General features: G+C 72.3%; 49 protein-coding genes (1 of these 49 only partly in view). 28 read left to right on the forward strand and 21 right to left on the reverse strand.

Annotated elements, in window-relative coordinates:
* Positions 1–166 precede the first annotated feature (166 nt).
* Positions 167–1,420, forward strand: coding sequence for an extracellular solute-binding protein (locus FBY41_RS21330; RefSeq protein WP_141846951.1), 1,254 nt, complete (start codon positions 167–169; stop codon positions 1,418–1,420).
* A 12-nt stretch (positions 1,421–1,432) separates the two neighbouring features.
* On the opposite strand, the gene FBY41_RS21335 is transcribed toward FBY41_RS21330, so the two are convergent.
* Entirely contained in the window at positions 1,433–2,326 is an 894-nt protein-coding gene (locus tag FBY41_RS21335) for a phosphatase PAP2 family protein (RefSeq protein ID WP_141846953.1), read from the reverse strand.
* 70 nt (positions 2,327–2,396) lie between these two features.
* On the opposite strand from FBY41_RS21335, the gene FBY41_RS21340 reads away from it, so the two are divergent.
* Positions 2,397–2,984 carry a DNA-3-methyladenine glycosylase I gene (locus tag FBY41_RS21340; protein ID WP_141846955.1) on the forward strand — a complete coding sequence of 196 codons (588 nt, stop codon included), beginning with the start codon at positions 2,397–2,399 and terminating at the stop codon, positions 2,982–2,984.
* Positions 2,985–2,992: 8 nt separating this feature from the next.
* Here the strand turns inward: FBY41_RS21340 and FBY41_RS21345 are convergent, their stop codons facing one another.
* From FBY41_RS21345 to FBY41_RS21355, 3 genes are all read right to left on the reverse strand, one after another.
* Positions 2,993–4,549, reverse strand: coding sequence for a phytoene desaturase family protein (locus FBY41_RS21345; protein WP_141846957.1), 1,557 nt, complete (start codon positions 4,547–4,549; stop codon positions 2,993–2,995).
* Positions 4,550–4,707: 158 nt separating this feature from the next.
* Complete coding sequence (locus FBY41_RS21350; RefSeq protein ID WP_141846959.1) at positions 4,708–5,763, reverse strand: SGNH/GDSL hydrolase family protein; 1,056 nt, start codon at positions 5,761–5,763, stop codon at positions 4,708–4,710.
* Positions 5,764–5,901: 138 nt separating this feature from the next.
* Positions 5,902–7,065 carry an AI-2E family transporter gene (locus FBY41_RS21355; protein ID WP_141846961.1) on the reverse strand — a complete coding sequence of 388 codons (1,164 nt, stop codon included), beginning with the start codon at positions 7,063–7,065 and terminating at the stop codon, positions 5,902–5,904.
* A 211-nt stretch (positions 7,066–7,276) separates the two neighbouring features.
* Between FBY41_RS21355 and FBY41_RS21360 the strand changes: the two genes are divergently transcribed.
* Genes FBY41_RS21360 through FBY41_RS21375 form a run of 4 tightly spaced genes read left to right on the forward strand, consistent with a single transcriptional unit; the run spans position 7,277 to position 12,304 of the window.
* Complete coding sequence (locus tag FBY41_RS21360; protein ID WP_141846965.1) at positions 7,277–9,082, forward strand: SulP family inorganic anion transporter; 1,806 nt, start codon at positions 7,277–7,279, stop codon at positions 9,080–9,082.
* A gap of 42 nt (positions 9,083–9,124) precedes the next feature.
* Positions 9,125–9,787, forward strand: a complete 663-nt coding sequence (locus FBY41_RS21365; RefSeq protein ID WP_141846967.1) for a PH domain-containing protein — start codon at positions 9,125–9,127, stop codon at positions 9,785–9,787.
* A gap of 58 nt (positions 9,788–9,845) precedes the next feature.
* Entirely contained in the window at positions 9,846–11,612 is a 1,767-nt protein-coding gene (locus tag FBY41_RS21370; protein ID WP_141846969.1) for an AMP-binding protein, read from the forward strand.
* Positions 11,609–12,304 (forward strand): histidine phosphatase family protein, encoded by a 696-nt coding sequence (locus FBY41_RS21375; protein WP_141846972.1) that lies wholly within the window; start codon positions 11,609–11,611, stop codon positions 12,302–12,304. Before FBY41_RS21370 ends, FBY41_RS21375 begins: the two co-directional genes overlap by 4 nt.
* An 82-nt stretch (positions 12,305–12,386) precedes the next feature.
* Here the strand turns inward: FBY41_RS21375 and FBY41_RS21380 are convergent, their stop codons facing one another.
* From FBY41_RS21380 to FBY41_RS21400, 5 genes are all read right to left on the reverse strand, one after another.
* Positions 12,387–13,013, reverse strand: a complete 627-nt coding sequence (locus FBY41_RS21380) for a bacterial proteasome activator family protein (protein ID WP_141846974.1) — start codon at positions 13,011–13,013, stop codon at positions 12,387–12,389.
* A 117-nt stretch (positions 13,014–13,130) separates the two neighbouring features.
* Positions 13,131–13,742: a hypothetical protein gene (locus FBY41_RS21385; RefSeq protein ID WP_141846976.1), complete on the reverse strand. Its 612-nt coding sequence runs from the start codon at positions 13,740–13,742 to the stop codon at positions 13,131–13,133.
* Between the two features lie 213 nt (positions 13,743–13,955).
* Positions 13,956–14,933, reverse strand: coding sequence for an NAD(P)H-quinone oxidoreductase (locus FBY41_RS21390; RefSeq protein ID WP_141846978.1), 978 nt, complete (start codon positions 14,931–14,933; stop codon positions 13,956–13,958).
* Between the two features lie 9 nt (positions 14,934–14,942).
* The gene (locus tag FBY41_RS21395; protein WP_141846980.1) at positions 14,943–15,725 is read right to left on the reverse strand and encodes a Type 1 glutamine amidotransferase-like domain-containing protein; all 783 of its coding nucleotides are present in this window, start codon (positions 15,723–15,725) and stop codon (positions 14,943–14,945) included.
* A 70-nt stretch (positions 15,726–15,795) separates the two neighbouring features.
* Complete coding sequence (locus FBY41_RS21400) at positions 15,796–16,566, reverse strand: IclR family transcriptional regulator (protein WP_141846982.1); 771 nt, start codon at positions 16,564–16,566, stop codon at positions 15,796–15,798.
* Positions 16,567–16,668: 102 nt separating this feature from the next.
* Here FBY41_RS21400 and hutH point away from each other — a divergent pair, with 102 nt between their 5' ends.
* Both hutH and hutU read left to right on the forward strand, forming a co-directional pair.
* Positions 16,669–18,240 carry a histidine ammonia-lyase gene (gene hutH, locus FBY41_RS21405; protein ID WP_141846984.1) on the forward strand — a complete coding sequence of 524 codons (1,572 nt, stop codon included), beginning with the start codon at positions 16,669–16,671 and terminating at the stop codon, positions 18,238–18,240.
* A 44-nt stretch (positions 18,241–18,284) separates the two neighbouring features.
* The gene (hutU, locus tag FBY41_RS21410) at positions 18,285–19,940 is read left to right on the forward strand and encodes a urocanate hydratase (RefSeq protein WP_141846986.1); all 1,656 of its coding nucleotides are present in this window, start codon (positions 18,285–18,287) and stop codon (positions 19,938–19,940) included.
* A gap of 42 nt (positions 19,941–19,982) precedes the next feature.
* Here hutU and FBY41_RS21415 read toward each other — a convergent pair whose 3' ends face one another.
* Both FBY41_RS21415 and FBY41_RS21420 read right to left on the reverse strand, forming a co-directional pair.
* Complete coding sequence (locus FBY41_RS21415; protein WP_141846988.1) at positions 19,983–20,360, reverse strand: DUF2256 and DUF3253 domain-containing protein; 378 nt, start codon at positions 20,358–20,360, stop codon at positions 19,983–19,985.
* Between the two features lie 97 nt (positions 20,361–20,457).
* Positions 20,458–20,991, reverse strand: a complete 534-nt coding sequence (locus FBY41_RS21420; protein ID WP_141846990.1) for an aminoacyl-tRNA deacylase — start codon at positions 20,989–20,991, stop codon at positions 20,458–20,460.
* A 125-nt stretch (positions 20,992–21,116) separates the two neighbouring features.
* On the opposite strand from FBY41_RS21420, the gene FBY41_RS21425 reads away from it, so the two are divergent.
* From FBY41_RS21425 to hutI, 3 genes are read left to right on the forward strand one after another with little or no spacing between them, the layout of a single operon-like run.
* A complete protein-coding gene (locus FBY41_RS21425) occupies positions 21,117–22,349 on the forward strand; it encodes an allantoate amidohydrolase (RefSeq protein WP_141847152.1) in 1,233 nt (410 codons plus the stop codon).
* A complete protein-coding gene (locus FBY41_RS21430) occupies positions 22,346–23,680 on the forward strand; it encodes a formimidoylglutamate deiminase (RefSeq protein ID WP_141846992.1) in 1,335 nt (444 codons plus the stop codon). The genes FBY41_RS21425 and FBY41_RS21430 overlap by 4 nt, the downstream gene beginning before the upstream one ends.
* Positions 23,677–24,885 (forward strand): imidazolonepropionase, encoded by a 1,209-nt coding sequence (gene hutI / locus FBY41_RS21435; protein ID WP_141846994.1) that lies wholly within the window; start codon positions 23,677–23,679, stop codon positions 24,883–24,885. Before FBY41_RS21430 ends, hutI begins: the two co-directional genes overlap by 4 nt.
* A 10-nt stretch (positions 24,886–24,895) precedes the next feature.
* On the opposite strand, the gene FBY41_RS21440 is transcribed toward hutI, so the two are convergent.
* The 4 genes from FBY41_RS21440 to FBY41_RS23685 form a co-directional block, all read right to left on the reverse strand.
* Entirely contained in the window at positions 24,896–25,522 is a 627-nt protein-coding gene (locus FBY41_RS21440) for a hypothetical protein (RefSeq protein WP_141846996.1), read from the reverse strand.
* Complete coding sequence (locus tag FBY41_RS21445; protein WP_185749198.1) at positions 25,519–28,608, reverse strand: hypothetical protein; 3,090 nt, start codon at positions 28,606–28,608, stop codon at positions 25,519–25,521. The genes FBY41_RS21440 and FBY41_RS21445 overlap by 4 nt, the downstream gene beginning before the upstream one ends.
* Before the next feature lie 171 nt (positions 28,609–28,779).
* Positions 28,780–31,140, reverse strand: coding sequence for a peroxidase family protein (locus FBY41_RS21455; protein WP_141847002.1), 2,361 nt, complete (start codon positions 31,138–31,140; stop codon positions 28,780–28,782).
* A complete protein-coding gene (locus tag FBY41_RS23685; RefSeq protein ID WP_221629383.1) occupies positions 31,137–33,776 on the reverse strand; it encodes a patatin-like protein in 2,640 nt (879 codons plus the stop codon). Before FBY41_RS23685 ends, FBY41_RS21455 begins: the two co-directional genes overlap by 4 nt.
* A 90-nt stretch (positions 33,777–33,866) precedes the next feature.
* On the opposite strand from FBY41_RS23685, the gene FBY41_RS21465 reads away from it, so the two are divergent.
* Together FBY41_RS21465 and FBY41_RS21470 are read left to right on the forward strand one after the other, a co-directional pair.
* On the forward strand, positions 33,867–34,391 hold the full coding sequence (locus FBY41_RS21465) for an ester cyclase (RefSeq protein WP_185749199.1): 525 nt from the start codon (positions 33,867–33,869) through the stop codon (positions 34,389–34,391).
* A gap of 4 nt (positions 34,392–34,395) precedes the next feature.
* Positions 34,396–35,160, forward strand: coding sequence for a hypothetical protein (locus FBY41_RS21470; RefSeq protein WP_141847006.1), 765 nt, complete (start codon positions 34,396–34,398; stop codon positions 35,158–35,160).
* A gap of 40 nt (positions 35,161–35,200) precedes the next feature.
* Here FBY41_RS21470 and FBY41_RS21475 read toward each other — a convergent pair whose 3' ends face one another.
* From FBY41_RS21475 to FBY41_RS21485, 3 genes are all read right to left on the reverse strand, one after another.
* Positions 35,201–35,407, reverse strand: a complete 207-nt coding sequence (locus tag FBY41_RS21475) for a DUF1918 domain-containing protein (RefSeq protein ID WP_141847008.1) — start codon at positions 35,405–35,407, stop codon at positions 35,201–35,203.
* Between the two features lie 86 nt (positions 35,408–35,493).
* The gene (locus FBY41_RS21480; RefSeq protein ID WP_141847010.1) at positions 35,494–36,945 is read right to left on the reverse strand and encodes an MBL fold metallo-hydrolase RNA specificity domain-containing protein; all 1,452 of its coding nucleotides are present in this window, start codon (positions 36,943–36,945) and stop codon (positions 35,494–35,496) included.
* Between the two features lie 24 nt (positions 36,946–36,969).
* On the reverse strand, positions 36,970–37,488 hold the full coding sequence (locus FBY41_RS21485; RefSeq protein WP_141847012.1) for a DUF1918 domain-containing protein: 519 nt from the start codon (positions 37,486–37,488) through the stop codon (positions 36,970–36,972).
* Positions 37,489–37,693: 205 nt separating this feature from the next.
* On the opposite strand from FBY41_RS21485, the gene FBY41_RS21490 reads away from it, so the two are divergent.
* The 6 genes from FBY41_RS21490 (at position 37,694) to FBY41_RS21515 (ending at position 43,338) form a co-directional block, all read left to right on the forward strand.
* Positions 37,694–39,349: a GAF domain-containing sensor histidine kinase gene (locus FBY41_RS21490; RefSeq protein WP_185749200.1), complete on the forward strand. Its 1,656-nt coding sequence runs from the start codon at positions 37,694–37,696 to the stop codon at positions 39,347–39,349.
* Positions 39,346–39,999 (forward strand): response regulator, encoded by a 654-nt coding sequence (locus tag FBY41_RS21495; RefSeq protein ID WP_141847017.1) that lies wholly within the window; start codon positions 39,346–39,348, stop codon positions 39,997–39,999. Before FBY41_RS21490 ends, FBY41_RS21495 begins: the two co-directional genes overlap by 4 nt.
* Positions 40,000–40,074: 75 nt before the next feature.
* On the forward strand, positions 40,075–40,902 hold the full coding sequence (locus FBY41_RS21500) for a class I SAM-dependent methyltransferase (protein WP_141847019.1): 828 nt from the start codon (positions 40,075–40,077) through the stop codon (positions 40,900–40,902).
* 83 nt (positions 40,903–40,985) lie between these two features.
* Positions 40,986–41,765, forward strand: coding sequence for an ABC transporter ATP-binding protein (locus FBY41_RS21505; protein WP_141847021.1), 780 nt, complete (start codon positions 40,986–40,988; stop codon positions 41,763–41,765).
* Positions 41,762–42,523 carry an ABC transporter permease gene (locus tag FBY41_RS21510; RefSeq protein ID WP_141847023.1) on the forward strand — a complete coding sequence of 254 codons (762 nt, stop codon included), beginning with the start codon at positions 41,762–41,764 and terminating at the stop codon, positions 42,521–42,523. Before FBY41_RS21505 ends, FBY41_RS21510 begins: the two co-directional genes overlap by 4 nt.
* A 41-nt stretch (positions 42,524–42,564) precedes the next feature.
* Positions 42,565–43,338 (forward strand): MerR family transcriptional regulator, encoded by a 774-nt coding sequence (locus FBY41_RS21515; protein ID WP_141847025.1) that lies wholly within the window; start codon positions 42,565–42,567, stop codon positions 43,336–43,338.
* 65 nt (positions 43,339–43,403) lie between these two features.
* On the opposite strand, the gene ppdK is transcribed toward FBY41_RS21515, so the two are convergent.
* Positions 43,404–46,115 (reverse strand): pyruvate, phosphate dikinase, encoded by a 2,712-nt coding sequence (ppdK, locus tag FBY41_RS21520; protein WP_141847027.1) that lies wholly within the window; start codon positions 46,113–46,115, stop codon positions 43,404–43,406.
* Between the two features lie 171 nt (positions 46,116–46,286).
* On the opposite strand from ppdK, the gene FBY41_RS21525 reads away from it, so the two are divergent.
* On the forward strand, positions 46,287–49,022 hold the full coding sequence (locus FBY41_RS21525; protein ID WP_141847029.1) for a cation-translocating P-type ATPase: 2,736 nt from the start codon (positions 46,287–46,289) through the stop codon (positions 49,020–49,022).
* Here the strand turns inward: FBY41_RS21525 and FBY41_RS21530 are convergent.
* Complete coding sequence (locus tag FBY41_RS21530; RefSeq protein ID WP_141847031.1) at positions 48,952–49,407, reverse strand: DUF4235 domain-containing protein; 456 nt, start codon at positions 49,405–49,407, stop codon at positions 48,952–48,954. The two genes, FBY41_RS21525 and FBY41_RS21530, sit on opposite strands and share 71 nt — an antisense overlap.
* A gap of 277 nt (positions 49,408–49,684) precedes the next feature.
* On the opposite strand from FBY41_RS21530, the gene FBY41_RS21535 reads away from it, so the two are divergent.
* The 6 genes from FBY41_RS21535 to FBY41_RS21560 all read left to right on the forward strand — a co-directional run bounded on the left by FBY41_RS21535 (position 49,685) and on the right by FBY41_RS21560 (position 56,009).
* Positions 49,685–50,299: an ECF transporter S component gene (locus tag FBY41_RS21535; RefSeq protein ID WP_141822964.1), complete on the forward strand. Its 615-nt coding sequence runs from the start codon at positions 49,685–49,687 to the stop codon at positions 50,297–50,299.
* 7 nt (positions 50,300–50,306) lie between these two features.
* Positions 50,307–52,646 carry an ATP-binding cassette domain-containing protein gene (locus tag FBY41_RS21540; protein ID WP_141847033.1) on the forward strand — a complete coding sequence of 780 codons (2,340 nt, stop codon included), beginning with the start codon at positions 50,307–50,309 and terminating at the stop codon, positions 52,644–52,646.
* 68 nt (positions 52,647–52,714) lie between these two features.
* A complete protein-coding gene (locus FBY41_RS21545; protein ID WP_141847035.1) occupies positions 52,715–53,239 on the forward strand; it encodes a hypothetical protein in 525 nt (174 codons plus the stop codon).
* A gap of 1 nt (position 53,240) precedes the next feature.
* The gene (locus FBY41_RS21550) at positions 53,241–53,834 is read left to right on the forward strand and encodes a histidine phosphatase family protein (RefSeq protein ID WP_141847037.1); all 594 of its coding nucleotides are present in this window, start codon (positions 53,241–53,243) and stop codon (positions 53,832–53,834) included.
* A 322-nt stretch (positions 53,835–54,156) separates the two neighbouring features.
* A complete protein-coding gene (locus tag FBY41_RS21555; protein ID WP_141847039.1) occupies positions 54,157–54,699 on the forward strand; it encodes a hypothetical protein in 543 nt (180 codons plus the stop codon).
* A 95-nt stretch (positions 54,700–54,794) separates the two neighbouring features.
* Positions 54,795–56,009 carry a pyridoxal phosphate-dependent aminotransferase gene (locus FBY41_RS21560; RefSeq protein ID WP_141847156.1) on the forward strand — a complete coding sequence of 405 codons (1,215 nt, stop codon included), beginning with the start codon at positions 54,795–54,797 and terminating at the stop codon, positions 56,007–56,009.
* A gap of 9 nt (positions 56,010–56,018) precedes the next feature.
* On the opposite strand, the gene FBY41_RS21565 is transcribed toward FBY41_RS21560, so the two are convergent.
* Positions 56,019–56,327, reverse strand: a complete 309-nt coding sequence (locus tag FBY41_RS21565) for a hypothetical protein (protein WP_141847041.1) — start codon at positions 56,325–56,327, stop codon at positions 56,019–56,021.
* A 15-nt stretch (positions 56,328–56,342) separates the two neighbouring features.
* Here FBY41_RS21565 and FBY41_RS21570 point away from each other — a divergent pair, with 15 nt between their 5' ends.
* Both FBY41_RS21570 and FBY41_RS21575 read left to right on the forward strand, forming a co-directional pair.
* Positions 56,343–56,837, forward strand: a complete 495-nt coding sequence (locus FBY41_RS21570) for a DUF732 domain-containing protein (RefSeq protein WP_185749201.1) — start codon at positions 56,343–56,345, stop codon at positions 56,835–56,837.
* Between the two features lie 283 nt (positions 56,838–57,120).
* On the forward strand, positions 57,121–57,443 hold the start of the coding sequence (locus FBY41_RS21575) for an ABC transporter ATP-binding protein (RefSeq protein WP_185749202.1). It continues 586 nt past the right edge of the window; the window shows 323 of its 909 coding nt (coding positions 1–323); its start codon is at positions 57,121–57,123; its stop codon lies beyond the right edge, outside the window.

Genomic DNA, 57,443 nt, shown 5'->3' on the forward strand with positions numbered 1-57,443 from the left:
GCGGCTGGCGGCCGGACATCGAGGAGATTGTCGCGGCGTGGTGAAGATCGCACCGATTCTGCGGCGAAGCCCCCTCAGACATGCCACATTTGGGGCGTGGCCGAAGGTTGAACGCCCTTCGCCTCGAGCGAGTGACCCCTCGGAACACCAGTCGCAGGAGAGATCGATGTCACCCAAGACCAAGCGCAGCACGCTTTCTCTCGCAGGCTGCCTCACCGCAGCGCTGGCTCTCGCCGCGTGCGGCGGCAGCTCCGATACGGGGTCGAGCGGTGCATCGGCACAGCCGGGGGCGAGTGGTCCCGTCACGGTCACCTACATGATCGCCTCCACCGACCCGAACGACGTCAAGGTGCACCAGGACGCCGTCGCCCCCTGGGAGGCGCAGACCGGCAACAAGGTCAAGATCGTCTCCGCCACCGACATCGACCAGGAGCTCACCAAGGGCTTCGCCGACGGCACGGCGCCTGACCTCTTCGACACCGACGCCGAGATCTTCCCGACCTACGCCAAGGCGGGCAACCTGCTCGCCTACGGCGACCAGCTCGACATGAAGGGCGACTTCTACCCCAACCTCGTGCAGACCTTCACCTACAGCGACAAGTTCTACTGCGCGCCAAAGGACTTCACCACTCTCGCCCTCGTCCTCAACACCGACCTGTGGCAGCAGGCCGGTCTCGGCACCGGGGACGTGCCCAAGGACTGGTCCGCCCTCGAGTCGGTGGCCCAGAAGCTGACGACGGGCAGCGTCAAGGGCCTCGTCATCGGCGACACGAGCGACCGGGTCGGCGCCTTCATGAAGCAGGCCGGCGGATGGATCGTCAGCCCTGACCAGACGCGGATGACCGCCGACACGGCGACCAACCTCACCGGTCTCACCGAGGTGCAGAAGCTGCTCGCCAACGGCTCGGCGTCCTACCCGAAGGGTGTCGGCGCGGAGACCGCGACCCAGGCCCTGGGTGAGGGCAAGGCCGTCATGACGATCGAGTCCACCTCGATCCGCGCCGCCATGAGGAACGGCTACCCCACCCTCAAGTGGCAGGCCGTCGAGCTGCCGGCGGGGCCTGCGGCCAAGGGGACGCTGGCCTTCACCGAGTGCTACGGGATCGCCGCCAAGAGCAAGAACCAGGCCGCCGCGATCGACCTCGTCACGTACCTCTCGACCAGCGACCCCGCCATGGCCCTCGCGACCGGCCTCGGGGTCATGCCCTCGATCAAGTCCGCTGCCGCGGCGTACAAGGGAGCCTTCCCCAACGACGCCGCCTTCATCGCCGGGGCGGAGTACGCCCAGCTGCCCGTGTCGGTCGCGGGCATGGTGCCGGTGCTCGAGGACTTCGACGCCCAGGTGGCCACGCTGCCGAAGGGCGATCCCAAGGCGATGCTGGAGAAGCTGCAGCAGGAGGGCACGGCTGTCTTCCAGTGAGCGCGGCCACGATCACGGAGTGACCGTGGCGCGGTCGGACGACGCGCTGCTCCCGCCCCGCTCGTCGCCCGCGCCGGCCTCCGCCGGATCGCCGCGGTCGCGCAGGGTCAGCCAGAGCCGATGGGAGGTGATGACGGCGAGGGCCCAGGCGAGACCGATGAGCCAGCCCGCGACGACATCGGTCAGCCAGTGGTGGCCGAGGTAGACCCGTGAGAGCCCCATGAGCACGACGAAGGCTGTGCCGACGGTGACGGCGAGGACCCGCTGCCACGTGGCGGTCGTCTCGATGAGCAGCAGGTAGACGACGATCGTGATGAGGACCGTGGCGTTGAGCGTGTGGCCGCTCGGGAACGAGGGCGACACCTCGAGCGGGGGCACCGCGAGGGCGGCCGGCGGCCGGGCCCGGTCGACCATGTCCTTGCCGACGACGGTCATGGTGACCGAGCCGGCCGCGGCGATGAGGGTCAGCACGACGGGCGTCCACGAGCGCCGCCAGAGCGCGATGGCGATGACGCAGACGCCGGCGATGATCGGCATCCCCACCGCCCCGCCGAGGTCGGTGAAGGTCGTCACGGCGCTGTCGAGACCCGGTGTCCGCTGCGTCACCATCGCGTCGAGCACGGGCTGGTCGAGCCCGGCCAGGCCGTCGCGCTCGGTCACGCTCTCGTAGACCTGCTCGGTGCCCTCGACGAGCAGCGCCATCAGCCCGAGCGCGACCACCGCGAAGATGACGAACGCGAGGTGGGCCGCCGACCAGTCGGCCACCCGGCCGACTGCCGGACGCACCATGCGAGCGAGTGCGGTGAAGACCGACACGAGCCACCGGCCGAAGCGGGTGTGCCATGCCGTGAGGTCGCGCGCACCGATCGTGTCGTCGGGCGTCTGCGGGTGCATCGGCTCTGCCATGTCCTCATCCTTACCCGCGAGACCCGAGCCGCTCCACCGGGCCTGTCGGGGCGTGTCCTAGGGTCGCGACATGACGGTCGTTGGTGCTGACGGGCTCGCCCGACCCCAGTGGGCCGCGGTCGACCCGCTGCTCATGGACTACTACGACACGGAGTGGGGCGTGCCGGTCCGCGACGAGCGCGGCCTCTACGAGCGCATCTGCCTCGAGGGCTTCCAGTCAGGGCTCTCGTGGGCGACGATCCTGCGCAAGCGCCCCAACTTCCGGGCCGCCTTCGCCGACTTCGACCCCGACATCGTCGCGGGCTACACCGAGGTCGACGTCGAGCGGCTGCTCGGTGACGCCGGCATCGTGCGGCACCGCGGCAAGATCCAGGCGACCATCACCAACGCGAGGGCCACCGTCGCCCTGCGCGAGGAGGGTGGGCTCGTCGACTTCGTGTGGGGCTTCCAGCCGTCCGACACGCCCCGACCGCGCGACTACTCCGAGGTGCCCACGGTCTCGGAGGAGTCGAAGGCGTTGTCGAAGGCCTTGCGCAAGAAGGGCTTTGCCTTCGTCGGCCCCACGACGATGTATGCGCTCATGGAGGCCGTCGGCATCGTCGACACGCATCTCATGACGAGCCATCGCCGGGGCAGCTCAGGCGTCTGGCCCTCCTGACGGAGATGTCAGGAGAGCAGAGCCCGCGCTGCGTTGTGCCCCGGGATGCCGCTCACGCCACCTCCGCGGCGCGCGCCGGCTCCCGCCAGCAGCACGTTGCCGTATGCCGTCTCGACACCCCACGTGCCCACCTCGGCGTCCTGCTCCGCCCAGGGCCACTGCAGAGAGCGGTGGAAGATGTTGCCGCCAGGCAGCCCCACGCTCTGCTCGAGATCGACGGGGCTCTTGACCTCGATGCACGGCTCGCCTGCGGCGTCTCGAGCCACGACATCTGAGATCGGCTCTGCGAGAACGGAGTCGAGTGATCGCAGGGTCGCCTCGAGGGCGACTCGAGTAGCGGTCTCGTTGTCGGCCCGGAAGAGCCGCGCCGGCAGGTGCAGGCCGAAGAGGGTCAACGTCTGCGCGTCGCTGACCGCGAGCTCGGGCCCGAGGATGGAGCGGTCGCTCAAGGTGTGGCAGTAGATCTCGCACGGCGGAAGGTCGGGGATGCGTCCGTCGGCCGCCGCGGCATACGCCCGCTCGAGCTGGGCGTAGCCCTCGTTGATGTGGAACGTGCCCGCGAAGGCTGCCGCCGGCTCGGCCGTGGCGTCGCGGAGGCGGGGGAGCCTGGTCAGGAGCATGTTGACCTTGAGCTGGGCGCCCTCGACGTCGGCCTCGGTCGCGATGGGCTGGGCGCCCGCTGCGGCGAGCAGCCGGTTGAGCACGGCGGGGGCGCAGCCGGCGACGATGGTGGAGCCGGTGGCATGCCCGCGGCCCGCGGTGCCGCCCGCCCACGCGACCTCGCCCGTCGAGGGGTCGACGGAGGTCACCTCAGCGCCCGTGAGGATCGTCGCACCGGCTGAGACCGCTGCTGCGGCAAGGGAGTCGGTGAGGGCGCCCATGCCGCCGATCGGCACGTCCCAGTCGCCGGTCCCCCCGCCGATGAGGTGGTAGAGGAAGCAGATGTTCTGCCGCAGGTCGCGCTCGCCCAGCGACGCGAAGGTGCCGATGAGGGCGTCGGTCGCGATGATGCCGCGCAGCGTGTCGTCGGTCGTGACCGACTCGATGAGCTCACCCAGGGGGCGGGACGTCAGGGCGTCGAAGAGCTCGTCGTCGTCGACGAGGGCGCGGACGTCGGCATGCGAGCGCAGCGGCGTGAGGACGGTGGGGAAGACTCTTTCGGCGAGGCGCGTCATCCGGCCGTAGAAGTCGGTCCAACCCGTGTGGGCGGCGTCGGAGCCGGTGAGGGCCCGGAAGGCCGAGCGGGTGCCGGCCTCGTCGACGTTGTCGACGAGCAGCCCGCGGTCGGGGTCGCTCGGCACCGGTGTGTAGGAGGAGTAACGCCGCCGGATGAGCCGCAGGTCGAGGTCGAGGTCGGTGAGGATCTGTCGAGGGAGCAGCGAGACGAGGTAGGAGTAGCGAGACAGGCGGGCGTCGACGCCGCTGAAGGCTCGGGCCGAGACGGCAGCGCCCCCGACGTGGTCGCTCCGCTCGAGCACCAGCACCGAGCGGCCGGCCCGGGCGAGGTAGGCGGCCGCGGTCAGGCCGTTGTGTCCGGCCCCGATGATGACGTCGTCGTAGTGCACCCCCTCACCCTAGGAGACCCTCGACTCGCCCCAATCGAAAGAGCAGTTCGTCGCCCTCCCGCGCGACCGCGCGGGCGTACTCGGCGGCGACGAACTGCTCTTTCGATTGGCGACGAACTGCTCTTTCGATTGCTGTCGGGGGCCGGCCCCGGCGGTGCTCAGCTGCGCGCGGCGAGCTGGCGGGCGTCGTAGAGACGGTCGGCGGCGTCGATGCTCGCTCGGCTCGACAGGTCGACCCCGGCGCGTGCGGCAGCCGCCTTGGCGGCTGCCGTCGTGAGGTCGGGGGCGACGATGCGCTCGGGCGTGATCGTGCGATCGGCGGCGGCATACCGCTGGGCGTCGCGGGCGAGCGTGGCCGCGGACTTCTCCGCCTTGGCCGTCGTGGCGGCCACGCTGAGCGTCGTCGTCAGCCCGAAGGCGGGCTTCGTCACGACGGCGTAGCCGTCACGGTGACCCGCGATGTTGGGGTGGTAGCTCTCGCTGACGGGGCTGGACAGGCCGTTGATCCACTCGACGTTGTCGCACACCGCGTGCCCGACGAACTTCGTGGTGGGGTTGGCGAACTGGAAACCCGCCGCCGCGGCCGCGGTCTGCGTCTTGCTGTTGAGCAGGTCGGCGGTGGCGTTGAGCCGCGACTCCTCGGTGGGGGAGAACCACGTGAGGGCGTTGCAGTCCTCGCCGTTGAAGATGCGCGGGTAGCCGACGGCGATGACGCGCGCGGTGGGCGCCTTGCTCTTGATCGAGGAGTAGAGCGTCGTGAGGCGTCCCGGGAGGGTGTTGGTGATGAAGCTGTTGGCCTTGTCGATCGCGCCGTAGCAGTTGCTCAGCCAGCTCGGCTGGGCGCACGTCGTCAGCACGTTGGCGAAGCCGGCGTCGTTGCCGCCGACCGAGATCGTCACGTATGCCGTCGTGCTCGTGAGCGCCGACAGCTGGGTGTTGGTCACGTCGGCGACCGTCGCCCCCGAGCAGGCGCGGAAGGTGAGGGCGAGGCTGAGTGCCGACGCGTCGAGCGAGGGGTAGGCGTAGACCGAGCGCTGGCACGACGTGCCGTCGCTGATGTAGGTGCGGGTGCCGACCCCGGACGAGTACGAGTCGCCGAGCGCGACGTAGCTCGTGCCGGCCGCGGTGGCGGGCGAGCCGAGGGCGAGGGCCACGGCGGCTCCGGTGAGGGCGGTGACTCCGGCGGCGGCGAGACGAGAGGACAAGCGCTTCACGACACACTCCTTTGTGGATCGGGGGACTTGCTGCGGCAGGCCGGCGACACTCCTCGAGCTCTCCGTCGACGCCTCGGCGGGACCGCGTCGTCCCCACGGCGTCCTGTGTGTCTCACGTCCTCTACCGGACAGTAGGGCTCAGGCGGTGGCCCCGCCAGCGGAAACGACGGGATCGCCCGCCGACGGTTCGGAAGGCTTGTCGTCGACGATCGTGTGGGCCGCGTGCACGGTGTGGTCGCGCTGGTCGCCCAGCAGCGCGCCCACCCAGAGCGACTGCGGATCGACGTCGACGAGCACCGCCTTGACGAGCAACGTGAGCGGCACGGCCATGACCGCACCGATCGGGCCGAGGATGCCGGCCCACACGATGAGCGAGAGGAAGGTGAGGGTCGCCGACAGCCCCACGGCGTCGCCCACGAGCTTGGGCTGGATCACCGACTGGATGACGAGGTTGACGACGCTGTAGAGCACGATGACGGTCAGGGCGAGGCTCGGTCCACCCTCGAGCAGAGCCAGCACGGCCGGCGGCACGAGGCCGATGAGGAAGCCGATGTTGGGGATGTAGTTCGTGATGAAGGCGAGCAGGCCCCACAGCACCGGGGCCGGCACACCGAGCGCCCACAGCAGGAGCGTGTCGATGACGGCGACGGCGAGGCCGAAGATCGTCGAGACGAGCAGGTAGCGCCGCGTGCCGTGGGTGAAGCCCGACATCGCCGCGACGAAGCCGGGGCGCTCGTCGCGCAGCCGGTCGAGCGCGGTCGTGAACGAGCTCGCGTCCATGCAGGTGAAGAGCACGAGGGTGAGGATGAAGGCGAGGCTCGTCACGGACGAGAGCAGCCCGGCCAGCAGCCCGCCGAGGAAGCCGACCACCTTGCCGAGGTTGAGCGAGGAGAGCATCGTCCCGGCCTGCTCCGGGGTGACCCCGAGCGAGGTCAACCACTGCTTGACGTCGTTCGTCAGCGCGGTGGCCTGGTCGGCATACTGCGGGACGATCGCGGCGAACTGTGCGACCGAGACGACGAGCAGTGCGACGAAGGCGACGACCCCAAGGGTGACGGTGAGGATCGCGGCGAGGGCTCCCACCCAGGTGGGCAGTCCGCGGCCGACCAGGTAGGTGCGGATCGGCGCCACCGTGACCGTGAGGACGAGCGCGAGGAACGTCGGGGCGATGACGGACGAGAGGCGGTTGAGCCCCACGATGAGCACGAACGCCGCCGCGATCCCGACGATGATGATGAAGCCGCGCGGCAGCAGGGGGTGTGGTTCCCGTCGTGCAGGCAGCGCAGCAGGGTTCGCGCCCATTGATCTCCGTCCGTGGTGACCCGGCCGACGTCGGTCGCCGACCACCCGACCAGCGTCCCAGAGCGCCGCCCCGCCACTCTCACCCTCAGCGGGTGAAGGAGCGGCGCACGGCCGCGCCCTAGGTTTGAGGAGGCGGGCGGCGCGCCCGTCGACGGCCGGCCCGGACGGCCACGCCGGCTGCACGAGGAAGCGACCGTGGGGGCTCGATGACATGAGCGACGAACCGGTTGGCGACGAGGCCGCCGGCGCCACGGCTCCCCTCACTCGACGCGCGCGCCGCGAGCAGGAGCGGGGGAAGCGGCGGAAGATCCGCGTCCGCCCGGAGGCCTCCAGGCGACCCGACCGCAAGGGGCTGAGGCGCGACGCGACAGCCGGGCTGGTGCTCGGCATCGAGAGCGTTCCCGACGGTCTGGCGAGCGGCCTGCTGGCCGGCGTCAACCCGTTGGCCGGGCTCTACGCCTACCTCTTCGGGATGGTCGGGGCGGCTTTCGTCACGAGCAGCACCTTCATGGCGGTGCAGGCGACCGGTGCGATGGCGCTCGTCGTCGCCGACGCGGGGCTCGGCTCGAGCCCCGACCCGGAGCGCACCCTCTACACCCTCGCCGTGCTGACCGGCATCATCATGATCGCCGCCGGGCTGCTCCGCGGGGGCACCCTGCTGCGCTTCGTGCCGACCGCGGTCATGACGGGCTTCGTCACCGCAGTGGGCGTCAACATCGTGCTCGGCCAGCTGGGCGCGTTCACCGGGGCCGAGCTCGAAGGGTCGGGTCGGGTCGCCAAGACGATGGACCTGCTCCTGCACCCGGGGCAGATCGACCTCCCGTCGCTGCTCGTCGGGGTCGTCACCATGGCGGGGATCGTGCTGCTCCAGCGCACCCGGTTGGGCGCGATGGGCCTCGTCGTGGCCGTCGTCATCGGGTCCGCGCTGGCGGCGTGGGTGAACTGGGCCTTCGGGGCCGAGGTGCAGATCGTCTCCGACATCGCCGACGTGCCGCACTCCTTGCCGACGCCCGTGCTGCCCTCTTTGTCCGACGTTCCGGACCTGATCGTCCCCGCGTTGTCGCTGGCATTCATCGGGCTCGTGCAGGGCGCTGCGGTGTCGGCCGCGATCCCGAACCCCGACGGGCGCGTCTCCGACCCCACGCGTGACTTCGTCGGGCAGGGCGTGGGCAACATCGTGGCAGGGCTTTTCCGCGGCATGCCGGTCGGCGGGTCGATGTCGGCGTCGGCCCTCGTCGCGGCGAGCGGCGCGCGGAGCCGGTTCGCGCTCCTCTTCGCGGGCGGGGTCATGGCCATCGTGCTCCTCGCCTTCGCCGACGTCGTCGGGCTCGTGGCGATGCCCGCGCTCGCGGCGCTGCTCATCATCGTGGGGGCTGGGGCCATCAAGCCCGCACGGGTGCGGTCCGTCATCAAGACGGGCCGGTTGCAGACCGTCGTGCTCGGCGTGACGTTCGTGCTCACCCTCGTCGTGCCCGTGCAGTACGCGGTGCTCCTCGGGGTCGCGCTCGCGATCGTGCTCCACGTCGTCGAGCAGTCCAACCGCATCCGCGTGACCCGGCTGCTCATCGAGGACGACGGGCGTATGCGTGAGGTCGACCCCCCGCCCACCGTGCCCGCGCACGCGGTGGTCGTCCTCCAGCCGTACGGCAGCCTCTTCTTCGCGAGTGCCCCCACCCTGCGTGACCGTCTCCCGGTGGCCGACGCGAACAGCGAGGGGTCGGTGGTCATCCTCCGGATGCGTGGCATCGACGAGATCGGCCTCTCCCTCATCGGGGTGCTCAAGGAGTATGCCGCGTCGCTCGCCGCCCACGACTGCTCCCTCATCCTGACGCTCGGCAACGACCGGGTGCTGGGCCAGCTCCGGCACGAGGGTCTCGTCGACGCCCTGGGCGAGGGCAACGTCTACATGGGCACGGAGTGGCGGGGCGAGACGGTGCGCCGGGCCTATCGAGAGGCGCTCGAACGCGTTGACACGCCCGGCAATCGGCCCCCGACGGAGCCGCTGGACCTAGGCTGACGGCATACGGGCTGTCGGTGCCCACTGCTGAAGGAGGACGTCGTGGGGTTCCCCGAGAACGTGCTGGCCAAGGGAGAGAAGGTCGAGCGCGACCTGCACCCACACTGGCTCACGGTCGTCGTGCCGACCATCTTCGGGCTGCTGCTCGCCGCAGCCTGCGTCTTCATCGTCATCCAGACACCCGACGACGACACCGGCAACCTCATCCAGTGGATCGCCGTCGCCGTGCTCGTGCTCGTCGCGATCCCGGCGGTCGTCGTGCCCTACTTCCGCTGGCGCACGACGCACTACGTCATCACGAGCCACCGGGTCATGGTGCGCCGCGGCATCCTCACGAAGCAGGGCAAGGACATCACGCTGTCGAAGATCACCGACGTGAGCTTCCAGCAGACGCTGCTCGACCGGATGATCCGCGCGGGGTCGCTGCACATCGAGTCGGCCGGTGACAGTCCCGACGAGAACCTCACCAACATCCCCAACAGCAACGTCGTGCAGCAGCTCATCAACCGGCTCATCGACGAGGACGACCTGCGGCGTCGCCACGGTCGCGGATACGTGTCCGAGGCTCCCGAGCCGTCTGCCGGTGAGCGCGACCTCGGCGGGGCCGACACGACAGCCGCGCCGCAGGGCGAGCGGGCCCCGCGGCCCGAGCTGGCCGAGGAGCGTCGCCGGGCGCCACGTGACCTGAGCGGCCCCGGCGACTGAGGGGGGCTCTCCGGCGCAGTCCCTGCCGGCACCGCCCGGCTCGTGGCACAGTCGGACCATGACGACGACGACCTCGACGACGAGCGCCACCGACGCCTACCGCGCCTCCCGTGACCAGCTGCTCGGCCTGCGGGGTGAGCACGAGCGGGCCGTCCGCGAGTTCGCCTTCCCCCACCTCGGCGACCGGTGGAACTGGGGCGTCGACTGGTTCGACGCCGTGGCCCGGGGCAACGACCGCAACGCCCTGACGATCGTCGAGGAGGACGAGGCGGCGGCCTCGGTCACCTTCGACGAGATGGCGCGCCGGTCCGACCAGGTCGCGGCCATGCTCGCCTCGCTCGGGGTGGGGCGCGGCGACGCCGTCGTGCTCATGCTCGGCAACCAGGTCGAGCTGTGGGAGTCGATGCTGGCCGTCATCAAGCTCGGCGCCGTCGTCATGCCGACGACGACGGCGGTCGGCCCCGGTGACCTCGTCGACCGGATGGAGCGCGGATCCGCCCGCGCCGTGATCACCAACGCGCGCGAGGTCCACAAGTTCGACGACGTGCCCGGTGACTACGTGCGGATCGCCGTCGGCGGGTCGTCGGCCGACGGGGCACCCAACGACACCTCGGGCTGGGCCGACTACGCCGCATACCGCAGCCTCGAGGTGGGGCCCGCCGAGCACCCGGGCACGGGCCCGGACGACCGGATGCTCCTCTACTTCACGTCGGGCACGACGAGCCGGCCCAAGCTCGTCGAGCACACGCAGGCGTCCTACCCGGCGGGGCACCTGTCGACGATGTACTGGCTCGGGCTCCAGCCGGGCGACGTGCACCTCAACATCAGCAGCCCGGGGTGGGCCAAGCACGCCTGGTCCTCGTTCTTCGCGCCGTGGGCGGCGGAGGCCACGATCTTCGTCTACAACTACGTGCGCTTCGACCCTGCGGCGCTGCTCCGGGTGCTGCGCACCCACGACGTCACCTCGCTCTGCGCGCCGCCGACGGTGTGGCGCATGCTCATCACGTCCGACCTCTCCGGCGGGGCGGGCTCGCTGCGCGAGGTCATCGGCGCGGGTGAGCCGCTCAACCCGGAGGTCATCGCGCAGGTCGAGCGGGCCTGGGGCCTGACGATCCGCGACGGCTACGGCCAGACGGAGATGACCGCCGCCGTCGGCAACACCCCGGGCTCGCCCGTCAAGCCGGGCTCGATGGGCCGGCCTCTGCCTGGATGCCCCGTCGTGATCGTCGACCCGATCACGAATGCGCTGGTGTCCGAAGCGGACTCGTCGGGGGCGCGAGAGGGCGAGATCTGCCTCGACCTGTCGAAGCATCCCGTGCCGCTCATGACCGGCTACCAGGGCGACGAGGAGCGCAACGCCGCCGCGATGGCCGGCGGTTTCTACCACACGGGCGACGTCGCCTCGATGGACGCCGACGGCTATATCACCTACGTCGGCCGCACCGACGACGTCTTCAAGGCGAGCGACTACAAGATCAGCCCCTTCGAGCTCGAGTCGGTGCTCATCGAGCACCCGGCGGTCGCCGAGGCCGCGGTCGTGCCGGCCCCCGACGCGCTGCGCCTCGCCGTGCCCAAGGCCTACATCGCTCTGGCGCCCGGCTTCGAGCCGGGCGAGGAGGTCGCGCGCTCGATCCTCGCGCACGCCCGCGACAAGCTCGCCCCGTGGCAGCGGGTGCGGCGCATCGAGTTCTTCGAGCTGCCCAAGACGATCTCGGGCAAGATCCGCCGGGTCGAGCTGCGGGGGCGCGAGCGCGACCTCGTCGCCTCGGGTGAGCGGCCGCGGCTCGAGTGGCGCGACGACCAGTTCCCCGAGCTGCGCGGGTGAGCTCCCCGGAGGGCCTCGCACACCGGCCCGAGCGCATCGTCCTCGTGCGCCACGGCGAGTCCGAGGGCAACGTCGACGAGACGGTCTACGAGCGGGTGCCGGACCACCGGCTGCGACTGACCGAGCGAGGGCTGGAGCAGGCCCGGGCGACTGGCGAGGTGCTGCGCGCCATGTTGGGCGGGGGCTCGGTGGAGGTTTACGTCTCGCCCTACGTGCGCACCCGGCAGACGCTCGCGGCCCTCGGGCTGCCCGTCGCGGAGCGCGACGTGCGGGTGGAGCCGCGCCTGCGTGAGCAGGACTGGGCCAACTTCCAGGACCCCGCCGACATCGCCGAGCAGAAGGCGCAGCGCGACCGCTACGGCCACTTCTACTACCGCTTCTCGCACGGCGAGTCGGGCGCCGACGTCTACGACCGGGTCTCGACGTTCCTCGAGTCGATGTTCCGCAACTTCGAGACACCCGCCGCGCCGCGCAACGTCGTCATCGTGACCCACGGCCTGACGATGCGGCTGTTCTGCATGCGGTGGTTCCACTGGAGCGTCGACTACTTCGAGTCGCTCGAGAACCCCGCCAACGGACAGCCGGTCGTGCTGCGCCGCCAGCCCGACTTCCGATACCGCCTCGAGCGCCCGTTCGCGCAGTGGGACACCTCGGTCGTGCCCACCGAGCGCGAGCGGTCGAGCTGGCTCTGAGCGGGCCCGAGCCGGCCCTGGCCAGACAGGCAGCCGGCCCTCGTCAGACGAGGGGCCGGCTCTCTGCGGGTGCCGCCCGCTGCTAGAGGTACTGGCCCGTGGGGCCGCCGCCCGGGCTCTCGCGGCCGTCGGCGTCGGGGTGCATGCCGGGCGGGGTGCCGTAGGAGGCGCCGGGCCCCGGCGGCAGGGCCCGCATCTGCTGGAGCTGTTGCTGCGCCGCCATCTGCTGGGCGACGAGCGCGGTCTGGATGCCGTGGAACAGCCCCTCGAGCCAGCCGACGAGCTGGGCCTGGGCGATGCGCAGCTCGGCGTCGCTCGGGGAGTCCTCACCGAAGGGGAGCGCGATGCGGTCGAGCTCGTCGACGAGCTCGGGGGCGAGACCGTCCTTGAGCTCCTCGATCGACCGGTGGTGGATGTCGGCCAGCCGGCGCCGTCCCGCCTCGTCGAGCGGCGCGTTGCGCACCTCCTCGAGCAGCTGCTTGATCATCGAGCCGATGCGCATGACCTTTGCCGGCTCCTCGACGAGGTCGGCGGGGTTGGTGCGTTCGCGCTCGCGCTCGTGGTCGTGCTGACGGGGCCGCTCTTCCGCGCGCGGTGGATCCTCGGACGACGCGACGCCCATGCCCTCGGGGGTGACGATGACGACGCGCGCCTCGTCGGCGAGCTGAGGCTGGGGTCGGCCGGGGGCCTGCTGCTCATCAGAGGTCATGGCTCCCATCCTGCCGCACCGACGTCGGGCCACGCCGTGGGGCGCCAGGCTCGGTCTTCCCGGTCGTCGGGCGCCCCGTCCCGGCGGGCCACCCGACGACCGGCACGGCCGGATCGCTCAGTGCGAGCCCGCCGTGGCGAACCACGGGTGGTGGAGGTCGTGGTAGCTGACGTCGCTCATGAGGGCGTTCATCTGCTCCATCTGCTGCTGCGCCTCCGGGGGCGGGGTCTTCTGCTCGCCCTGCCGAGCCTCGCTCTCTGTACGGAACGAGATCGTCTGGGTGAAGAAGCCGTCTGCGTCGATCGCGATGGTGCCGCCGATGATCTCGGGCCGGGCCTCGTGGAGCATGTCCATCGGGCCTTCCATCATGTGCCGGAACTGCTCAGGGTCGCTGAGACGGCCCTGGATGACTTGGACGAAACCGGCGTCGTCGCTGCCGCCGTCGAGCATCATCGTCACGTCGTCGCAGTCGTGGAAGCTCACGTCGCCGTCGAAGAGCCGCGCCGTCTCCTCCCACCACGTGCCCTGCTCCGGGCGCATCGAGTTGGCCTCGGCCGAGGCCCTGGAGTCGAAGCGGACGACACCCACGAACTCGTCGTCGTCCGTGATGCCGTACGTCCCGCCGAGCCAGCCAGTCGCGCCCGGCTCGAGCTGCTCGCGCCACCGGTCCATCTGCCGGTGGAGTGCGTCGGCGTCGGTGCACCGACCTTGGATGACCTGGATGAACACCGTGAACCTCCCGTTGTCGTCGGGGGCCGCTTCGGCCGAAGTGGTCCATCGATCGACGGTACGCCGGTCGACCTCCCGCGTCAGCGGACGAGTCCGACACGGCCGGATCGTCCCGTCAGGACGGCGCGTTGCCGACCGGACGGCAGACGGAAGGGGCAGGCGTTGCCGGCCGGACGGCATACGCCATCGGCGGGTGACAACCGGCCTCGGAGCTCAGGTGGTGAGGAGGATCTTGCCGATGTGGCCCGAGGCCTCCATCTCGCGGTGGGCCTCGGCCGCGTGCTCGAGGGGGTGGCGCGAGTGGATGACGGGGCGCACCTGGCCGGACTCGATGAGCGGCCACACGTGCTCGCGCACGGCGGCGACGATGGCGGCCTTCTCCATCGGAGGCCGCGAGCGCAAGGAGGTCGCGATGACGGCACCGCGCTTGGCGAGGAGCGTGCCGAGATCGAGCTCGGCCTTGCGGCCGCCCATGAGGCCGATGGTGACGAGACGGCCGCCGGGGGCGAGCACGTCGACGTTGCGCGCGAGGTACTTCGCGCCCATGTTGTCGAGGATGACGTCGGCGCCATGTCCGCCGGTGAGCTCGCGCACCCGCTCGACGAAGTCCTCCTCGCGGTAGTTGACGAGGATGTCGGCGCCGAGCGATGCGCAGAAGTCGAGCTTCTCGCGGCTGCCCGCGGTGACGGCGACGCGGGCTCCGACGGCCTTCGCGAGCTGGATCGCCATGGTGCCGATGCCAGAGCTGCCGCCGTGGACGAGGAGCACCTGGCCGGGCTGGATGTTGGCGACGAGGAAGACGTTGGACCACACGGTGGCGGCGACCTCCGGCAGGCCCGCCGCGTCGACGAGGGAGACACCGCGGGGCACCGGCAGCACCTGGCCGGCCGGGGCGACGACCCGCTCGGCGTAGCCACCCCCGTCGATGAGCGCGCACACCTCGTCGCCGGGCTGCCACTGCTGCACGTCGTCGCCGACCGCGATGACGCGGCCACTCACCTCGAGGCCGGGGTACTCCGACGCCCCGGGCGGGGGCGGGTAGTGGCCGAGCCGCTGCATGACGTCCGCGCGGTTGACCCCTGCGGCCACGACATCGATGAGCACCTCGCCCTCAGCGGGCTCGGGGGCAGGCACCTCGTCGAGAACGAGGGCGTCAGGGCCGCCGGGCTCCGGGATCGTGATCGCGCGCATGGGCCGAGCCTATCGAGGCGGGCCGGCGGGTCCTGTCGTCGTCAGCGTCACCGCTCCGGACTCGGCGCGGCGGGCGTGCCAGACCCGTCCCGCGCCCCGCACGCGGCCGTCCGGGCCGAGCACCGTGTCCTCGTCGATGGCGATGCCGTGGGGCGCGAGACCCGCCTCGACGACGGCGACGAGGCGCGAGACGGTGCCCCACTGCGCGGCGTGCACGTCGACGGCGCCCTCGACGAGGCCGATGCCCTCGACCACCGTGACGGGGTCGAGCTCCTCGTTGCTGTCCTCGGGGCAGACCGGCGTGCCGTCGATGCGCCAGCCGCCGATGACGGCGTGGCTGCCCGCGATGGCGGCGCCCGCCGAGAAGCCCGCGTAGGCCATGCCCTCCGTGACGCGCTCCCTGATGCGGCCGTATGCCGGCCGGAGCGACGCGTGGTACTCCGGCGTCGGACCTCCGCCGACGAAGAGGCCGTCGACGTCGCCGAGGCGTTCGACGACCGCAGGGTCGACCGGGTCGCCCTCCGGCACGCGGACGACCTCGAGCTCCTGACCGCCGACGAGCTCGAGCTTGTGGAGGTAGCGCTCGTGGTAGGCGAGCGACTCCTCGTCGGTGCCCATGAGGACGAGCAGGACGCGCGGGCGGGCCGCTGGGGCGGCGGTTGGTGCAGCGGCGGTTGGTGGAGCGGCGGTTGGTGGAGCGGCGGCGGTTGCCGCGGCTGCGGCGATGAAGCCGCCGTAGATCTCCGGCGCGAGCTCGTCGGACCAGCCGCCACCGATGAGAAAGACCGTCATGCCCGGCACCCTAGGAGACGGGCGGGTCTGCTGTCGCGGGCAATTCGTCGTCGGGGCAAGCGCGCTCGCGTCAGGCGCGGGCTGCCGCCGGGCTGAGGCGCCGGCCGATCTCGGTGGCCGTCGAGCGCACCCGCGTGACGAGCTCGGCGACGTGCTCGGTGGTCGCGTCGTCGGTGCGCAGCGTGACCGCGATGGCGGCGAGCGGCCGGCCGCTGCGGTCGATGACCGGCACGGCCACGGAGGAGAGGTCGGGGGTCACGGTTCCCACCTCGAGCGCATGGCCGGCGCTGCGGACCTGGGCGAGCATGCTGCGCAGCTCGGGCAGGCCGCGCGGCCCCGTGCCGTGGCGCTGCACGAAGCTCGCCCGGTCGGGATAGAGGGCGCGCACCTGGCTCGCCGGGAGAGCGGAGAGCATGGCGAGGCCGCTCGCCGTGAGGTGCGCGGGCAGGCGCACCCCGACGTCGGTGACGAGCATCGGCTGCCCGGCTGCGCGCTCCTCGAGGAGGTAGATGACGTCGCGCCCGTCGAGGGTCGCGAAGTGGGCGTTGCGGCCGCACTGGTCGACGAGCCGTCGCATCGCGGCCCGGGCGACACGGGCGAGCGGCGCCTGTCGCTGGTAGGCCGAGCCGAGCTCGTAGGCCGCTTGGCCGAGACCGAAGCGCCGCTCCTCGACGTAGTGGGTGACGTAGCCACGCGCGTGCAGCACCTTGAGCAGGTGGTAGACGGAGCTGCGTGGCAGTCCGAGGTCGCGGGCGATCGAGGCCGCCGGCACCGGCTCGGCGTGCCGCGAGAGGTGCTCGAGCACGTCGAGGGCGTGGGCCGCAGCGGGCGCATTGGACATCTCGACCACTCCCGTCGGCGCTGAGGGCTCACGTCTCGCATCTGAGACGATTGTGCTCCCTCGTGGTGCCGCGCACCACCCCGGGGGCGGTTCCATGGAGACATGAACGCACCGCACCCCGCGACGCAGCCCCGGGCCACCGTGACGGTGGGCGTCGGACCCCTCGCACTCGAGGAGATCATCGCCGTCGCCCGCCATGACGCCGCCGTCGAGATCTCTGCGGAGGCGGAGGCGGAGATCGCCCGCAGCCGTGAGGTGATCGAGGCGCTCGCTCACGACACCGTGCCGCACTACGGCGTCTCGACCGGCTTCGGCGCCCTCGCCACGCGCCACATCCCGACACCGCTGCGCGCACAGCTGCAGCGCTCGCTCGTGCGCTCGCACGCCGCCGGCACCGGCCCGGAGGTCGAGCGCGAGGTCGTGCGCGCCCTCATGCTCCTGCGACTCTCGACCCTCGCGACCGGGCGCACCGGGGTGCGCCTCGAGACGGCCCGGGTGTATGCCGCGCTGCTCAGTGCCGGCATCACCCCCGTCGTGCACGAGTACGGCTCGCTCGGCTGCTCGGGCGACCTTGCGCCGCTGTCGCACTGCGCGCTCGCCGTCATGGGCGAGGGTCCGGTGCGGCTCGCCGACGGCACCCTCACCGACGCGGCAACTGCCATGCGCGACAACGGGATCGAGCCGGTCCAGCTCGCCGAGAAGGAGGGTCTCGCCCTCATCAACGGCACCGACGGCATGCTCGGCATGCTCGTGCTGGCCATCGACGACCTCCGGCACCTGCTCCGGGTCGCCGACATCTCCGCCGCGATGAGCGTCGAGGGCCTCATGGGCAGCGACGACGTCTTCGCCGCGGACCTGCAGGCACTGCGGCCCCAGCCCGGCCAGGCGTTGTCCGCCGCCAACATCCGCAGTGTCCTCGCCGGCTCGCCGATCCGTGCCTCGCACGACAACGACGAGGACACCCGGGTCCAGGACGCCTACTCGCTGCGCTGCGCCCCGCAGGTGCACGGCGGGGCCCGCGACACCGTCGACCACGCGTCCCGGGTCGCCGCGGCCGAGCTCGCCTCCGCCGTTGACAACCCCGTCGTCACCCTCGACGGCAGGGTGGAGTCCAACGGCAACTTCCACGGGGCGCCCGTCGCCTACGTGCTCGACTTCCTCGCGATCGTCGCCGGCGACGTCGCGTCGATGTCGGAGCGCCGCACCGACCGCTTCCTCGACAAGGCCCGCAACCACGGCCTGCCACCCTTCCTCGCCGACGACCCGGGCGTCGACTCCGGCCTCATGATCGCGCAGTACACGCAGGCCGCGATGGTCTCGGAGCTGAAGCGACTCGCGGTGCCGGCGTCGGTCGACTCCATCCCGAGCTCGGCCATGCAGGAGGACCACGTGTCGATGGGCTGGTCGGGCGCCCGCAAGCTCCGCCGGTCGGTCGACGCCCTCAGCCGGGTGCTCGCCATCGAGCTGCTGACGGCAGCACGCGGCATACAGCTGCGCGCTCCGCTGGAGCCGGCGCCCGCAACGGCGGCCGTCATCACCGCGCTCGGCTCGAGGGCGAACGTCGCCCCCGGGCCCGACCGCTTCCTCGCTCCCGACATCGAGGGCGCGTGGCGAGCCGTGCAGGACCGTGCCGTCGTCGCCGCGGCCGAGTCCGTCACCGGCCCCCTCAACTGAGCCACCCGGCATACCACCGATTTTCCACCTCGAAGGAGAGTGACATGGAAGGTGCACGACCCGTCCGCGCGGCACGCGGCACGCAGCTGACCGCGCAGTCGTGGGCCACCGAGGCCCCGCTGCGGATGCTGATGAACAACCTCGACCCCGAGAACGCCGAGCGGCCCGACGACCTCGTCGTCTACGGCGGCACGGGCCGGGCAGCGCGCGACTGGAAGTCGTTCGACGCCATGGTGCGCACCCTGACCACGCTCAAGCAGGACGAGACGATGTTGGTCCAGAGCGGCCGCCCCGTCGGCGTCATGCAGACGCACGAGTGGGCGCCGCGCGTGCTCATCGCCAACTCCAACCTCGTCGGCGACTGGGCGACGTGGCCCGAGTTCCGCCGTCTCGAGCACCTCGGCCTCACGATGTACGGCCAGATGACGGCCGGGTCGTGGATCTACATCGGCACCCAGGGCATCGTCCAGGGCACCTACGAGACCTTCGCCGCGGTGGCCGAGAAGCGCTTCGGCGGCACGCTCGCCGGCACCCTCACCCTCACCGGCGGCTGCGGAGGCATGGGCGGCGCCCAGCCGCTCGCCGTGACGATGAACGACGGCGCCTGCCTCATCGTCGACGTCGACCCCGCTCGCCTGCACCGCCGCGTCGAGCACCGCTACCTCGACGAGGTCGCCGCCAACCTCGACGACGCCATCGAGAAGGCGCTCGCTGCCAAGCGCGAGCGGCGCGGCTGGTCCGTCGGCGTCGTCGGCAACGCAGCCGAGGTCTTCCCCGAGCTCCTGCGTCGCGGCGTCGCGATCGACATCGTCACCGACCAGACGTCGGCTCACGACCCACTCAGCTACCTGCCCGAGGGCGTCGCGCTCGAGGACTGGGCCGAGTACGCCGAGAAGAAGCCCGAGGACTTCACCGACCGCGCCCGCGCCTCGATGGCCAAGCACGTCAAGGCGATGGTCGAGTTCCAGGACGCCGGCGCCGAGGTCTTCGACTACGGCAACTCGATCCGCGACGAGGCCCGACAGGGTGGCTACGACCGCGCCTTCGAGTTCCCCGGCTTCGTGCCGGCCTACATCCGCCCGCTTTTCTGCGAGGGCAAGGGCCCGTTCCGCTGGGCCGCGCTCTCCGGCGACCCGCGCGACATCGCCGCGACCGACAAGGCCGTCCTCGAGCTCTTCCCGGACAACGATCGCCTGCACAAGTGGATCCGCGGTGCGCAGGATCGGATCGCCTTCCAGGGTCTGCCTGCTCGCATCTGCTGGCTCGGCTACGGCGAGCGCGACAAGGCCGGTCTGAAGTTCAACGAGATGGTGCGCACGGGTGAGCTCTCGGCGCCGATCGTCATCGGCCGCGACCACCTCGACAGCGGCTCCGTCGCGAGCCCCTACCGCGAGACCGAAGCCATGGCCGACGGCTCCGACGCGATCGCCGACTGGCCGCTGCTCAACGCGCTCGTCAACACGAGCTCGGGTGCGAGCTGGGTCTCGATCCACCACGGCGGCGGCGTCGGCATCGGCCGCAGCCTCCACGCCGGGCAGGTCTCGCTCGCCGACGGCACCGACCTCGCGGCGCAGAAGCTCGCCCGCGTCCTCACCAACGACCCCGGCATGGGTGTCATCCGCCACGTCGACGCGGGCTACGAGATCGCCGACCGCGTCGCGCACGAGCGGGGCGTCCGCATCCCCATGCAGGAGGGCTGAGACGCCGTATGCCGTCCGGCGGGGGGTGTGGGCGGTGGCGGCTCAGCGGGGGCGGCGCACCCGGATCGGTCCCTTGGCGTGGTCCGGGTCGATGACCTGCCCACCCTGCGTGATCTGTGCGACGCCGGTGGCGACGAGCCGCCGGGCGGCCATGCGCGCGGGCTCCATGAGCTCGCGCCAGTCGTCGCCGCCGACTGCACGGGCCGCCTCGCTCGGGCACACCGACGCGTCGACCGCACGGGCGTCGAGCAGCGCCTCGAGCGAGTCCTGCAGCTGGAGGTCGACCTGGGTCAGGCCGTGCTTGCGGCAGCTGTCGGAGCACCAGCGCACCGAGTCCCAGTCACGGGCCCACGCCTTGCGCCAGGTGATCGTGCGGCCGCAGCGGGCGCACGGCTTCGTCGGCAGCGGGGCTCGTGACATGGCCCCAGTGTGCGCCCCGGTGACTCCAGGTCCCGCGGGTGGGGGCCGGAAGACGTCACTCGAGGGAGCCGATGTGGCCACGGGTGGACACTCGGGCTCAGGAGCGGTGGGTCTCCTCGTCGGAGATGTCGGCGACGGTCGCGTCGAAGAGGCGGATGACGTCGTCGCCTTGCACGGTGAGGCCGACGCCGTGCGCGCCGCCCCCGATCGAGATCCGCCGGCCCACGAGGTGCGTGTCGGCGATGACCGGCAGCCGCGTCGCCGAGCCGAAGGGGGTGATGGTGCCCCGCTCGTAGCCCGTGACCGCTCGGGCGGCGTCGGCGTCGGGCATCGAGATGCGGTTGGTGCCGAGCAGGGCGCGCACCTTGGCCCAGGAGAACGTGCGGTCGCCCGGGACGAGCACGAAGACGTGATCGTCCTCGGAGCGGCGCACGACGAGGGTCTTGATGAGGTCGCGCGGCTCGATGCCCCGCGCGGCAGCGGCCTCCTCGAGGCTGCCGACCCGGCCGTGCTGAGTCACCGTGTGCTCGATGCCCGCCTCGCGGACCGCATCGATCGCCGGGGTGCGGACGGCGGCGAAGTCACTACGCTCGTCGGTGTCGTCTCGGTCAGGGGCACCCGAAGAGTCCATGTCAACCAGACTAGTAACGTCGCCGGCCCAGCACGCCGGCCCCATGATCGGAGATCGTCGTGACTGCCCCCCTCGACAGCGGCGCTGTCGACACCACCCCCCTCGACCCGGTCCCCTTCGACCGGATGTGGGCGCAGCTCGAGACCGTCGGCCGCGCGCCCGAGACGGGCGGCTACCGACGGTTCGCATGGACCCGCACCGACCACGACCTGCGCGAGTGGTTCGCGGGGGAGTGCGCGACGCGTGGTCTCGAGGTCGTCGAGGACCGCGCGGGCAACCAGTGGGCCTGGTGGGGTGACCCCGACGTGACCCCCGGTGTCGTCATCGGCTCGCACCTCGACTCGGTGCCCGACGGAGGGGCCTTCGACGGCCCGCTCGGCGTCGTCAGCGCTCTCGCCGTCGTCGACGCCCTGCGTGCCCGGGGCGTACAGCCGGACGTGCCGCTCGGCGTCGTCAACTTCGTCGACGAGGAGGGTGCCCGCTTCGGCGTCGCGTGTGCCGGGTCGCGCCTCATCACCGGCGCCCTCGACGCCGACCGCGCGCGCTCGCTCACGGACGTCGACGGCGTGACGATGGCGCAGGCGTGGCGCGCAGCCGGTCGCGACCCCGACTCCCTCGGCCCCGACCCCGAGGCCATCCGCCGCATCGGTCGCTTCGTCGAGCTGCACGTCGAGCAGGGCAAGGCCCTCGCACTCGCGCCCGATGGCTCTGACGACCTCACGGACCCCTCGCGCGCCGTCGCCGTGGGGACGGACATCTGGCCGCACGGCCGTTGGCGCGTCGACCTGCCGGGCGAGGCCAACCACGCCGGCACGACGCGCCTCGAGGACCGGCACGACGCGATGCTCTCGCTCGCCGACGTCGTGCACGCCACGCGGTCGTATGCCGTGGGGCTGGGCTGCGTCGCCACCGTGGGCAAGGTGCACGTGCAGCCGGGCGGGGTCAACGCGATCGCGAGCCACGTCACGGCCTGGCTCGACGCGCGCGGACGCAGCGCCCCGGCGGTCCGGGCCACGGTCGAGGCCGTCACCGCGGAGGCCGAGCGCCTCGGCGGCACCGTGCGCGAGGAGTCGTGGACGCCGACCACCGACTTCGACACCTCGCTCGTCAGCCGGCTGCGCGACGTCCTGCCCGAGGCCCCCCTGCTCGGCACCGGGGCGGGGCACGACGCGGGGATCCTTGCCACACACGGAGTTTCGGCTGCGATGATCTTCGTGCGCAATCCCACAGGTGTGTCACACTCACCTGCTGAGTCCGCGACCGCCGAGGACTGCCACCATGGGGTGGCAGCTCTGACTGCCGTCGTCACCGACCTCTGCACCCGGAAGGACGCCGTCCCGATGAGAGACGCACGATGACCGCCTACTGGTGCGAGAGCGCATGGCTCACAGGCGGATTCGCCCGACGAGTTCGGCTCGTCACGCAAGACGGACTCATCAAGGACGTCCTCGTCGGGGCCGACGCCGAGCCCGACGACATCCGCCTCGCGGGTGTCACGCTGCCCGGCATGGCCAATGCCCACAGCCATGCCTTCCACCGGGCCCTCCGTGGCCGGGTCAACGGCGGTGGCGGCAACTTCTGGAGCTGGCGCGAGCAGATGTACGCCGCTGCCGAGCAGCTCAACCCCGACACGTACTTCGCCCTCGCCCGTGCGGTCTTCGCCGAGATGGTGCTGGCCGGCTTCACCGTCGTGGGCGAGTTCCACTACGTGCACCACCGTCCGGGTGGCCAGCGCTACCGCGACCCGAACGCCATGGGTCTCGCCGTGCGCCAGGCCGCCGAGGAGGCCGGGATCCGCCTCACGCTGCTCGACACCTGCTATCTCGAGGGCGGCCTCAACGGAGGTGGCCACGTCGAGCTGCACCCCGGGCAGCGCCGCTTCAGCGACGGCACCGTCGACGCGTGGGCCGAGCGCATGGCGGCCCGATCGCCCGAGACCGACCGGGTGCGGCTCGGCGCGGCGATCCACTCCGTGCGCGCCGTGCGCCGTGAGGACCTGCCGAAGGTCGTGGCAGCCTCCGGGTCCCTGCCGCTGCACGTCCACCTCTCGGAGCAGCACGGCGAGAACCTCGCCTGCCAGATGTTCTACGGCCGCACACCGACGGAGCTGCTCGACGAGGCCGGGGCGCTCGGCAGCCACCTGACGAGCGTGCACGCGACCCACCTGACCGAGCACGACATCGAGCTGCTCGGTGGCACGGGCACCGGGGCGTGCATCTGCCCGACGACCGAGCGCGACCTCGCCGACGGCATCGGCCCGAGCCGGGCCCTGCACGACGCCGGCAGCCCCATCTCGCTCGGCACCGACCAGCACGTCATCATCGACCCGTTCGTCGAGCTGCGCGGCATCGAGATGCACGAGCGCCTCGTCACCAACGAGCGCGACCGCTTCTCCGCCAACGACCTGCTCCTCGCGGGCTCCTTCAACGGCTACCGTGCGCTCGGCTGGTCGGACGGCGGTCACCTCTCCAAGGGCGCCCTCGCAGACTTCGTCACGGTGCGCACCGACACGGTCAACACGGCGGGCTCGGCCGCCGACCAGATCATCTACTCCTGCGTCGCCGCAGACGTGTCGACCGTCGTCGTCGGCGGGGACGTCGTCGTCAGTGACGGTCGCCACCGCCTCGGCGACGTGGGCCGTCTGCTCGGCCTCGCCATCGAGCGGGTGGCGGGAGCCGTGAGCCTGTGAGCATCCTCCTCACCGGCATCTCGGAGCTGACGACCAACGATCCGGAGCGCACCGAGACGTCCGGTGCCGACCCGGGCGACAGCCTGCTCGGGATCGTGCGCGACGCCGCGCTCGTCGTGTCCGGTGCCGGCCCCGACGCCGTCGTCGAGTGGGTCGGCCTCGAGGCGGACGCCCCCGCTGCCGACGAGCGGCGCGACCTCGGTGGTCGCGCTGTCATCCCCGGCTTCGTCGACTCCCACACGCACCTCGTCTTCGCCGGCGACCGGTCCGCGGAGTTCGCCGCGCGCATGACCGGCACGCCCTACGACGGCGGCGGCATCGCCGTCTCGGTCGCCGCGACCCGCGCCGCGTCCGACGACGAGCTGCGCGCCCTCGTCGCCGCCCGCGTCGCCGAGATGCGGGCCCAGGGCACGACGACGGTCGAGATCAAGAGCGGCTACGGTCTCACCGTCGACGACGAGCTGCGCTCCCTTCGCATCGCGCGCGAGTTCACCTCTCACACAACGTTCCTCGGCGCCCATGTCGTGCCACGTGAGCACGCTGCCGACCGGACGGCATACCTCGAGCTCGTCATCGGTCCGATGCTGGACGCCGTCGTCGCCGCAGGCGGCGCCGCGCTGGCCGAGAGCATCGACGTCTTCTGCGAGCCGCACTCCGCCCACGCCTTCGACGGAGACGAGGCCCGTGCGGTCCTCGAGGCCGGTCGTGCCGCGGGGCTGGCCCTGCGGGTGCACGGCAACCAGCTCGGACACGGACCGGGCGTGCAGCTCGCCTGTGAGCTCGGGGCACGCAGCGTCGACCACTGCACCTACCTCAGCGATGCCGACGTCGACGCGCTTGTCGCTGCCCGCGGCACGACGGTCGCGACGCTCCTGCCGGGGGTGGAGTTCTCGACGCGGTCGCCCTACCCCGACGCGCGTCACCTCATCGACGCCGGTGTCGACGTGGCCCTGGCCAGCGACTGCAACCCGGGCACCTGCTACTCGTCATCGATGCCCTTCGCCATCGCCCTCGCGGTGCGTGAGATGGGCATGACACCGGCGGAGGCGCTCCATGCCGCGACGGCGGTGTCGGCCCGGTCGCTGGGCCTCGACCGACGCCTCGCCCCGGGCCAGCCGGCTGAGCTCGCCGTCATCGACGGCCCGAGCCACCTGCACCTCGCCTACCGTGCCGGGGTGCCGATCGTGCGCGCCCTCGACCTGTAGGCCGCCGGCCTCAGCTCGCGGTCGTGGGCGGTGCCGCCCTCGACCGGTCGGCGAGCAGCGGGACGCCGTCGCCGAGGCGCATCATGAGGGGCAGCTCGAAGTGACCCGAGCGTGACGCCAGGGGCTTGTCACTGAACCCCAGCGCGCCCTCGACGTCGCACACGCCCGAGTGGAGGGAGACGAGACGCCCGTCGCGGACCGTCGCGACGGCCGCCTTGAGCGCGAAGGTGAGGGAGAGCTCGAACTCCACCGTCGCGAGGGGGACGTCGTCGAGCCGCAGCTCGACCCGCGGCTGGTGGCTCGACGTGATGGAGTGCGAGGCGAGGTCGAGCACCTCGCTGGTGCCGATCGCCCCCCTCGTGCGCTGGGCGGCCGCGTGCAGGTCGTCGAACTTGCGCCACCCCTCGAGGATGAGGGTGTCGAGCCCGATGTCGAGCAGGCCGTGGACGACGGAGGCGAGCTGGTCACCCACCGCGTCGAGCCCGGCCTTGGACAGGGTGCGCAGCCCCGAGGTCGCAGCCCCGACGACCCCGCTGTCCTTGAGCGCGTCGGCGAGCTGGTGGAGGGAGTCGTCGTCACCACCGAAGAGGAAGGCGGCGGCACTGAGCGTGGGGGCGGCGGCGGTGGTGGTGGTCATCGGTCCTCCTCGGTGGCGATGTCGACGCGTGCGGGATCGGACCGTGGCACGAGCCGGATGCCGACGGACGGGCCCGCGTCCGGCTCGCGACCCGCGCTGACGCTGCCCTGCACGGGTGTCGCCGTCACGAGGACGTGCTGGCTGACCCAGCGTCGCTGCCTCCGGTTGCGGACGGTGTTCGCCGCAGCGGCAAGGGCGATGAGGGCGAGGCCGAGCAGGAGCCAGACGAACCAGCTGGGGCCCTTCTGAGGCGCGGGCGGGAGCGTGAACCCCACCTGCTTGATCGGGCGGCCGTCGATGGCCGTGACCTGGGCCGTGCCGGTTCCAGGGCCTGCGTCAGCGCCGGTGCCGGCGCCGGAGGGTGGGTCCCCCGAGATCGTCGTGGCGGCGACGATGGTGCCGTCGGCCGCGATCGTCGTGACGTCCTGCACGGGGCGGTCGTCGACGAGCACGACGACGGGGCAGGTGGCGAAGCGCGTGGCGAAGACGCCGTCGACCCGCACCGACGCGGCGCCGCCGTCGGCGGGCTGGGTCGTCGCGGTCAGCGTCGTGAGGTCCGTGGGCGCCACCAGGCACGAGCCGGGCCCGGCCCGCACGTCGAGGGAGGCCTGCCCCGTGAGCGTCGTCGCGGCGCGCGCGCGCACGTCGGTGCGGGCGGACATCGCGCGCGACACCGTGATGCCGGCGGGACGGCCGGCGACCGCGGTGCCGTCGGCGACCGCGGTGCCGCCGGCCACGGCGGGGGCCACGACAGCGGGCGCAGGGGGGGCCACGGCGGGCGCAGCGCTCGCCACCCCGGTGAACGTGCCGGTCACCGTGTGGGGACCGGGCGTCGTGGCGATGCAGGTGGCGCCGGCGCAGGAGCCGTCGGGCGACATCGTGAAGGTCGTCTGGCTCGTGAGGTCGGCGACCGGGGTGCCGGCTGTGTCGACGCCGGTCGCGACGTAGGTGACGCCGGCGCCCGCGTCGGCCTGGGCGGTGCCGGGACTCACCTGGATGTTCGCGATGGCGCCGGGCGTCCGGTCGGCAACCCCCCGCTTGGCGACGACCTCGACCGGCACGACGTCGGTGACCGAGCCGCCCGTGGTGTAGAGCGTGCCCGTCACCGTGTGCCTGCCCAGGCGCCCGGCCGAGCACGTCTGCCCGCTGCACTGACCGTCAGGCGTGATGTCGAAGGCGGAGTAGCGGGTGAGGTCGGTGACGACGGCACCGTCCTTGTCGACGCCGACGGCGGTGAAGGTCGCCGTCTGGTCCGGTCGGGTCTGGGCGAAGCGCGGGTTGAGCCGGAGCCCGACGACGTCGGTCGCGACGACGAGCACGTCCGCACTCGTGGTGACCGTGTCCGGGCCCAGGTCTGCGGAAGCCGTGACGGTGTGGGCCCCGACGGTGGTGGCCGAGCACGTCTGGCCGGTGCAGCTGCCGTCCGGTCCGATGGCGACCGTCGTCGAGACGGTGAGCTCGGCGAGCCGGTTGCCGAACCCGTCGGTGCCGTAGGCGCGGAAGGCGACCTTCGCGCGGACGGTCGCAACCGCGCTGGGCGGGTCGAGCTGCAGCCGCTGCAGAGGACCGGGACTCACCTCGACGACCGTGGAGCCGCGCACGGGTGCCCCACCGTCGGTGACGAGCGCTGTGATCTCGTACGTCTTCGCCTCGGTCGCGGTGCACGAGGCACCCGTGCACCTCCCGGGTGCGGTTATCGTGAAGGCGGCGCGGTCGGTGACGTCGCCGACGGTGTTGCCGAACGTGTCCGTGCCCTGAGCCCGGACGTCGACCGGCTGCCCGGCCGAGACGCTGGTCCGCGACGGCGAGACCACGAGGACCGCGACCGGTCCCGGCGTCACCACGAGCGCGGAGGTTCCGGTGACGCGACGCCCGGCGACGTCGACGGTGCCTCGGACGGCATACGTCTGGGCGGTGGTTGCCGTGCAGGTGGCGCCCGTGCAGCGGCCCGGCGCGGTGACCGTGAAGGCGGTCGTGCTGGTGACTTCGCCGAGTGGGTTGCCGAACCAGTCGGTGCCGACGGCGCGGAAGGACACCGCCTGGCCCGCGACAGCACTCGCCTGCTGGGGGGTGAGCGTCAGCCGGCCCAGGGGACCCGGCACCACCCGGAGCGTCGCCGAGCCGCGGAACGTCCCGTCAGGGATCGTGACGGTCCCGACCACGGTGTAGGAGCCGGCCTGCGTTGCGGTGCACACGGCGCCGCTGCACCGGCCCGGTGTGGTCATCCGGAAGGTGGTGAGGGCGGTGAGGTCGGCGACCGGCCGGCCCGTCCCGTCGAGGCCGCGGGCGGCATACGTCACCGTGCCGCCGGCGGTGATCGTGCTCGCCGTCCCATCGATGCGCACCGCGGTGACGCGGCTCGTCGGGGGCGCGGGAGTCGGACCCGGCTGTGGCGTCGGACCGGGCGTCGGAGTCGGAGCCGGAGTGGGGGTGGGCGACGGAGGCGGTGTGGGAGTGGGTGACGGTGTGGGTGACGGAGTCGGACCCGGCGACGGGGTCGGACCGGGCCGGGTGTGACGCTTCGGCACGACCTGCACCTGCGCGGTGCCCCGGACCGAGGTGCCGCTGCCCGCGAGCACGCCTGTCACGGTGTGCCGCCCGAGGTGCTCTGCCGCGCAGGACGACCCGGCGCACGACCCGTCTCGACGCGCCACGGAGCCGCCGGTCGCGGCGAACGAGATCGAGAAGCTCGTGCGGCTCGTGACGTCGCCGAGACGACGACCGGAGGCGTCGACGGCCACGGCCGTGTAGGTCACCCGCTGGCCGGGCGTGACGAAGACGCGTCGGGGGCTGAGCACCAGGCGCGCCACCCTGGCGGTGGGCCGCGACTGCGAGCCGGATGCCGTTCGGGCAGTGGGCGATCCGGATGCCTTGGCGCCGGACTTCGACGTCGTGGTGCTGTGCTGCGTGGACGGCTTCGGCTTGGCTGGGTCTGCGAGAGCGGCGCCCGCGCCGACCAGGCTCGCGGCCAGGCCCAGCACGGCGACCGCGGCGAGCAGCCGGCCCAGCAGCGAACGTCCCGCGGCGGCCGGTCGCCGCGGGATCCTGGTCGATGGCCCCCCGACGCTGTCATGACGACGTGGCACTGGAGCCTCCCGGTGCTCATTGCACACCCGAGAGGCACGTGAGCGGACGACTTCGCAGGGAATTGGCTTGCAGCATGGGAAGATTGGGACGATTTATGTCGTCACGTCCGCCCGGGAAGCCGCTCCGGGCCGACCCGGAGGTCGACCCGGAGGTCGACCCGGAGGCGCCACCTACTGCCGCGCCGCGTCACCGGCCCAGGGGTCGGGGCCGAGGCCCTTCGTGCACGCCCGGAGGGGGTGTCGCTCCTCGCTGAGCCGACCCTCGTCCCACGGCTCGAACGCGTTGGAGACGTTCGCGAGTCCCGTGGAGGCGAGCGCGGGGATGTTGCGCAGCAGCACGCTCTTGAACGTCGCGTCGTCGACCCACGCGAGACCCTCCGGGGTGTAGACCTCGGAGCGGTAGTCGTCGGTGTAGAACCGGTCTCCGAGCAGCCGCCAGCTCGCGTTGAGGATGAAGATCTGGAAGAGCGTCTCGCCGAAGCCGAATGCGGTCGGCCGGTGCGCCTCGGTCAGCGTGCCGATGAGCAGGTCCATGTCGTCGACCTTGTCGCGGCCCTGGTCGTCGGTGCCGTAGAGGTCGCGGAGGTTCGCCACGGCCTCCTTGTCGTCGATGAGGTCGTCGAAGGAGTGGATCGGCTTGAGGCCGATCTCCCGGCGCAGCTGGTTGTAGGTCGGCACGCCGCGCTCGCGGTCGCGGTAGAGGTCGACGGAACCCATGTCCATGACGCCGATGCCCGGCAGCGAGATGTCCTGCATCGACGCGGGGTAGTTGTTGTTGACGAGGGCTCCTGGTGCCTGCTCGCCGAACGTCCGCGCGAGCGACTCCATGCCGTACTCGTGGATCATCCGGGGGGAGTTGGCGTGCCGCGTCCGCCCCAGCGGCACGTCGTCGTTCGGCGTCCCGTCGAGGTTCTTCACGTGGACGACGTCGGGCAGGAGGGAGTGCATGCGGTAGACGGCCGTGAACTCCTCGCTGAGGCCGTACTTCGCGAACGTGCCCTGTGGGTTGCCGACGATGCCGCCGAGCTCTCGGCTCGTGATTGGGATGTCCTCGAGCACGTGCTTGTGCTTGCCGCCGAAGGCGTTGGTGATGAGCCCGTACCAGTTGCTCATCATCCCGTCGTTGAGCGAGTGGTTGGGCAGGATGGCCGGCGTCCACTCGACGGTGTGGATCTTCGCCATCACCGCGGCATTGATGAGGCGTGCGGTCTGGAAGAGCGTCTCGTCGTCCCAGTCCGGGTGGTGCTCGGCGAGCATGTCGGCGATGGCGTTGTGCTCGCGGACGAAGAGGGTGTGGAGCAGCCCGACCCCGACCCACCAGTTGCGGGTGAAGCCGGTGACTTCCGTGCCGGTCTCCTCGTCGGTGGGCAGGGTCCCGTCGTCGGTCACCGTGAGCCGGCCGCCCTCCATGGAGCGCACCCGCTGCTGGGTCTCCCAGTCGCTGCCGTAGAGCTGCGACCCGTCCCACCAGTGCGTCACCTCGTTGAGGAAGGTCGGCGGCAGGCCCTCGTCCTCCGGGCGTCGTGTCGGGTCGGCGTCGGACCGGTGGATGGTGAGGTGGTCGATGCCGTAGGAGCGCAGGGGGTCGTCCTCGGCGAGTGGGATCTCGGCCGTGCGGGTGGAGTCGTTCGAGCCGTGGCTCACCCAGTCGGAGTTCTGGAACTGGATCCACGCTGCCGCCCACAGGTTGAGGAAGGGCACCGTCTTGCGCTCACCCTTCGTCGTGAGCAGCCGGCGGCTCAGCTCCCGCACGCTCACGGGGTCGGTGGCCGGGTCTGCGGGCGGGTGGATCCCGGCGAGTCCGCGGTCGTCGCCGACGTTGTGGAAGAAGCGGGTGTATGCCGCCCCGACCATCGGGTCGTACCTGCCGTCCGCGTCCTTGAGCAGGTAGTTCCACGACCCGTCGGCGCTGCGCCAGCGGTGCGCCCACTCGGGCGGCTCGAGAGTCGCGTCGACGTAGCCGGTCTTGGCGCCCTGCGGGTACGGGCGGACGAGGTTGTTCTCGAAGAGCGTCTCGCGCATGTAGGCGAGCCGGAGGATCTGGTACCACTTGCGCATCGGACCGGGCAGGCTCTCGCCCGCGGTGTACCAGTTGGTCCAGATGGGCCCGCTCACCCCGCCGCGGCCTGCCAGCCGGGTCAGGCCGTGGAAGAGCGCCGAGCCACCCGTGCCGACCGCGCGACCGACCGCCACGCGGACGGTGTCGCCGACGTCGTGAGGTGGCCGAGGGTTCGCAGCCGGCTTCGGGAGGTGCGGCGGGGGCACGAGCGACTCGCCTGCGGCGACCTCCGCGTAGCGGGCCCGGAAGACCGGGGTCTGCTGCTCGCCGCGGCTCACGGCACTGGCGGCGGCTGTCTCGGCCCGCTGGAGCTTGTGCTCCACGGCAGGGCCGCCGAGGCCGGCCGCGATGGCCTCGCGGTAGGCGGCGGCTGCCTCCTCGTAGCGCTCGGCGAGCATGTGGAGGTCGCCGGCTGACACGGCGTTGTCGCTGCCGGGGAGATCGCTGGCGGGGGTCGGCGCGGTGGTGGTCATGCCGGTTTCCTCTCTGAGACGGGTGGTGGGTCGAGTGCAGGGGGTTGCGCGGCGCGGGCCGGGGCCGCGGCACGGCGAGAGCGTCGTCTGAGCCGGAAGAGGGTGACCCAGCCGGCAGCGAGCACGAGCCCGGCGAGGACGAGCAGCGCGGTGACGATGGCTGCCCACACGGGCACGCCCGTCTGACGCTGCACCACCGTCACCGCGAGGGCCCCGAGGGTGACGAGCCAGAAGAGCCCGACGAAGAGCTGGCGGCGCCGCACCGGGAGGTGCTGCCAGCGCCACGCCAGCGTGGCGAGCCAGGAGACGGCCCCCGACAGGAGGCTGATGCCCCGGGGCGTCTCGTCCTTGAGCAGGGTCGCGGTGGTCGTGGCGGCGTTGAGCAGCAGGGCGGAGGCGCGCGGCATACCGACCTCTCCGGCCAGCCGCTCGACGCCGACGTGGTTGAGCGAGAGGAGGTGCGCGAGCTCCTCCTCTCCGACGCCGGCGAGGCTCACCTGGCCGCCCCCGTCACCGACGGGGGTGCCTGCGGCGCGGACGGCGTCGGCGAAGGTGCGCGCCTGCGCCGAGACGTTGGCCCCGACCGCGCCGTCGTTGTCGATCTCCACCGAGACGACGGGCAGCAGGTCGCGCAGGACGGCGGCCTCGACGGCGCGCAGGTGGTGGTCGAGCCGACCCGTCCGCGTGAGCTGGTGGTCGCTCGCCTCGTCGAGCAGACGCACGAGGCGCTCTGCGGCGTCGAGACGCCCCCACATCCAGTCGTTGGCCCGCCACGACCGCTTGAGGAACGCCGCGAAGTGCGCGAGCTGGACGCCGGCGAGCTTCTCGTCGGGGTCGTCGCGGCCGGCAGGGTCGATGGTGACCCGTTCGTCGGCGGTGAAGTGGGCGAGCCGGATCGTCTGGTCAGGGGGCGGGTCGGCGGGCCCGAAGGCCATCTCGATGACCTCGAAGCCGAGGAGCAGGCGGCCCAGGCCCTCGGGCCCCGCCCCGTCGTAGAGCCGGACGAGGCCGGCGCACGTGCGGGTCGCCTCGGTCCGAGGGTCCGACACGTGCGGGCGCACGGCCTCGACGAGCTGCCCGAGGTGCTCGACGAGCCGGTCGACGAGGTCCTGGAGCTGATCGACGTCATCCGCGTCGGCCCAACGCTGGAGGGCGATGACGACGGCGTCGTACGGTCGGTCCGGCAGGTACGAGATCTCCTCGAGGAGCAGGTCGTCGATGGAGCCGATGGTGCCGTAGGTGTCGGCGTCCTCGCGGATCGCACTGAGGCTGCGCTTCGTCGCGAGCAGGCTCGCAGCACCGGAGGTGTCGCCGGCCTCGGCGAGCACGAGGGCGGCGAGGTTGGTCCACGTGAGGAGCAGGGCGGCGAGCCGCCGTACGGGGGAGCCTCCCCAGGCGTCGCCGGCGCGCACGTCGTAGAGGTCGGGGACCCAGGGGAGCACGACCGAGTCGGCGTCGCCGGCGATCCGGACCAGCTCGTCCGCCAGCGCGGGCGGCACCCGGTCAGCGAGGCGCGAGAGCATCCGGTCGACCGAGCGTCGGTGCCGGGCCGCACGGTAGGACGGGAACAGCGCCTCGGCGACCCCGCTGAAGCGGCCCCACGCCGCGGCCGGGTCGAGGCCGCCGAGCTGCCCGAGGAAGGCCGCGCGGGCGGCGCGGCGGCTGAGCACGTCGTTGTTGAGGTCGCGCACCTCGCTGACGAACTGCGCCAGCGACTGGTTGCGGGGGATGCCGACGCTCGACCGCCCCACGGTCCGTCCGAGGAGCGGTTCCGCGAGCTCACCGGACTCCTGGGTCGCCCCTCCGGGGTCGGGGACGACGAGGGCGAGGGCCCGGTGGACGCGCTCGCCCGCGGGCTGGCTGGCGATGGCCTCGACGGCGTTGCGAGCCGGCAGGTTGTTGAGCACGCCGCCGTCGACGAGGTAGGTCGGCACGACGGTGCCGTCGACGGCGAGCGCGGGTGCGTGCCGGGCCTCGAAGAGCCCGGCCGGGATCGCGCTCGCCTCGAAGGCGCCGGGGAACGACGCCGTCGAGCGGCAGGCCCGGGCCACGCGGGCCGACGCGAGCGGGTCCTTGCTGAAGTGGAAGTCCTCGTCGGTGAAGCGGAACTCGACCGAGTGGTCGACCGTGCGCAGCACCGACTCGCCGTCGGAGATGCGCAGGACCTTGCCGTTGAGGTCGGTCGAGGTGAGCCGGATGTCGAGCGGTGGGTCGAGCACGACCTCCTCGCGACCGCTGGCCGCCACCGACTCCAGCGCTCGTTGGAGCTCCGGCAGGAAGAAGGTGTCGCCCCGCAGCAGCGAGCGGATCCCCGTGGTCCGCGGCGGCTGCAGCAGCTGTGAGAAGTCTCCTGCCTCGATCCAGAGCTGCTGCAGCGCAACAAGATTCGGAGCATCGTTCGCCAGGCCCGTCGCGAGGAACGCGCCGTTGAGGCCGCCCGCGCTCGTGCCGACGACGACGTCGATCTCGACGACGACGTCGAGCTCGCGGCAGAGGTCGACCCATTCGGGCTGCGCCAGTGGATGGTCCTTGCCCGCGCTGACGGCACGCAGGAGCTCGTCGACCACCCCGCCGATCCAGATCGCGAGGCTCACGCCGCCGTTGAGGGCGAGAGCGAGCCGAACCTCTCGAAGCATCCAGCCTCCAGTCACCGGTAGCTGTCGGCGACACCGTGTTTTCGACGGTATCCATCACGGCCCCTCTTTCGCAGCCGTATGCTCCGAATCGTGGCTGACACCGACGTCCGGCTGGAGACCGTTCTCGAGCACATGCGACTCGAGAACCTGCACGACTTCCCTGCCTGCGCAGCGAAGTTCGGCAAGGCGAAGTACGAGGTCCCGGCCGACGACATCGTCTACGACGGTGCCGACGCCGTGTGTGGCTTCCTCGACGAGAACAAGCTGGCCTTCCCGGACTTCCACTTCGAGCCGACGCGGGTCTCGCCGTCGCCGTCCACCGAGGTCGTGGTCGTCGAGGGCCGCTTCCGTGGCACGCATCTCGGGGTCTGGCGTGGGCTGCCGGCCACCGGGCGCAAGGTCGACTTCCCGATGTGCCTCGTCTTCGAGTTCGAGGGTGAGTCGATGGTCAACGAGATCATCTACATGGACCTCGCCACGCCGCTCCAGCAGCTCGGGGTCGCCTTCAACCCCGACAGCGCCGAGTTCAAGCTGCAGACGGCACTGAGCCACCCGATCACGCTCGGCAAGGCCGTCATCGACAACCTGCGCGGCCGATTCCGCCGGAAGACGTGACCCCGTGGACTGGGTCATCAGCCTGATCTACGTCGCCCTGCTCGCGTGGGGCATGTCGGTCGGCATCCGGCAGATCATCCAGGGCAGGCGCCACCCGGAGCAGCTGCTCAACCCGCTGTTCTCGAACCGCCTGGCGCTGGGTCTCTTCACCCTCCACATCGTCGTCGTGTCACTGGACCTCTTCGTCATCGGTCCGTGGTCCGTCGCGAACAAGAGCACGCTCTGGTACTGGGGTGGCCGGATCGCCCTCGTCACGTCGTCCCTGCCCATCGCGGCGTTCTTCAACCGCAACCCCCAGTCCTTCGGCCGCCTCATCGGCACGTGGGTCGTGGCACGCAACTTCTTCGAGTACGGCCTGCACATCTTCGTGGCCGCGATCGCCGTCCGGTGGGACCTCTACTACCTGCTGCTCTGGTGGATCGTCGCCTACCGCTACCTCGACGTCGGCCCGCGCCGCGCCCTCCAGAAGCTCTACGGCACCCCCGAGCTCAAGGCGGCGCGCCCGTGGGCGCCGATCCTCAACTGGGTCGTCATCGCGAGCCTCTACGTCCTCACGTACTTCGTCGTGGCCGGCCAGTGGCTCGTCTTCGCCAAGGTGCCCGGTGACGACGTGCCGACCCACGTCGCGGCGACGTGGGAGTACGTCGTCGTCTTCACCGCCAACCTCGCGCTCGCCCTCGTCGTGTGGACGCGCGTGGCTGCCTACACGAAGACGCTCATGGCGCGGGCGGACGCGGCCCCCGCCGTCCAGGGCGTCGCGCCCCACTGACGCCCGACGCCGGACGCCGTCGGCGGCTCGGCCCGTCAGGTCACGTCGCCGTGTCCGCCTCGACGTGCTCGCACCGCAGCACCGAGCCCGGCCCGGGGTGGATCAGCCCGGTGTGGCCGTCGTTCCACTCCACGAGGTAGGGCGGCCCACCGGCCTCGCCCTTGACCTCACGGATCGTGCCCTCGCGCGGACGCTGGCCCACGTGCTCGCCCGCCATCGTGATGCGGTCACCCACCCGTGCCTCCATGGCACACCTCCTTCTCCGTCGTCGCGGTGCCGTTCTAGGACACCACGTCTCGGGCCGGCTGCACAGGGTCGCCGGCCCACCGATCCTCAGTCGAGCAGCACCCGCTCCCCGTAGCGCGGCACCGAGACGGCACAGTCGAACTGACGGCGTATGCCGTCCGCCAGGGCCTGCGCCGCCGCGGGCTCCCCGTGGACGACGTGGACCGTCTCGGGGGTCTCGGGCAGCTCGCCCAGCCAGGTGAGCAGCTCGTCGGCGTCCGCGTGCACGGAGAAGTCGTCGAGGGTGACGATCTCGGCCCGCACCGGCACGTAGTGGCCGGTGATCTTGACCTCGCGGGCGCCCTCCTGGAGGTCGCGCCCGCGGGTGCCGACGGCCTGGTAGCCGGTGAGCAGCACCGAGTTGCGCGACTGCGGCAGGAGGTGGCGCAGGTGGTGGATGACCCGTCCGCCGGTCGCCATGCCCGAGGCCGACACGATGATGCACGGGGTGCCGGGGGTGTTGAGCCGGATCGACTCCTCCGCCGTGTGGGCAGACCGCAGTCCGTGCAGCCGCCGCAGCCGCTCGAGGGCGTCCGGCCGCAGCTCGGCGGCGTGTGCCGGGTCGCGGTAGATGTCGAGGGCGGCGAGCGCCATGGGGCTGTCCACCCAGACCGGCACGTCGGGGATGGCGTGCCGTTCGATCAGGTCGGCGATCGCGAGCAGCACGATCTCGGTGCGGTCGACGGCGAAGGCCGGGATGACGACCGTGCCCCCGCGCCCGATCGTGCGACGGATCGCGTCGGCCATGACGCGGTGCTCGGGGTCGACCTCGGGGTGGGCCCGGTCGCCGTAGGTCGACTCGATGACCACGGTCCGCGCAGCCGGGGGCCGCGCCCGGGGCAGCAGCACCGGGTGGTCAGGCCGCCCGAGGTCGCCCGAGAAGAGCACACCCGCGCCGTCGACCTCGACGAGCACGCTCGAGGACCCGAGGATGTGCCCGGCGCGCACGAAGGTCACCTCGACGCCGGCACCGGGCCCCACGCATACCGACTGGGTGTCGGGGGCGACAGACTTCCCCCGGTCGCCGTCGGCGGCACCGGCCGGCTCGAGCGGCTGCAGCGCAGCGATGGCGCGTTCGGCGTCCGCGACGTCGTAGAGCGGGAGCGGCGGGTCGTGCCGCGACCACCCGCCGCGGCGCGCCCCCTCCGCCTCCTCCTCCTGCAGGCGGGCGCTGTCACGGAGGATGACCGCAGCGAGGGCCGCCGTTCCCACCGTCGTCAGCGCCGGACCGGTGAAACCGCCGCGCACGAGCGCCGGGAGGTAGCCGCAGTGGTCGAGGTGCGCATGCGTCAGCGCCACGGCGTCGATCGTCTCGGGCGGCACGGGGAAGTCCTCCCAGTTGCGCTCGCGCCAGCGCTTCTCACCCTGGTAGAGGCCACAGTCGACGAGCACCCGACCGCGGGCACCGTCGACGAGGAACTTGCTCCCCGTCACGGTGCCCGCAGCCCCGTAGAACGTCAGGGCCGGGGCCGCCGTGCGGGCCTGCGGGTGGTCGTCCATCTCGTCCTCCTGCGGCAGGGCGCGTCACGTGCGGCGGACGTGCACCTCTTCGCCCGTGCGGGCCTCGATCGCGTGCTCGGCCGTCTCGACGAGGCGGTCCGCAAGGTGCCGGAGGGCGCGGGCGACGGCCACCTCGTCGCCGATGGTGGCCACGGGGTCGTCCGTCGAGGACCGGTGGCTCGCACCGCGCGCCGACAGCGGGCCCGGGGCGTCGGCGAGAAGCACGACGCTCGCTCGCGTGTCGTCACCCGACTCGAGGATCGACACGCGCACGCTCCACTCGCGCACGTAGGTGACCGGCGCGGACGACGTGGCGTCTGCGTGGGGGTGCGCGGTTGCCGGCGCCCCGACCTCGTCGGCGGTGCCGAGCCGCAGCACCGTCCCGGGCCCGGGGAAGATGAGGCCCGTGTGTCCGTCGGACCACCGGACGAGGTAGGGCGGTCCGCCGTCCTCGCCTCTCACCTCGAGCACCTCCCCGTCCCGCGTCGGCTGGTCGATGTGCTCGGCTGCAAGGATGATCCGGTCTCCCACTCGTGCTCGCATGATGCCTCCCTCGCTCTGCGCGGGTCGTGGACCGGACCGGGGCGGCCGGTGGGTGGTGGGCTGCGCGCCCGCACTCCCGCGACGTCTCCATGTCACCATCACAGCCCGTCCGCGAGCAGAGCCAAAGGTCCCGGTGATCGGCGCTCTCCGAGGTCGGCTGTGCGGTTCGGGGCGTGGGGAGGGTTCTGCTGCATACGATCAGAGCATGGAGCAGCCTGACCTCAGGTCCCTGCTCGATGCGGTGGTTCCCTTCAGTGCCGATCTCGACCTCACTGGCGTCCTACACCGGATCACCAGGGCTGCGTGTGAGCTCGTTGGTGCGAGGTACGGCGCCCTCGGCGTGCTCGGCCCCGACGTCCATCACCTCTCCGGCTTCTACACGTACGGCCTGAGTGAGGAGGAGCGCCAGCGGCTGGGCGCGCCCCCCACGGGAAGGGGCGTGCTGGGCCTGCTCATCCGCGACCCCCGCCCGCTCCGGCTGCGCGACCTGGGGGAGCACTCCGAGTCGGCCGGATTCCCCGCTCACCACCCCGTCATGCGCTCCTTCCTCGGGGTGCCGATTCGCCTGCGCCAGCACGTCTTCGGCAACCTCTACCTCACCGAGAAGATCGACGGGTCCGACTTCACCGCGGACGACGAGGCCCTCGTCGTGTCGCTCGCGGCAGCGGCGGCCGTCGCGATCGACAACGCCAGGCTCTACGAGCGCAGCCAGACGCGGCAGCGGTGGTCCGTGGCGGCGAGCGAGCTCGCGCAGTCCTTTCTCGAGAGCGACGACGAGGAGGCGTCGCTCGAGCTCCTCGTGCACCAGGTGCTCGAGGCGAGCTCCGCCCGGGCGGTCGCGGTCGTGCTGTCCGACGCCGCCGACCGGCTCGAGGTGCGGGCGGCGTGCACCCTCGACGACGCGGGTGTCGGCGCTGTCGACCTCCGGGGGTCGCTGCTCCTCGGGCCGTTCTGGACCGACGCGCTCCACGCGCGCCAGCCGCTCCTCCACGTGCCGGGTGGCGCCTCCGACGCCCGAGCCCTACCGGCGATCGACGCGAGGCGCCTGCTCGACCTCGACGCGGCGTCGCCGGTCGCCGTCGTGCCGCTCGCGGCTGGGCCCGCCCCCCTGGGGCTGCTGCTCACTGGCTGGGGGCCGGGTGAGGAGCTCGTGGCCGAGGACACGCTGCCCGACCAGGTGGCCTTCGCGCTCCAGGCGGGCGTGGCGCTGACTGCCGCCCGGTCGCACGTCGACCGGGCGACGATCGCCCTGCTCGAGGACCGCGAGCGCATCGCCCGCGACATGCACGACAACGTCGTCCAACGGCTCTTCGCGACCGGGCTGTCGCTCCAGTCGACGACGCCGCTCGCACAGCACCCGGTCGTCCAGGCTCGCCTCAACGCCGCCGTCGCGGAGCTCGACAGCGCCATCACCGAGATCCGTCAGGCGATCTTCGGGCTGCACGCGCCACAGCCGTCCGCCGCGCTGCCCGCACGCATCGCCCACATCGCGCAGTCGTATGCCGTCAGCCTGGGCTTCACGCCCGAGGTGACGGTCGAGGGGGCCTGGCCCGACACGCTCGCGCCGCCCCTGCGAGCGGACGTCGAGGCCGTGGTTCGCGAGGGTCTCGCCAACGTGGCTCGCCACGCCCATGCCTCGTCGGCACGGGTGCGGGTGTCGGTGGGTCGCGGGGTCGACGTCGAGGTCGTCGACGACGGCGTCGGCATCGACGGCCACCAGGCGCGCAGCGGGCTCGTCAACCTCGGCGCCCGCGCCGAGGCCGCAGGGGGCAGACTGAGCCTCGAGCCCGGTGCGCACGGCGGTACCCGCCTGCACTGGCACGTGCCGGCACCGGCGAGCGACGACAGGAGCAGCGGTTGACGACCAGCGTCTTCCTCCTCGACGACCACGAGATCGTCCGCCGCGGCCTGCGCGACCTCATCGAGGCGACCGGAGACCTCGTCATCGTCGGGGAGTCGGGCTCGGCCGCCGAGGCGACGCGGCACATCCCGGCCCTGCGGCCCGACGTCGCCGTGCTCGACGCGCGCCTGCCCGACGGGTCTGGCATCGACGTCTGCCGTGACATCCGGTCGGTCGACCCGACCATCCGGGTCCTCATCCTCACGTCCTACGACGACGAGCGCGCCCTCGTCGCCTCGGTGCTCGCCGGTGCCTCGGGCTACCTGCTCAAGGCCCTCTCCGGAGAAGGCATCGTCGAGGCCATCCGGCGGGTCGCCGCGGGCGCCGACCTCACCGACCAGCCCCAGGTGAAGGCCTTGCGGGAGGGCTGGTCGGCGCGTGCCGAGACCGACCCCCGGCTGCGGTCCCTGTCACCGACCGAGCGCCGCATCCTCGACCTCATCGCCGACGGCCTGACGAACCGCCAGATCGGCGAGCACCTCGGCCTCGCCGAGAAGACGGTGAAGAACTACGTCTCGACCGTGCTCGCGAAGATGGGCATGGAGCGACGCACCCAGGCCGCGGTGTATGCCGCGACGCACCGCAAGGCCGAGCCGCCTCCGGGTGCGTGACGGAAGGCCCCCGACGAGCATCAGGCGTCTCGGGCTTTCCCGGCGGCCGCGCTACGCCCGGTGCAGACTGGCGGCATGGACCGCGAGGAGATGGTGTCCGGGGTTCGGCGGGTCTTCGACCTCGTCGCCGCCGACTACGACAACGTCGGGGTGTCGTTCTTCCAGCCGATCGCCGACGGGCTCGTCGAGGCGGTCGGGGCCGCGCCCGGCGACAGGGCGCTCGACCTCGGCTGCGGCAACGGGACCTCGAGCCGGGCTCTCGCCGCGGCAGTGGCCCCCGGTGGATCCCTCGTGGGGATCGACCTCAGTCCGGCCATGGCCGAGCTGGCACGCCGGTCGCTCGAGGGCAGCCCCGTCGACGTCACCGTCCTCGTCGGGGACGCGAGCGACCCCGACCTGCCGGCGGCGTCCTTCGACGTGGCCATCTCGTCGTTGGTGATCTTCTTCCTGCCGGAGCCCGCGGCGGCCCTGTCGCGGTGGGTCCGGCTGCTCGCACCGGGTGGTCGGATTGGGCTGAGCACCTTCGGCCCCTCGAACGAGCAGTGGCAGACGCTCGAGGCCCCGCTGCGCGACTTCATGCCGCCGCTCGACCCGCGCAGCGTCGGGCCGCAGAGCCCGTTCGCGAGCGACGAGGGGATGGCGGCGCTGCTCGCCGACGCCGGTGCGACGGACGTGCGCACGTCGTCGCGCCGCGTCGAGTTCGCCTTCGACAGCTTCGACCAGTGGCTGCGCTTCTCGCGTTCGGTCGGGCAACGGGTCGCGTGGGAGCGGATGTCGCAGGACGACACCTCCCGGGTGCTCGAGGAGACGCGCCGGCGGTTCGACGCGGCCGCCGCTCCGGACGGCACCCTGCCGGTCTGGCAGCAGGTCCGCTACACCGTCGGCTCGCGCCCGACGGGCTAGGCGGCCCTCCGGCAGCGTGGCCGCAACGCGGCCTTCGCGGGGGGCTTGACCTTGACGCAGCGTCAGGGTTGCAGCCTTGAGTCATGACCACACCAGCAGCCATCGAAATCGCCGGACTCACCAAGTCCTACGGCGACCACGCGGTGCTCGAGGGCGTCGACCTCGTCGTCCGCGCGGGCACCATCCACGCCCTGCTCGGCTCCAACGGGGCCGGCAAGACGACCGTGGTGAGGATCCTCTCCACCCTCCTGCGACCCGACGGCGGGCGCGCCGCCGTGGCCGGCCACGACGTCGTGACCGCCGCGGCAGCGGTCCGTGAGTCGATCAGCCTCACCGGACAGTTCGCCGCCGTCGACGCGATCCTCACCGGACGCGAGAACCTCGTGCTCATCGCCCAGCTGCGCCGGGTCGACGACGCGGGCGGGGTCGCCGATGCCCTGCTCGCACGCTTCGACCTCACCGACGTGGCCGGGCAGCGGGTCGCGACCTACTCCGGCGGACTGCGTCGCCGGCTCGACATCGCCATGAGCCTCATCGGCGACCCGCCCGTCCTCTTCCTCGACGAGCCGACAACCGGCCTCGACCCGCAGTCGCGGCTCGAGGTCTGGAGGACGGTGCGGGAGCTGGCCGGTCACGGCACCACGGTGCTGCTCACGACCCAGTACCTCGACGAGGCCGAGCAGCTCGCCGACCGGATCGCCGTGCTCCACGACGGCCGGATCATCGCCGACGGCACCCTCGCGGAGCTCAAGGCGCTGCTCCCGCCGACGACGGTCGAGTACGTCGAGAAGCAGCCGTCCCTCGAAGAGATCTTCCTCGCGATCGTCGGCCACGACGGCGCTTCCCCCATGGAGACCCGATGACCACCCACGTCCTCCACGACACCGACGTCCTCCTGCGACGGTCGCTGCGCCACATCGTGCGCAGCCCCGACACGATCATCACGACGGCCGTGACGCCGATCGCCATGCTGCTGCTCTTCGTCTACGTCTTCGGCAGCTCCATCGACGTCGGTACCGACTCGTATGTCAACTACCTCCTGCCCGGCATCCTGCTCATCACCGTCGCCTCCGGCGTCGCCTACACGGCCTTTCGGGTGTTCACCGACGTCTCGGGCGGCGTCTTCGAGCGGTTGCAGTCGATGCCGATCGCCCGGCCGGCCTTCCTCTGGGGCCACGTGCTCACCTCTCTGGTGGCGAACCTCACCTCGCTGGTGCTCGTCGTCCTCGTCGCGCTGGCGATGGGGTTCCGCACGGGCGCAGGCCTGCTCGCGTGGTTCGAGGTTCTCGGGATCATGCTGCTCTTCACGCTGGCGCTGACCTGGCTGGCCGTGATCCCCGGACTGACGGCGACGTCCGTCGACGGCGTGAGCGGGTTCTCCTACCCGCTGATCTTCCTGCCGTTCATCAGCTCGGCCTTCGTCCCGACCGACGGCATGCCGGGCCCCGTGCGATGGTTCGCGGAGCACCAGCCCGTCACCCCGATCGTCAACACCATCCGCCACCTCTTCGCCGGGCAGCCGGTCGGCAGCGAGGGGATGCTCGCCCTCGCGTGGTGCGTCGGTCTGCTGCTCGTCGCCTACGCGCTCGCCATGCGCACCTACCGCCGCAAGATCACGTGACCGAGGGCGACACGGGCCGCAGACGCCCCGAGAATGGGGCGATGCTGACGATCAGCCAGCTCGCGGCCTACGCGGGTGTGACGGTGCGTGCCGTCCGGCACTACCACGCCAAGGGCCTGCTGCCCGAGCCCGAACGCGACCACTCCGGTTATCGGCGCTACGGCGCGGCGGCCGTCGTCGAGCTCATCCGGATCCGCACCCTCGCCGACGCCGGCGTGCCGCTGTCGCGCGTGCGTGAGCTCCTGTCGGCGGGTGATGCGGACTTCGCCGTGGCAGTGGGCGACCTCGACCGGCGCCTGCGGTCCGAGATCCGGGAGCTCCAGCGGCACCGGGAGCGGATCGCCCGGCTCGCGGCCGGCGACAGCCTCGCCCTGCCGCCCGAGGCGGTCGCCTACGTCGACAGGATGCGCGAGCTGGGCTTCCCCGAGCGCGTCATCGAGGTCGAGCGCGACAGCTGGATCCTCATCGCGGCACAGATGCCCGAGGCGGTCGCTGACCTCATGGCGATCAAGCAGACCCAGATCGACGACGAGCCGCTGCGTCGGCTCTACCTCGACATCGGCGACCTCGTCGACTGCGGCCCGGACGACCCCCGCCTGCCCGCCCTGGCCGACCGGGTGGCCGCGTTCATCGAGGCCGCAGCGGCGCAGGGCGCGGGGGTCGAGGACGAGCACCCGGTCAGCCCCGCGCTCGTCGAGCTGCTCGACGCGGCCTTCCTCGAGTCCTTCGCGTGCGCCGGGCGGCTGCTCGAGCTGCTGGAGGAACGCGGCTGGACGGGCTGGACCGACATCAGGAGGACGACGCCCGCGACGTGAGGGGCGCCGACCGGCGAGCCGGACGGCATACCGGCTCGTCGGACCGCCTTGAGCGGCAGTGCTTCTCAGCGCGTGTCAGCGGTGGTGGTGCGCCCCTCTGCGAGCACGGCCTCACGTCCGGCCTGGAGCCGCACGACGGGGATCCGGGGCGGCGAGCACGAGAGGTAGTCGACGCCCACGGCCTCGAAGAAGGCCGTCGACCGAGGGTCGCCCGCGTGCTCGCCGCACGCCCCGAGCCCGAGGGTCGGGCGGGCGCGGCGGCCGTCGTCGGCGGCCATCCGCACGAGGGCGCCGACACCGGCCTCGTCGATCGTCTCGAACGGGTTGGTCGTGAGGACACCCGCCTGGCGGTAGGCGGAGAGGAAGCCGGCCTCGGCGTCGTCACGCGACATGCCCCAGCTCGTCTGGGTGAGGTCGTTGGTGCCGAAGGAGAAGAAGTCGGCCTCACCGGCGAGGGCCGCGGCGGTGAGCGCTGCACGGGGCAGCTCGACCATGACCCCGACGGGCAGGTGCAGCTCCGTGCCGTGCGCCTGCGCGACCTCGGCGACGACGCGCTCGATCCGCTCGCGGGCCCCGACGAGCTCCGCGACGTCGGCGACGAGCGGCACCATGAGCTCGGGGGCGACCGTGTGGCCCTCGGCGCGCAACCGCACCGTCGCCTCGGCGAGGGCACGCACCTGCGCGTCGATGATCTGGGGCAGCACGGTGAGCAGGCGCACACCGCGCAGACCGAGCATCGGGTTGGACTCGTGCCAGCGACGCACCGCGGCGAGTCGCCTTGTCGTGTCGGGGTCCTCGGTGCCACGCTCCGCCTCGAGGGCCGCCCGCACCGACAGCTCGACGAGGTCGGGCAGGAACTCGTGCAGCGGCGGGTCGAGCAACCGCACGACGACGGGCAGCCCCTCCATCTCGACGAGGAGCGCGCTGAGCTCGCGCAGGGCGAGCTCCTCGATCTGGGCGAGTGCTCCCTCGCGGTCGTCGTCGAGCACGAGACGCTCGACGAGCTCGCGTCGCGACCCGAGCAGCATGTGCTCCGTGCGACAGAGACCGATGCCCTGCGCTCCGAATCGCCTTGCAGCACGGGCCTCCTCGGGGATCTCGGCATTGGCCATCACCTTGAGGTGACGACGGCGGTCGGCGTGTGCCAGCAGGCGCAGCACGGCGTCGACGACGGGGTCCGCATCAGAGGGCGCGTCGCCCTGGATGGCCGTCGCGACGGCGCTCTGCTCGATCTCGCGCTGCCCCTCGAAGATGTCGCCGGTCGTGCCGTCGACGGAGAGCAGGGCACCCTCCGCGAGGATCCGCCCACCCGGGAAGGTCGCCGTGCGGGCCTCGACGTCGATGACGAGGCCCTCGACGCCGGTGACGCAGCTGCGCCCGAGACCCCGCGCGACGACAGCCGCGTGCGAGGTGAGGCCGCCGCGTGCGGTGATGACCGCGCGCGCCGCCACGAGCCCGCCGAAGTCGTCGGGGCTCGTCTCGGGACGAGCGAGCACGACCCGGTGCCCGAGGGCCGCGCGCTCGACGGCGGTCGCGGAGTCGAGCACGAGCTGGCCGGTCGCGGCGCCCGGGCTCGCGGCGAGGCCGTGCGCCAGGGTCGCGGCCGACGCGTCACGCGTGAAGGTGGGGTGGAGCAGGGTCTGCAGCTGCAGGCCGTCGACGCGGGTCAGCGCCTCGTCGAGGTCGATGACCCCGTCGTCGACGAGCGCCGCCGCGATGCGGAAGGCGGCAGCCGGGCTGCGCTTGCCGAGGCGGGTCTGGAGGATCCACAACCGGCCGCGCTCGACGGTGAACTCCACGTCGCAGAGGTCGCGGTAGTGGGTCTCGAGGGTGCGCAGGTGCTCGCTCAGCTGGCGGTGCAGCTCAGGGTCACGGCGTTGGAGCTCCGAGAGGTCGAGCGGGCTGCGGACGCCGCTCACGACGTCCTCGCCCTGGGCGTTCGGCAGGTAGTCGCCGAAGGCTCCGGGGGCGCCGCTCACGGGGTCGCGGGTGAAGCAGACGCCGCTGCCAGAGTCCTCGCCGCGGTTGCCGAAGACCATCTGGACGATGTTGACGGCGGTGCCGAGGTCGTCGGAGATGCCCTCGTGCTGGCGGTAGAGGCGGGCCCGGTCGCCGTTCCACGAGCTGAAGACGGCAAGCACCGCAGCGTGCAGCTGCTCCCGGCCGTCCTGCGGCACGTCCTCGCTGGTCTGCTCGCGGATGATCCGGCGGAAGCTGTGCGTCAGCAGCTTGAGCGAGTAGGCGTCGAGCTCGGCGTCGGTCTCCACGCCCGTCGAGCGGCGCATCGCGGCCAGCTCGTCGTCGAAGAGCCGTCCGTCGACCCCGAGCACCGTGCGGCCGTACATCTGTGCGAGCCGCCGGTAGCAGTCCCACGTGAAGTGCGCCTCGCCGCGACGGACCATCGCGGTCGCGACCTCGTCGGTCATCCCGATGTCGAGGACGGTCTCCATCATCCCGGGCATCGAGAAGCGGGCGCCGGAGCGCACCGACAGCAGGAGCGGGCGCAGCGGGTCGCCGAGGCGCAGGCCGGTGCGCTCCTCGAGCGCCTCCAGCTCGTCCTCGACGCGGCTCCACAGGCCGTCCGGCTCCCCGCCGGTCGTGAGGTAGGCCCGGCAGGCCTCGGTCGTGATGATGAAGCCGGGTGGCACGGGCAGCCCGAGCCGGGTCATCTCCGCCAGTCCGGCCCCCTTGCCACCAAGCAGTCCGGCCATCGACCGGTCTCCGTCGTGCAGCTCGACGACGAGCGGTCCGTTCGTCGTCCTCTCGATGATGGTCATGGTTTCCTCCGGTCGCGTATGTGCCCGGCGCACCGTGCGGTGTCCTCGCCTCCTTGCATGCTCGGTCGTGGGGGTGGCCTGCGCGTAGTGCCGAAAGTCCCTCTCCGCGAGCGACTCCGGCGCGTAGCGTGAAAAGGGAGGTCGTCGAGGGACGAGCGCGGGAGGTGACCCATGGAGCGCGCGGTCGCCGCCGGACCCCCCGAGGTGTCAGCCGGTGGCCTGAGTGCGTCCGAGGTCAGGAAGCGGCTCGAGCGGGACGGCCCCAACGTCATGCCGTCGCCCCGCCCGCGGTCGGCGCTCGTCCAGCTGGCCCTGCAGATGGTGCACTTCTTCGCGATCGTGCTGTGGGTGGCCGCCGGGCTCGCGCTCGTCGCCGGTATGCCGCAGCTGGCCGTCGCCATCGCCGTCGTCGTCGTGCTCAACGGCGTCTTCGCCTTCGCGCAGGAGTACCGCGCCGAGCGGGCGGGCGCGCGGCTCGCCGACCTGCTGCCACCGCGGGCCCGCGTCGTGCGGGACGGGGTGGTGGTCGAGGTGTCGGGCACCGACCTCGTCGTCGACGACGTCGTGCTCCTCGAGGCGGGTGACCGGGTCAGCGCCGACCTGCACCTCGACCGTGCGGTCTCGGTGGCCGTCGACGAGTCGATGCTGACGGGAGAGAGCGTCACGTCGCGGCCGGTCGTCGGTGCGGTCCTGCGGGCCGGCACGTTCGTCGTCGAGGGAGTGGGGCGCGGCACCGTCGTCGCGACCGGCGGGCGCACGCGGCTGGCGGAGATCGCCGCCCTGACGAGGGCGGCGCGCCGGCCGCCGAGCCCGCTCTCGATCCAGCTGCACCGCATCGTCACCGTCGTGGCCGTGCTCGCCGTCGCCACCGGCGTCGTCGCCTTCGGCGTCTCGCTCCTGCTCGGGGTCGAGCCGGGCTTCGGCTTCCTCTTCGCCGTCGGCGTCACGGTGGCTCTCGTGCCCGAGGGCCTGCTCCCGACCGTCACCCTCTCGCTCGCCCGGGCCGCCCAGCTCATGGCCGGTCGGCACGCCCTCGTGCGGCGCCTCGAGTCGGTCGAGACCCTCGGGTCGACGACCTTCGTGTGCACCGACAAGACGGGCACCCTGACCCGCAACGAGATGAACGTCGTCGAGGTGTGGACCCCGAGCGGCGCCGTGACCGTCACCGGTCACGGCTACGACCCGGAGGGAGAGTGCCGCGGAGACGCAGCCGCGGCGGCTGCAGCCCGGGAGCTGGCGCGGTCGGCCGTCGAGTGCGTCCACGGCAGGGCGGTCCAGCAGGACGGTCGGTGGCAGGCCCGCGGCGACCCGATGGAGGCGGCGATCCACACCCTTGCCGTGCGGCTCGGTGCCGGTGCGTCGGCCGACGTCCGCATCGACCGTGCGTTCCCCTTCGACCCGGTGCTGCGCCGGTCCGCCGCCCTCGCCGGCGGCTGGCTGCACGTGCTGGGTGCTCCCGACTCGGTGCTGCTCGACTGCGCGGACGTCTCCGGCAGGGCGATCGCGGAGCGCGAGGTCGAGCGCCTCAGCGCTGCCGGCCTCCGGGTCCTCGCGGTGGCCCGGCGCCGCCTCGTCGAGGCGGACGGCGACGGTGGCCCGGAGGCCTCCGACGACACCGATGGCTCCAACGCCACCGACGAGAACGGCGACGGCAGAGACGCGGTCTCCGCCCAGGGCCGGCTCGAGCACTCGCTCGAGCTGCTCGGCCTCGTGGCGATGGAGGACCCGCCCCGCGCCGGCGTGTCCGACGCCGTCGAGGTCTGCCGGCGGGCCGGCATACGGGTCATGATGATCACGGGGGACCACCCGGCGACGGCCGAGGCCATCGCCCGTGAGGTCGGCTTCCTCGCGGGCGGGCCGGTGCTCACGGCTGCCGAGCTACCCGCCGACGAGCAGGCCCTGGCCGAGCTCGTCGACGTCGACGGCACCGTCGTGGCCCGCGCCACCCCCGAGGACAAGCTGCGCATCGCGGCCGCGCTCCAGTCGCGGGGCCACGTCGTGGCGATGACCGGTGACGGCGTCAACGACGGACCCGCGCTGCGGGCCGCCGACATCGGGGTCGCGATGGGCGCGTCGGGCACCGACGTGGCTCGTGAGGCCGCCGACGTCGTGCTGCTCGACGACCGCTTCGAGACGATCGTCGCCGCCATCGAGCTCGGCCGGGCCACGTGGTCCAACGTGCGCCGCTTCCTCACCTACCACCTCACCGACAACGTCGCCGAGCTGACACCCTTCGTCGTCTGGTCGCTGACCCTCGGCCACGTGCCGCTCGCCCTCTCGGTGCTCCAGATCCTCGCGCTCGACATCGGCACCGACCTGCTGCCGGCGCTCGCCCTCGGCGCAGAGCCCGCGAGCGCCCGCGTCATGGAGGGGCCGCTGCACAAGGGGGCCCTCGTCGACGGCGTCCTCGTGCGCCGTGCCTTCCTCGTGCTCGGCCCGGCCGAGGCGTTCGTCGAGATGCTCGTCTTCGTCGCCGTGCTCGTCGGCGGAGGGTGGGCCTACGGCGCGACCGCCGGCCCCGAGCTGCTGGCCCTGGCCTCGGGCTGCGCCTTCGCCACCGTCGTGCTCGGCCAGCTGGCCAACGCCTTCGCGTGCCGAAGCGCCACGCGGCCCGTCGGGCGGTGGTCGCTGCGCGGCAACCGCCTGCTGCTCTGGGCGGTCGGTGCGGAGGTCGCCTTCCTTCTCGTCATCCTCGGCTGGCCCCCCGTTGCCGCGCTGCTCGGCGGGACAATGCCCGACCCGCGCGGCTGGGCGCTCGCGACGCTCGTCGTGCCGGTGCTGCTCGGCGCAGACACCGTGCACAAGTTCGTGCGCCGGTGGGGGAGCAACCGTCGCGTCAGGGGGTCGCGCGGTCGATCGCCCGCCGGAGCAGGAACTCCGAGCGGCGCTTGGCCCGGTCGAGCTTGAGGTGGGCCTTGCGGTCGGTCGGGGTGACCTGCTGGTCCTCGAGCCGCTTGGGCAGGTGCCCCGAGCTGTTGCGGTAGTAGGTCACGGCGCCGCGCTCCGCGGCGATGCGCGCCGCGGAGACGAGCATCGACGAGAGGGCCGTGAAGAGGATGACGTCGCGGGTGCGCTCGTGCTCGTAGTCGCCCTTGATCGGCACGGGCCGCCCGGTGGCGAGCTTCCAGGTCTTCTGGGCGGCATCCGTCGCGAGCTTGGTCGCGATGACCGAGGAGCCGATGCTGAGGACCCGCCAGACGGCCGCGCCACCTGGTCCGCGCCGTGGTTCGGCCGCCTCCTCGGCGGCCTTCTTGCCCTTGGCGATCGCCTTCTTCGCGTCCTTCGCAGCCATGCTGTGACTGTGCCACGGGAGGGAGGTAAAGTCACCTTCACAACTGAAGAGCACCACCCAACCCATCACGACAGGGGAGCGCCCTCGAGCGCTGAGAGTGCGGCGGTCGACACCACGTCGACGACAGTCCGCAGACCCTCGAACCTGCTCCGGTTAGCACCGGCGAAGGAAGTCGGGATTTTCTCAGGTCACCTTCGCGGCATACGCCATCGACATGCGTCGGTGTATGCCGTCCGGTGACCTCCCCGAGGTATCCATCGGAACCCGGGAGATCGTCATGTCCACCACCATCACCGCCAGCGGCCCTCTGACCCGCTGGCGCACCATCGACCTGCTCACCTGCGCCTTCCTCGGCGTCGCGTTCGGCGTCGCCTACTGGGCGTGGGGCCTCGCCTACGAGGCCCCGGCCACCGCGGTGTCGGCGGGCTTCCCGCCGCTCAGCGCCCTCTTCGCCTGGCCCTGGCTCGTCGCCGGCATCGTCGGGATGCTCGTCATCCGGCGCCCCGGCGCCGCCGTCTTCACCGAGCTGCTCGCCGCGATCGTGTCGGCGCTCATCGGCACGCAGTGGGGTCTGACGACCCTCGTCTCCGGCCTCGTCCAGGGCCTCGGCGTCGAGCTCGGCTTCGCCCTCTTCGGGTATGCCGTCTACAGCTGGGCCCCGTTGCTCATCGGCGGCTTCCTCGGGGGTGCCTTCGAGGCCGTCTACGAGTGGTACTCCTACTGGACCGACTGGGGCTTCGGCTACAAGATCGCCTACCTCTTCCTGCTCGGCGGGTCGGTGGCGATCTTCGGGTCGCTGCTCGCCGTGGGGCTGACCAAGCTGCTCGCGAACGCAGGGGCGCTGGCCGCGTTCCCGCCCGGCCAGGAGGCTCGCGAACGCGCGGCCGTCTGAGGCCGACATGACCGAGCCGGCTCCGGCTGACACAGCAGGCCTCGTCGACCCCCTCGGTCGGCCATCCGCCGCTGCCCCGCGAGGGGCCGCGGTCGAGGTTGCGGGCCTGTCGTGGCGTCCCTACGGGCGTGCTCGTCCGGTGCTGCACGGGCTCGACCTCACGGTCGCGGCCGGCGAGCGCGTGCTGCTCGCCGGCCCGAGCGGGTCGGGCAAGTCGACCCTGCTGCGTGCCCTGGCCGGGCTGCTGCTGACGGCCGACTCGGGCGAGCTCGATGGTGAGGTCACCCTCGACGGCGAGTCCGAGGGCCGGGCCGGCGCGGTCGGCCTCGTGCTGCAGGACCCGGGAGCCGGCGTCGTCGCCTCGTCGATCGGCCGCGACGTCGCCTTCGGCCTCGAGAACGTCGGGGTGGCCCGTGACGCCATGCCCGCACGGGTCGCCGCGGCGCTCGCCGAGGTGGGCCTCGACCTGCCGCCCGACTCCTCGCCTTCGACCCTCAGCGGGGGCGAGGCGCAGCGCCTCGCCCTCGCCGGGGCCCTCGTCATGGAGCCGCGGCTGCTGCTCCTCGACGAGCCGACCGCGATGCTCGACGCCGACACCGCGGCCGGGGTGCGGGCGGTCGTGGCCGACGTCGTCGCCCGCCGCGGGCTGACGCTCGTCGTCGTCGAGCACCGGCTCACGGGCTGGCTCGACCTCGTCGACCGCCTCGTCGTGCTCGACGGTGACGGCACCATCGTCGCCGACGGGGCCCCGCACGACGTGCTCGCCGAGCACGCGAGCTCGCTGGTGCGACAGGGCATCTGGGTGCCGGGAGCCCCGGAGCCGCAGCCGCTCCGCGTGGCGCTGACACCGATGCCACGGGCGGCCGCAGGTGTCCTCGCACCGGGCGCGCCCGTCGTCGCCGGCACCGACCTCGGGGTCGAGCGCCGCAGCCGGCGGCTCGGCTCCACGTCGCGCAGCACGACCGCGGTGGCGGGGGCGGACCTCGCGGTCGAGGCGGGCCGTCTCACAGCGCTGACCGGTCCGAGCGGGGCCGGCAAGTCGACGCTCATGGCCGCCGTCGGAGGGCTGCTCGCTCCCACGACCGGTCGCGTCGACGTGGCGGCCCCGATCACCCCGGTGAGCGGCGGCCAGGGCGACTGCCCCCGGCCGCCGCACGAGTGGCCCTCGGTCGACCTCGCCCGGGTCGTGGCCTGGGTGCCCCAGCGGGCGGCGACCGCGGTCGTGGGTCGCACCGTGCGCGACGACGTGCTGACGACGGCGCGCGCCCTCGGCCTCTCGGGAGCCGACGCGGAGACCCGGGCCGACGAGCTGCTCGCGACGCTCGGCCTCGCCCGGCTCGCCGACACGGATCCGCGACACCTCTCCGGCGGCGAGCAGCGCCGACTCGCCGTCGCCTCGGCCATCGCGCACGGCCCTGCGCTCGTGCTCGCCGACGAGCCGACCGTGGGCCAGGACCGACTCACCTGGTCCGCCGTCATGGGCACCCTCGAGGCCGCGCGCCGCGAGGGGGCCGGGGTGCTCGTCACGACCCACGACCCCGGCGTCGTCGACCGCGCCGACCAGGAGCTCGCCCTCCGCCGCCCGTCGCAGCCGGCAGTCGACCCCGAGCCGGAGCGTCGCCCCCTGCTCGCCCGGGTCGGTCCCCTCGCACTGCTCGTCGCGGCGCTCTGCGTGCTGCCCCTGCCCGCCCTGCTCGGGTCGTGGCGCCAGGCCCTCGTCGTGCTCGCCGTCGAGGTCACCCTCGGAGCCGTCGGCCTGCTCGCGCCCGGCCCGGGTCGCCGGCCGGAGGGCCGGCTGCGCGGGGTGCTCGCGCGGCTCGCTCCTGCGGTCGTCGCCGTCGTCGGCGTGGCGTGGTCGGCCTGGCTGCTCGGCGGGCGTGACCTCGAGATCGCCGCCGGTGCCGCCCTGCGCGTGCTCTGCCTCATCGTGCCCTCGGCGTTCGTCGTCGGCTTCATCGACCCGGAGCGGCTCGGCGACCACCTCGCGCAGCGCGTCCACCTGCCCGCCCGTCCCGTCGTGGCCGCGACCGCGGCGCTGCAGCGCCTGCAGTCCTTCGACGACCTGTGGACCGAGCTCATGACGACGAGGCGCGTGCGCGGCATACGGGCTGATCGGGGCCTCGTGCGCCGGGGGACCGAGGCCGTCGCGGTCACCGGCGGGCTGCTCGTCGGCGCGCTCGGGCAGGCGGCCGGGCTCGCCCTCGCGATGGATGCCCGCGGCTTCGCCGGCGCGCACCGGCGCTCCTGGGCCGGGCCCGCTCCCTGGCGCCTGCCCGACTCCCTCGCGGTCCTCGGGGGGCTGACGATCGTCGGCGCGGCGCTCGTCGCCCGGGCGCTCGTCGGCTGAGGTCGCGGGGCACAATGTCTGCGACATGTGTTCACCCGCGACCACCGGGTGACGAGAGGAGCCGAACCGTGAGCAGGTCCGCAGGCAGGCAGGGGTATGCCGGGGCGCCCCGATCCGTCTCCGGCGCGCGGGTCCGCGCCGCCGGGCTGGTCGCCGCAGGGCTCGCGTCCGCCCTGTCGCTCGGGGCCTGCGGGCAGCCGACCCGCTCGGACGACGGGATCGGCCCGACGGTCAGCGTGCCGGTCCAGCCGACCATCGCGCGCGACACCCCGACGGACGACGTGCCGGACACGACGGCTCCCGTGGCCGGCGGCCTCTTCGACGCCTCGACGAGCCTCGTCGCCTCGACGTGCGCGCCGACCGGTGACTCGTGGAACTTCAGCGGCACGGTGCAGAACACCGACTCGGTCGCACACACCTTCACCGTCGCCGTCTTCATCGTGCGCACCTCCGACTCGTCCGACGTGGCGGGCAAGGAGATCGACGTCACCGTCGCGCCCGGCGAGAAGGGCGACGTGGCGGCGAAGGGCTTCTGGCGTGGCCCGAAGACCGGGGTCGAGTGCCTCACCGGCGTCACCGTCAAGGACCAGTGACGTGCGGTTCTTCCTCGTCCGCCACGGCCAGACCCACGCCAACGTCGCCCGGCAGCTCGACACCGCGGTGCCCGGGCTCGACCTCACCGACACCGGCCGTGAACAGGCCCGAGCACTTGCCGAGCGTCTCGCCGGCGAGGACCTCGGCGCGATCTACACCTCCGACCTCGTGCGCACCCAGCAGACGGCGGCTCCGCTGGCGAAGCGGCTCGGCCTCGAGATGGTCGTCCTGCCCGGGCTGCGCGAGATCCAGGCGGGCGACTACGAGATGTCGACCGACTGGCAGCCCTACGTAGACGCCGTCGTGCGGTGGGGCGACGACCCCGCGCACACGATCCCCGGGGGCGACAGCGGGGTCGGCTTCATGTCCCGCTACGACGCGGCCGTCACGCAGATCGCCTCCGACGGGCACGCGGCGGCCGTCGCCATCAGCCACGGCGCGGCGATGCGCACGTGGTGCACGGTCCGGCTGGGCCTGCCCGCCGACTTCTTCGCCTCGCGCCGCCTCGACAACACGCACGTCGTGACGATGGAGGGCGACCCCGACGCGGGCTGGCGTCTCCTCGCCTGGGGCGACGAACCCATCACCCACTGACCCCCTCACCACGTCGAGTGCCCAGTTCCCGACGTGTGGAAAGTGGGCACTCGACCGGGGGGTGAGTCGAGTGCCCAGTTCCAGACGTTCGGAAAGTGGGCACTCGACTAGGAGGTGGGTCGAGTGCCCAGTTCCCGACGTGTGGAAAGTGGGCACTCGACTAGGAGGTGGGTCGAGTGCCCAGTTCCCGACGTGTGGAAAGTGAGCACTCGACCGGAGGGTGGGTCGAGTGCCCAGTTCCCGACGGACCTGAGGGTCACGGATTGGCGACACTTGGCCGGGCGGGGCGACGGCGCCGCGCCGGTGCTCGACACTGTGCTGCGTGACCGACTACGGCTTCAGCGACGAGGCCCCGGAGCGGGCGCAGCGGGCCGGTGGCCGGCGGCGACCGACGATGGCCGGCATCGCCGTCACCGTCGGCGTGCTCGCCCTGCTCGGACTCCTCCTCTGGGCCTGGGTCGCCCGGTCCCACGCCGACGACCTCGCCGCCTGGGACACCCTCGAGACGACGTTCGAGGTGATGGACCGGAGCCTCACCCCCCTCGGCCACGGGGAGTCCCCGCCCTGTCACACCGAGCCCGACGGCGTCGTCACGCGCACGTACCCGCCCTCGACCGGTCCCCAGGCGGCCGCGGTCATCGGCTATCTCACCCAGCTCGGCTGGACCGTGCAGAACGGATCGGGCGCCCAGCCGTCCGCCACCGGGTCCGCCCCCTCCGACGCCGCAGCCGTGCTCGCCGTCCTCACGAAGAGCAGCGGGGGCCGCGACCTCACGGTCGTCGTCAGCGGCCCGTCGCTCGACCGCCTCGTCGGGCCGGTCACCGGGCGCAGCCCGGGCTCGACGATCGGGTGCCTCGGTCGCTGACGGCCGCGCCACGGGTCGTGGGCGAGACCCACCCCACAGGCCACATGCTGGGAATTGCCGGGCTCGCGGCATACCGGGGTGTCACGCTGGGGCGTATGCGCGTGGTCACCCAGTCCCGAAAGCTCCAAAACGTCTGTTACGAGATCCGCGGACCCGTGCTCGCCGAGGCCAAGCGGCTCGAGGACGAGGGCCACCGCATCCTCAAGCTCAACATCGGCAACCCGGCGCCGTTCGGCTTCGAGGCGCCCGAGGACATCCTCGTCGACGTCATCCAGGAGCTGCCGACGGCGCAGGGCTACAGCGACAGCAAGGGCATCCTGTCGGCCCGCCGCGCGGTCAAGCAGCACTACGAGCTGCGCGACTTCCCGCCCGTCGGCGTCGAGGACATCTACCTCGGCAACGGCGTGAGCGAGCTCATCGTCATGGCGATGCAGGGCCTGCTCGACAACGGCGACGAGGTGCTCATCCCCGCACCCGACTACCCCCTGTGGACGGCGGCCGCGAGCCTCGCCGGGGGCACCGCGGTGCACTACGTCTGCGACGAGCAGGCCGGCTGGGCGCCCGATCTCGACGACATCCGCAGCAAGGTGACCGACCGCACCCGGGCCATCGTCGTCATCAACCCCAACAACCCCACCGGCGCGGTCTACCCGCGCGAGGTGCTCGAGGCGATCGCGCAGGTCGCGCGCGAGCACGAGCTGATCCTCATGGCCGACGAGATCTACGACAAGATCCTCTACGACGCCGCGACGCACACCTCGGTGGCCGCGGTCGCCCCCGACCTGCTGTGCCTCACCTTCAACGGGCTGTCCAAGGCCTACCGGGTCGCGGGCTTCCGCTCCGGCTGGCTCGCCATCACCGGCCCCAAGGAGCACGCCCGCAACTACATCGAGGGCCTCGACATCCTCGCGAACATGCGGCTGTGCGCCAACGTGCCCGCGCAGCACGCGATCCAGGTGGCCCTCGGCGGCTACCAGTCGATCAACGAGCTCATCCTCCCGGGCGGCCGGTTGCTCGAGCAGCGCAACGTCGCGTGGGAGATGCTGAACCAGATCCCCGGGGTGTCGGTGACGAAGCCGCAGGGCGCGCTCTACCTCTTCCCGCGCCTCGACCCCAAGGTCCATCCCCTCGTCAACGACGAGAAGTTCGCGCTCGACCTGCTGCGCGAGCAGAAGCTGCTCATCGTGCACGGCACCGGCTTCAACTGGTCCACGCCCGACCACTTCCGGCTCGTCTTCCTGCCCCGGGTCGAGGATCTCGAGGACGCCATCGGCCGCCTCGAGAAGTTCCTCTCGACCTACTCGCAGTAGCCCGCCCGCTCAGACGAGGGTCGACGCCCACCACTTGAGGACGATCCCGAGCACGACCGCCCAGACGACCGTGAGCAGGACGCTGATGGCGATCGCGATCCAGGCGCCGCGCCGGCCGCCGGGCTCGCGGCGAGCGAGGCTCAGCCCCGCGAGCGCCAGACCGAGCAGCTGCGGCACGAAGGTGAAGCCGAAGACCACCGCGGCCAGGGAGGCGATGACGGCCCCACGGGCCAGCGGCGCCTCGCCGGCGAGCCGCAGACCGGCCGGCTCGGCGTTGCCGCGATCCGCTTCCGACAGGGGATGATCGGGGTCCGTCACACGTTCAGGATAACGATGAGCCCCTCCACCACCTCGCCGTATGCCGTCCGTCCCCCTCGGGCGGACCGTCACCCTCCCCGGGTGGGCGCGCCTCGCAGACGCCTCGGGCGAGGTGCCGCTGTCGGCGTCGTCAGTGCTGCGGTGCTGCTCGCGGTCATCTCGCTGGGGGCCTGCAGCAGCGACGACCCCACCCTCGGCGACCTGCCCCCCGACGTGGCGAGCGCCCGGCCGACGATCTCGGCCGACGAGGCGAGGTTCGTCCTCGCCGCCGAGAAGCTCGGCGCCACCGTCACGGGGGCGAGCGTCGATGACGACATCCAGACCGGCACGACGACGTGCTGGGTGCTGCGCAACGGGGGTGTGACGCTCGACAAGGTGGCCGTCGACGAGGACGACAAGCCCCTGCCCAACACCGGCGAGGCGTTGCGCACGAAGCAGCTCATGGCGGCCGGGGTGCAGACGTTCTGCCCCGACCACGACGACCAGATCGCCCTGCTCAAGCTGCCCTGACGGCATCCGGCACGCGGGCACCGCGTGAAGTGAGCCACAGGCCAAAGGCGGGCTTGCTGTCGCGGAGCAGAATCGAGAGGGCGGCACCGTCGCGGCAGGCGGTTGGCGTCACGCAGACGGCTCCCGTGGAGGATCCCTGGCCATGATGAAGGAAGCGACCACCTTTCCTTCGGACCGCACGCCCGCCGTCGAGGCTGCGGCCGCGGGGCAGGAGTCGTCCCGGTTCGCCATCGAGGTTGCCGGGCTCGCGCGGTCGTTCGGCGAGACGACGGTCCTGGACGGAGTGGACCTGCGCCTCGAGTCCGGTGGCGTCTTCGGGCTGTTGGGCCCGAACGGTGCCGGCAAGACCACGACCGTTCGCATCCTGACCGGAGTGCTGCGTGCCGACCGGGCGTCGTGCCTTCGTGTTCTCGGCCATGACCTTCCGGACGAGATCGCCAGCGTTCGACCCCACATCGGCGTGCAGACCGACACCGCGCTCTACGACCGCCTGACCGGGCTCGACAACCTCACGTTCTTCGGCCGCCTGTACGGCATGTCGTCGGCGGACGCCACGAGGGCTGCCCACGCGCTGCTGGACCGCTTCGGGCTGGGCGACCGGCAGGC

It is taken from the genome of Humibacillus xanthopallidus (genome assembly GCF_006716675.1).
GTDB lineage: Bacteria > Actinomycetota > Actinomycetes > Actinomycetales > Dermatophilaceae > Humibacillus > Humibacillus xanthopallidus_B.

Bases quoted from the DNA above. Each gene is read 5' to 3' on its own strand.
- FBY41_RS21415 (WP_141846988.1), bottom strand. From the start codon at position 20,360: ATGTCACGAGCCCCGCTGCCGACGAAGCCGTGCGCCCGCTGCGGCCGC.
- FBY41_RS21530 (WP_141847031.1), bottom strand. From the start codon at position 49,407: ATGGCTGCGAAGGACGCGAAGAAGGCGATCGCCAAGGGCAAGAAGGCC.
- FBY41_RS21430 (WP_141846992.1), top strand. From the start codon at position 22,346: ATGACCGCCTACTGGTGCGAGAGCGCATGGCTCACAGGCGGATTCGCC.
- FBY41_RS21540 (WP_141847033.1), top strand. From the start codon at position 50,307: ATGACCGAGCCGGCTCCGGCTGACACAGCAGGCCTCGTCGACCCCCTC.
- FBY41_RS23685 (WP_221629383.1), bottom strand. From the start codon at position 33,776: ATGCTTCGAGAGGTTCGGCTCGCTCTCGCCCTCAACGGCGGCGTGAGC.
- FBY41_RS21500 (WP_141847019.1), top strand. From the start codon at position 40,075: ATGGACCGCGAGGAGATGGTGTCCGGGGTTCGGCGGGTCTTCGACCTC.
- FBY41_RS21525 (WP_141847029.1), top strand. From the start codon at position 46,287: ATGGAGCGCGCGGTCGCCGCCGGACCCCCCGAGGTGTCAGCCGGTGGC.
- FBY41_RS21370 (WP_141846969.1), top strand. From the start codon at position 9,846: ATGACGACGACGACCTCGACGACGAGCGCCACCGACGCCTACCGCGCC.
- hutH (WP_141846984.1), top strand. From the start codon at position 16,669: ATGAACGCACCGCACCCCGCGACGCAGCCCCGGGCCACCGTGACGGTG.
- FBY41_RS21335 (WP_141846953.1), bottom strand. From the start codon at position 2,326: ATGGCAGAGCCGATGCACCCGCAGACGCCCGACGACACGATCGGTGCG.
- FBY41_RS21490 (WP_185749200.1), top strand. From the start codon at position 37,694: ATGGAGCAGCCTGACCTCAGGTCCCTGCTCGATGCGGTGGTTCCCTTC.
- FBY41_RS21535 (WP_141822964.1), top strand. From the start codon at position 49,685: ATGTCCACCACCATCACCGCCAGCGGCCCTCTGACCCGCTGGCGCACC.
- FBY41_RS21485 (WP_141847012.1), bottom strand. From the start codon at position 37,488: ATGCGAGCACGAGTGGGAGACCGGATCATCCTTGCAGCCGAGCACATC.
- FBY41_RS21425 (WP_141847152.1), top strand. From the start codon at position 21,117: ATGTGGGCGCAGCTCGAGACCGTCGGCCGCGCGCCCGAGACGGGCGGC.
- FBY41_RS21420 (WP_141846990.1), bottom strand. From the start codon at position 20,991: ATGGACTCTTCGGGTGCCCCTGACCGAGACGACACCGACGAGCGTAGT.
- FBY41_RS21480 (WP_141847010.1), bottom strand. From the start codon at position 36,945: ATGGACGACCACCCGCAGGCCCGCACGGCGGCCCCGGCCCTGACGTTC.
- FBY41_RS21400 (WP_141846982.1), bottom strand. From the start codon at position 16,566: ATGTCCAATGCGCCCGCTGCGGCCCACGCCCTCGACGTGCTCGAGCAC.
- FBY41_RS21380 (WP_141846974.1), bottom strand. From the start codon at position 13,013: ATGACCTCTGATGAGCAGCAGGCCCCCGGCCGACCCCAGCCTCAGCTC.
- FBY41_RS21475 (WP_141847008.1), bottom strand. From the start codon at position 35,407: ATGGAGGCACGGGTGGGTGACCGCATCACGATGGCGGGCGAGCACGTG.
- FBY41_RS21560 (WP_141847156.1), top strand. From the start codon at position 54,795: ATGCGCGTGGTCACCCAGTCCCGAAAGCTCCAAAACGTCTGTTACGAG.
- FBY41_RS21570 (WP_185749201.1), top strand. From the start codon at position 56,343: ATGAGCCCCTCCACCACCTCGCCGTATGCCGTCCGTCCCCCTCGGGCG.
- FBY41_RS21390 (WP_141846978.1), bottom strand. From the start codon at position 14,933: ATGCGCGCGATCACGATCCCGGAGCCCGGCGGCCCTGACGCCCTCGTT.
- FBY41_RS21340 (WP_141846955.1), top strand. From the start codon at position 2,397: ATGACGGTCGTTGGTGCTGACGGGCTCGCCCGACCCCAGTGGGCCGCG.
- hutU (WP_141846986.1), top strand. From the start codon at position 18,285: ATGGAAGGTGCACGACCCGTCCGCGCGGCACGCGGCACGCAGCTGACC.
- FBY41_RS21455 (WP_141847002.1), bottom strand. From the start codon at position 31,140: ATGACCACCACCGCGCCGACCCCCGCCAGCGATCTCCCCGGCAGCGAC.
- FBY41_RS21515 (WP_141847025.1), top strand. From the start codon at position 42,565: ATGCTGACGATCAGCCAGCTCGCGGCCTACGCGGGTGTGACGGTGCGT.
- FBY41_RS21330 (WP_141846951.1), top strand. From the start codon at position 167: ATGTCACCCAAGACCAAGCGCAGCACGCTTTCTCTCGCAGGCTGCCTC.
- FBY41_RS21510 (WP_141847023.1), top strand. From the start codon at position 41,762: ATGACCACCCACGTCCTCCACGACACCGACGTCCTCCTGCGACGGTCG.
- FBY41_RS21505 (WP_141847021.1), top strand. From the start codon at position 40,986: ATGACCACACCAGCAGCCATCGAAATCGCCGGACTCACCAAGTCCTAC.
- FBY41_RS21440 (WP_141846996.1), bottom strand. From the start codon at position 25,522: ATGACCACCACCACCGCCGCCGCCCCCACGCTCAGTGCCGCCGCCTTC.
- FBY41_RS21360 (WP_141846965.1), top strand. From the start codon at position 7,277: ATGAGCGACGAACCGGTTGGCGACGAGGCCGCCGGCGCCACGGCTCCC.
- FBY41_RS21355 (WP_141846961.1), bottom strand. From the start codon at position 7,065: ATGGGCGCGAACCCTGCTGCGCTGCCTGCACGACGGGAACCACACCCC.
- FBY41_RS21395 (WP_141846980.1), bottom strand. From the start codon at position 15,725: ATGACGGTCTTTCTCATCGGTGGCGGCTGGTCCGACGAGCTCGCGCCG.
- ppdK (WP_141847027.1), bottom strand. From the start codon at position 46,115: ATGACCATCATCGAGAGGACGACGAACGGACCGCTCGTCGTCGAGCTG.